The sequence below is a fragment of the Microbacterium sp. ZW3a genome (assembly GCF_057167165.1).
This window is the reverse complement of sequence record NZ_CM169903.1, coordinates 1,537,971-1,593,694: the sequence shown is the minus strand read 5'-3', so window position 1 is coordinate 1,593,694 and position 55,724 is coordinate 1,537,971. Positions and strand designations below refer to the sequence as shown.

General features: G+C 68.8%; 52 protein-coding genes, 3 tRNA genes, 1 other RNA gene and 4 pseudogenes (2 of these 60 cut by a window edge). 32 read left to right on the top strand and 28 right to left on the bottom strand.

The annotated features are described in order from the left end of the window. The 9 genes from ACU6WY_RS07495 to ACU6WY_RS07455 form a co-directional block, all read left to right on the top strand. On the top strand, positions 1 to 705 hold the 3' portion of the coding sequence (locus ACU6WY_RS07495; protein ID WP_483821808.1) for an isoprenyl transferase. The gene continues 102 nt to the left of window position 1, outside the view; 705 of the gene's 807 nt are visible here — the last part of the coding sequence; its start codon lies off the left edge, out of view; its stop codon occupies positions 703 to 705. Positions 706 to 751: 46 nt separating this feature from the next. Next, on the top strand, positions 752 to 1,444 hold the full coding sequence (locus ACU6WY_RS07490; protein WP_483821807.1) for a DsbA family oxidoreductase: 693 nt from the start codon (positions 752 to 754) through the stop codon (positions 1,442 to 1,444). Positions 1,445 to 1,525: 81 nt separating this feature from the next. Then, the gene (gene dusB / locus ACU6WY_RS07485) at positions 1,526 to 2,692 is read left to right on the top strand and encodes a tRNA dihydrouridine synthase DusB (RefSeq protein WP_483821806.1); all 1,167 of its coding nucleotides are present in this window, start codon (positions 1,526 to 1,528) and stop codon (positions 2,690 to 2,692) included. Positions 2,693 to 2,696: 4 nt separating this feature from the next. After that, positions 2,697 to 4,031, top strand: a complete 1,335-nt coding sequence (locus ACU6WY_RS07480) for a deoxyguanosinetriphosphate triphosphohydrolase (protein WP_483821805.1) — start codon at positions 2,697 to 2,699, stop codon at positions 4,029 to 4,031. Continuing rightward, complete coding sequence (gene dnaG, locus ACU6WY_RS07475; RefSeq protein ID WP_483821804.1) at positions 4,031 to 5,878, top strand: DNA primase; 1,848 nt, start codon at positions 4,031 to 4,033, stop codon at positions 5,876 to 5,878. Before ACU6WY_RS07480 ends, dnaG begins: the two co-directional genes overlap by 1 nt. A gap of 46 nt (positions 5,879 to 5,924) precedes the next feature. After that, positions 5,925 to 6,698 (top strand): ATP-binding cassette domain-containing protein, encoded by a 774-nt coding sequence (locus tag ACU6WY_RS07470; RefSeq protein WP_483821803.1) that lies wholly within the window; start codon positions 5,925 to 5,927, stop codon positions 6,696 to 6,698. A gap of 62 nt (positions 6,699 to 6,760) precedes the next feature. Then, positions 6,761 to 6,836 (top strand) — tRNA-Asn (locus tag ACU6WY_RS07465). A gap of 111 nt (positions 6,837 to 6,947) precedes the next feature. Next, positions 6,948 to 7,805, top strand: coding sequence for a hypothetical protein (locus ACU6WY_RS07460; RefSeq protein ID WP_483821802.1), 858 nt, complete (start codon positions 6,948 to 6,950; stop codon positions 7,803 to 7,805). A 43-nt stretch (positions 7,806 to 7,848) separates the two neighbouring features. Further along, positions 7,849 to 8,025, top strand: a complete 177-nt coding sequence (locus tag ACU6WY_RS07455) for a hypothetical protein (RefSeq protein ID WP_483821801.1) — start codon at positions 7,849 to 7,851, stop codon at positions 8,023 to 8,025. A 6-nt stretch (positions 8,026 to 8,031) separates the two neighbouring features. Here ACU6WY_RS07455 and ACU6WY_RS07450 read toward each other — a convergent pair whose 3' ends face one another. The 3 genes from ACU6WY_RS07450 to ACU6WY_RS07440 form a co-directional block, all read right to left on the bottom strand. Beyond that, positions 8,032 to 8,199 (bottom strand): hypothetical protein, encoded by a 168-nt coding sequence (locus ACU6WY_RS07450; protein ID WP_483821800.1) that lies wholly within the window; start codon positions 8,197 to 8,199, stop codon positions 8,032 to 8,034. Between the two features lie 480 nt (positions 8,200 to 8,679). Further along, complete coding sequence (locus ACU6WY_RS07445; protein WP_483821799.1) at positions 8,680 to 12,690, bottom strand: endo-1,4-beta-xylanase; 4,011 nt, start codon at positions 12,688 to 12,690, stop codon at positions 8,680 to 8,682. Between the two features lie 147 nt (positions 12,691 to 12,837). Further along, entirely contained in the window at positions 12,838 to 13,860 is a 1,023-nt protein-coding gene (locus tag ACU6WY_RS07440; protein WP_483821798.1) for a LacI family DNA-binding transcriptional regulator, read from the bottom strand. 117 nt (positions 13,861 to 13,977) lie between these two features. Between ACU6WY_RS07440 and glsA the strand changes: the two genes are divergently transcribed. Beyond that, complete coding sequence (glsA, locus tag ACU6WY_RS07435; RefSeq protein WP_483821797.1) at positions 13,978 to 14,910, top strand: glutaminase A; 933 nt, start codon at positions 13,978 to 13,980, stop codon at positions 14,908 to 14,910. Positions 14,911 to 15,007: 97 nt separating this feature from the next. Beyond that, the gene (locus ACU6WY_RS07430; RefSeq protein ID WP_483821796.1) at positions 15,008 to 17,416 is read left to right on the top strand and encodes an acyltransferase family protein; all 2,409 of its coding nucleotides are present in this window, start codon (positions 15,008 to 15,010) and stop codon (positions 17,414 to 17,416) included. 6 nt (positions 17,417 to 17,422) lie between these two features. On the opposite strand, the gene def is transcribed toward ACU6WY_RS07430, so the two are convergent. Then, positions 17,423 to 17,989 (bottom strand): peptide deformylase, encoded by a 567-nt coding sequence (def, locus tag ACU6WY_RS07425; protein WP_483821795.1) that lies wholly within the window; start codon positions 17,987 to 17,989, stop codon positions 17,423 to 17,425. 41 nt (positions 17,990 to 18,030) lie between these two features. Here def and ACU6WY_RS07420 point away from each other — a divergent pair, with 41 nt between their 5' ends. The 3 genes from ACU6WY_RS07420 to ACU6WY_RS07410 all read left to right on the top strand — a co-directional run bounded on the left by ACU6WY_RS07420 (position 18,031) and on the right by ACU6WY_RS07410 (position 19,596). Further along, positions 18,031 to 18,993: a DMT family transporter gene (locus tag ACU6WY_RS07420; RefSeq protein WP_483821794.1), complete on the top strand. Its 963-nt coding sequence runs from the start codon at positions 18,031 to 18,033 to the stop codon at positions 18,991 to 18,993. A 208-nt stretch (positions 18,994 to 19,201) separates the two neighbouring features. Beyond that, a tRNA-Ile gene (locus ACU6WY_RS07415) sits at positions 19,202 to 19,275 on the top strand. Between the two features lie 144 nt (positions 19,276 to 19,419). Continuing rightward, a complete protein-coding gene (locus ACU6WY_RS07410) occupies positions 19,420 to 19,596 on the top strand; it encodes a zf-TFIIB domain-containing protein (RefSeq protein ID WP_483821793.1) in 177 nt (58 codons plus the stop codon). A 63-nt stretch (positions 19,597 to 19,659) separates the two neighbouring features. Here the strand turns inward: ACU6WY_RS07410 and hxlA are convergent, their stop codons facing one another. Both hxlA and hxlB read right to left on the bottom strand, forming a co-directional pair. Further along, positions 19,660 to 20,298, bottom strand: a complete 639-nt coding sequence (gene hxlA, locus ACU6WY_RS07405; protein WP_483821792.1) for a 3-hexulose-6-phosphate synthase — start codon at positions 20,296 to 20,298, stop codon at positions 19,660 to 19,662. 46 nt (positions 20,299 to 20,344) lie between these two features. Then, positions 20,345 to 20,917, bottom strand: a complete 573-nt coding sequence (gene hxlB / locus ACU6WY_RS07400; RefSeq protein ID WP_483821791.1) for a 6-phospho-3-hexuloisomerase — start codon at positions 20,915 to 20,917, stop codon at positions 20,345 to 20,347. Between the two features lie 110 nt (positions 20,918 to 21,027). Here hxlB and ACU6WY_RS07395 point away from each other — a divergent pair, with 110 nt between their 5' ends. Together ACU6WY_RS07395 and ACU6WY_RS07390 are read left to right on the top strand one after the other, a co-directional pair. Next, entirely contained in the window at positions 21,028 to 21,855 is an 828-nt protein-coding gene (locus tag ACU6WY_RS07395; protein WP_483821790.1) for a helix-turn-helix transcriptional regulator, read from the top strand. A 58-nt stretch (positions 21,856 to 21,913) separates the two neighbouring features. After that, entirely contained in the window at positions 21,914 to 22,855 is a 942-nt protein-coding gene (locus ACU6WY_RS07390; RefSeq protein WP_483821789.1) for a methyltransferase family protein, read from the top strand. Here ACU6WY_RS07390 and ACU6WY_RS07385 read toward each other — a convergent pair whose 3' ends face one another. Continuing rightward, positions 22,856 to 23,878 (bottom strand): CNNM domain-containing protein, encoded by a 1,023-nt coding sequence (locus ACU6WY_RS07385; protein WP_483821788.1) that lies wholly within the window; start codon positions 23,876 to 23,878, stop codon positions 22,856 to 22,858. Continuing rightward, entirely contained in the window at positions 23,875 to 25,278 is a 1,404-nt protein-coding gene (locus tag ACU6WY_RS07380; RefSeq protein WP_483821787.1) for a hemolysin family protein, read from the bottom strand. Before ACU6WY_RS07380 ends, ACU6WY_RS07385 begins: the two co-directional genes overlap by 4 nt. A 259-nt stretch (positions 25,279 to 25,537) precedes the next feature. On the opposite strand from ACU6WY_RS07380, the gene ACU6WY_RS07375 reads away from it, so the two are divergent. The 3 genes from ACU6WY_RS07375 (at position 25,538) to ACU6WY_RS07365 (ending at position 27,456) form a co-directional block, all read left to right on the top strand. Next, positions 25,538 to 25,864 (top strand): DUF7882 family protein, encoded by a 327-nt coding sequence (locus ACU6WY_RS07375; RefSeq protein ID WP_483821786.1) that lies wholly within the window; start codon positions 25,538 to 25,540, stop codon positions 25,862 to 25,864. Between the two features lie 54 nt (positions 25,865 to 25,918). After that, complete coding sequence (locus ACU6WY_RS07370) at positions 25,919 to 26,836, top strand: hypothetical protein (protein WP_483821785.1); 918 nt, start codon at positions 25,919 to 25,921, stop codon at positions 26,834 to 26,836. A gap of 116 nt (positions 26,837 to 26,952) precedes the next feature. Beyond that, positions 26,953 to 27,456, top strand: coding sequence for a DUF3145 domain-containing protein (locus ACU6WY_RS07365; RefSeq protein ID WP_483821784.1), 504 nt, complete (start codon positions 26,953 to 26,955; stop codon positions 27,454 to 27,456). A 143-nt stretch (positions 27,457 to 27,599) separates the two neighbouring features. Here the strand turns inward: ACU6WY_RS07365 and ACU6WY_RS07360 are convergent, their stop codons facing one another. From ACU6WY_RS07360 to aceE, 6 genes are all read right to left on the bottom strand, one after another. Continuing rightward, entirely contained in the window at positions 27,600 to 28,838 is a 1,239-nt protein-coding gene (locus ACU6WY_RS07360) for a beta-ketoacyl-[acyl-carrier-protein] synthase family protein (protein ID WP_483821783.1), read from the bottom strand. Positions 28,839 to 28,902: 64 nt separating this feature from the next. Next, a complete protein-coding gene (locus ACU6WY_RS07355) occupies positions 28,903 to 29,151 on the bottom strand; it encodes an acyl carrier protein (RefSeq protein ID WP_128216336.1) in 249 nt (82 codons plus the stop codon). Between the two features lie 75 nt (positions 29,152 to 29,226). Beyond that, entirely contained in the window at positions 29,227 to 30,231 is a 1,005-nt protein-coding gene (locus ACU6WY_RS07350) for a beta-ketoacyl-ACP synthase III (RefSeq protein ID WP_483821782.1), read from the bottom strand. Continuing rightward, entirely contained in the window at positions 30,228 to 31,148 is a 921-nt protein-coding gene (locus ACU6WY_RS07345) for an ACP S-malonyltransferase (RefSeq protein ID WP_483821781.1), read from the bottom strand. The genes ACU6WY_RS07350 and ACU6WY_RS07345 overlap by 4 nt, the downstream gene beginning before the upstream one ends. Before the next feature lie 82 nt (positions 31,149 to 31,230). Further along, positions 31,231 to 32,406 (bottom strand): PucR family transcriptional regulator, encoded by a 1,176-nt coding sequence (locus tag ACU6WY_RS07340; protein WP_483821871.1) that lies wholly within the window; start codon positions 32,404 to 32,406, stop codon positions 31,231 to 31,233. Between the two features lie 94 nt (positions 32,407 to 32,500). Beyond that, the gene (gene aceE, locus ACU6WY_RS07335; protein ID WP_483821780.1) at positions 32,501 to 35,227 is read right to left on the bottom strand and encodes a pyruvate dehydrogenase (acetyl-transferring), homodimeric type; all 2,727 of its coding nucleotides are present in this window, start codon (positions 35,225 to 35,227) and stop codon (positions 32,501 to 32,503) included. A gap of 229 nt (positions 35,228 to 35,456) precedes the next feature. On the opposite strand from aceE, the gene ACU6WY_RS07330 reads away from it, so the two are divergent. Then, complete coding sequence (locus ACU6WY_RS07330; RefSeq protein WP_483821779.1) at positions 35,457 to 36,152, top strand: hypothetical protein; 696 nt, start codon at positions 35,457 to 35,459, stop codon at positions 36,150 to 36,152. A gap of 34 nt (positions 36,153 to 36,186) precedes the next feature. Continuing rightward, positions 36,187 to 36,318 (top strand): annotated as a pseudogene (locus tag ACU6WY_RS07325) (transposase); the annotation flags it as partial. A gap of 45 nt (positions 36,319 to 36,363) precedes the next feature. Here ACU6WY_RS07325 and ACU6WY_RS07320 read toward each other — a convergent pair. The 7 genes and pseudogenes from ACU6WY_RS07320 to ACU6WY_RS07290 form a co-directional block, all read right to left on the bottom strand. Continuing rightward, positions 36,364 to 36,612, bottom strand: a pseudogene (locus tag ACU6WY_RS07320) (IS481 family transposase); the annotation flags it as partial. Then, positions 36,555 to 36,713 (bottom strand): annotated as a pseudogene (locus ACU6WY_RS07315) (IS481 family transposase); the annotation flags it as partial. The pseudogenes ACU6WY_RS07315 and ACU6WY_RS07320, both read right to left, overlap by 58 nt. A 111-nt stretch (positions 36,714 to 36,824) precedes the next feature. Further along, positions 36,825 to 37,769 carry a zinc-binding dehydrogenase gene (locus ACU6WY_RS07310; RefSeq protein ID WP_483821778.1) on the bottom strand — a complete coding sequence of 315 codons (945 nt, stop codon included), beginning with the start codon at positions 37,767 to 37,769 and terminating at the stop codon, positions 36,825 to 36,827. A 438-nt stretch (positions 37,770 to 38,207) separates the two neighbouring features. After that, a complete protein-coding gene (locus tag ACU6WY_RS07305) occupies positions 38,208 to 39,044 on the bottom strand; it encodes an SDR family NAD(P)-dependent oxidoreductase (protein ID WP_483821777.1) in 837 nt (278 codons plus the stop codon). A 71-nt stretch (positions 39,045 to 39,115) separates the two neighbouring features. Next, entirely contained in the window at positions 39,116 to 39,688 is a 573-nt protein-coding gene (locus ACU6WY_RS07300; protein WP_483821776.1) for a TetR/AcrR family transcriptional regulator, read from the bottom strand. A gap of 212 nt (positions 39,689 to 39,900) precedes the next feature. Next, the gene (locus tag ACU6WY_RS07295) at positions 39,901 to 40,116 is read right to left on the bottom strand and encodes a hypothetical protein (protein ID WP_483821775.1); all 216 of its coding nucleotides are present in this window, start codon (positions 40,114 to 40,116) and stop codon (positions 39,901 to 39,903) included. 198 nt (positions 40,117 to 40,314) lie between these two features. Next, the gene (locus tag ACU6WY_RS07290; RefSeq protein ID WP_483821774.1) at positions 40,315 to 40,527 is read right to left on the bottom strand and encodes a transposase; all 213 of its coding nucleotides are present in this window, start codon (positions 40,525 to 40,527) and stop codon (positions 40,315 to 40,317) included. Between ACU6WY_RS07290 and ACU6WY_RS07285 the strand changes: the two genes are divergently transcribed. Next, on the top strand, positions 40,526 to 40,810 hold the full coding sequence (locus ACU6WY_RS07285; RefSeq protein ID WP_483821773.1) for a hypothetical protein: 285 nt from the start codon (positions 40,526 to 40,528) through the stop codon (positions 40,808 to 40,810). The two genes, ACU6WY_RS07290 and ACU6WY_RS07285, sit on opposite strands and share 2 nt — an antisense overlap. Positions 40,811 to 40,916: 106 nt before the next feature. On the opposite strand, the gene ACU6WY_RS07280 is transcribed toward ACU6WY_RS07285, so the two are convergent. Next, positions 40,917 to 41,198: a hypothetical protein gene (locus ACU6WY_RS07280; RefSeq protein ID WP_483821772.1), complete on the bottom strand. Its 282-nt coding sequence runs from the start codon at positions 41,196 to 41,198 to the stop codon at positions 40,917 to 40,919. A 352-nt stretch (positions 41,199 to 41,550) separates the two neighbouring features. After that, positions 41,551 to 42,714: pseudogene (locus ACU6WY_RS07275) on the bottom strand (IS3 family transposase). A gap of 345 nt (positions 42,715 to 43,059) precedes the next feature. On the opposite strand from ACU6WY_RS07275, the gene ACU6WY_RS07270 reads away from it, so the two are divergent. Beyond that, positions 43,060 to 43,947, top strand: a complete 888-nt coding sequence (locus ACU6WY_RS07270; protein WP_483821771.1) for a DNA adenine methylase — start codon at positions 43,060 to 43,062, stop codon at positions 43,945 to 43,947. Here ACU6WY_RS07270 and ACU6WY_RS07265 read toward each other — a convergent pair. Beyond that, on the bottom strand, positions 43,883 to 45,544 hold the full coding sequence (locus tag ACU6WY_RS07265) for a hypothetical protein (RefSeq protein WP_483821770.1): 1,662 nt from the start codon (positions 45,542 to 45,544) through the stop codon (positions 43,883 to 43,885). The genes ACU6WY_RS07270 and ACU6WY_RS07265 overlap by 65 nt on opposite strands. A gap of 54 nt (positions 45,545 to 45,598) precedes the next feature. Here ACU6WY_RS07265 and ACU6WY_RS07260 point away from each other — a divergent pair, with 54 nt between their 5' ends. The 3 genes from ACU6WY_RS07260 (at position 45,599) to ACU6WY_RS07250 (ending at position 46,881) form a co-directional block, all read left to right on the top strand. Continuing rightward, positions 45,599 to 45,754: a hypothetical protein gene (locus ACU6WY_RS07260; protein ID WP_483821769.1), complete on the top strand. Its 156-nt coding sequence runs from the start codon at positions 45,599 to 45,601 to the stop codon at positions 45,752 to 45,754. 205 nt (positions 45,755 to 45,959) lie between these two features. After that, on the top strand, positions 45,960 to 46,769 hold the full coding sequence (locus tag ACU6WY_RS07255) for a tyrosine-type recombinase/integrase (RefSeq protein ID WP_483821768.1): 810 nt from the start codon (positions 45,960 to 45,962) through the stop codon (positions 46,767 to 46,769). Beyond that, the gene (locus ACU6WY_RS07250) at positions 46,702 to 46,881 is read left to right on the top strand and encodes a hypothetical protein (RefSeq protein ID WP_483821767.1); all 180 of its coding nucleotides are present in this window, start codon (positions 46,702 to 46,704) and stop codon (positions 46,879 to 46,881) included. Before ACU6WY_RS07255 ends, ACU6WY_RS07250 begins: the two co-directional genes overlap by 68 nt. Positions 46,882 to 46,931: 50 nt before the next feature. On the opposite strand, the gene ACU6WY_RS07245 is transcribed toward ACU6WY_RS07250, so the two are convergent. Beyond that, positions 46,932 to 47,004 (bottom strand) — tRNA-Val (locus ACU6WY_RS07245). A gap of 134 nt (positions 47,005 to 47,138) precedes the next feature. After that, positions 47,139 to 47,465, bottom strand: coding sequence for a hypothetical protein (locus ACU6WY_RS07240; protein WP_483821766.1), 327 nt, complete (start codon positions 47,463 to 47,465; stop codon positions 47,139 to 47,141). Positions 47,466 to 47,549: 84 nt separating this feature from the next. Here ACU6WY_RS07240 and ACU6WY_RS07235 point away from each other — a divergent pair, with 84 nt between their 5' ends. The 3 genes from ACU6WY_RS07235 to rnpB all read left to right on the top strand — a co-directional run bounded on the left by ACU6WY_RS07235 (position 47,550) and on the right by rnpB (position 50,399). Then, on the top strand, positions 47,550 to 48,278 hold the full coding sequence (locus tag ACU6WY_RS07235; RefSeq protein ID WP_483821765.1) for a zinc ribbon domain-containing protein: 729 nt from the start codon (positions 47,550 to 47,552) through the stop codon (positions 48,276 to 48,278). 6 nt (positions 48,279 to 48,284) lie between these two features. After that, a complete protein-coding gene (locus ACU6WY_RS07230; protein WP_483821870.1) occupies positions 48,285 to 50,003 on the top strand; it encodes a bifunctional 3'-5' exonuclease/DNA polymerase in 1,719 nt (572 codons plus the stop codon). Between the two features lie 28 nt (positions 50,004 to 50,031). Then, an RNA gene (rnpB, locus tag ACU6WY_RS07225) (RNase P RNA component class A) lies at positions 50,032 to 50,399 on the top strand. A gap of 41 nt (positions 50,400 to 50,440) precedes the next feature. Here rnpB and ACU6WY_RS07220 read toward each other — a convergent pair. Next, on the bottom strand, positions 50,441 to 51,559 hold the full coding sequence (locus ACU6WY_RS07220) for a fatty acid desaturase family protein (RefSeq protein ID WP_483821764.1): 1,119 nt from the start codon (positions 51,557 to 51,559) through the stop codon (positions 50,441 to 50,443). An 86-nt stretch (positions 51,560 to 51,645) separates the two neighbouring features. Further along, positions 51,646 to 52,431: a polyphosphate--glucose phosphotransferase gene (ppgK, locus tag ACU6WY_RS07215; protein WP_483821763.1), complete on the bottom strand. Its 786-nt coding sequence runs from the start codon at positions 52,429 to 52,431 to the stop codon at positions 51,646 to 51,648. Between the two features lie 98 nt (positions 52,432 to 52,529). Here ppgK and ACU6WY_RS07210 point away from each other — a divergent pair, with 98 nt between their 5' ends. The 3 genes in view from ACU6WY_RS07210 to ACU6WY_RS07200 are tightly spaced (at most 27 nt apart) and all read left to right on the top strand, a layout consistent with a single transcriptional unit that may run on beyond the window. After that, on the top strand, positions 52,530 to 52,742 hold the full coding sequence (locus ACU6WY_RS07210; protein ID WP_483821762.1) for an SPOR domain-containing protein: 213 nt from the start codon (positions 52,530 to 52,532) through the stop codon (positions 52,740 to 52,742). Positions 52,743 to 52,769: 27 nt separating this feature from the next. Next, positions 52,770 to 54,110, top strand: a complete 1,341-nt coding sequence (locus tag ACU6WY_RS07205) for a glutamine synthetase family protein (protein WP_483821761.1) — start codon at positions 52,770 to 52,772, stop codon at positions 54,108 to 54,110. Positions 54,111 to 54,120: 10 nt separating this feature from the next. After that, a protein-coding gene (locus ACU6WY_RS07200) for a bifunctional [glutamine synthetase] adenylyltransferase/[glutamine synthetase]-adenylyl-L-tyrosine phosphorylase (RefSeq protein WP_483821760.1) crosses the window boundary here: on the top strand, positions 54,121 to 55,724 show its 5' portion. Its footprint extends 1,387 nt past the window's final position; the window shows 1,604 of its 2,991 coding nt (coding positions 1-1,604); it begins with the start codon at positions 54,121 to 54,123; its stop codon lies beyond the right edge, outside the window.

Sequence of the window (55,724 nt, the reverse complement as noted above, 5' to 3'; positions counted from 1 at the left end):
CACGTCGCGATCGTGATGGACGGCAACGGCCGCTGGGCCAACCGCCAGGGCCTGACGCGCATCGAGGGGCATCGTGCCGGCGAAGCGGCACTCCTCGACGTCGTCGCCGGCGCGATCCAGGCGGGCGTGAAGCACCTGTCGGTGTACGCGTTCTCGACCGAGAACTGGTCGCGCTCGCCCGACGAGGTCCGGTTTCTCATGGGGTTCAACCGCGAGGTGCTGCACCGCCGTCGCGACCAACTGAACGAATGGGGTGTGCGGATCCGGTGGTCGGGGCGCAAACCCCGACTGTGGGGATCTGTCATCAAGGAGCTCCAGCACGCCGAACGGCTGACCGAGGGCAATGACGTACTCACCCTCACGATGTGCGTCAACTACGGCGGACGCGTCGAGATCGTGGATGCCATGCGGCGCATCGGCGACGACATCGCGGCCGGGCGGCTCAAGCCGACCGCCATCACCGAGAAGCTGATCCGAAAGAACCTCTACCAGCCCGACATGCCCGACGTCGATCTGTTCGTCCGCTCCAGCGGCGAGCAGCGCACCTCGAACTTCCTGCTGTGGGAGTCCGCGTACGCCGAGATGGTGTTCCTCGACACCCTGTGGCCCGATTTCCGTCGGACGCACCTCTGGGACGCGATCGGCCTCTACCTCTCCCGCGACCGCCGCTTCGGCGGCGCGATCGATACCCCCAACACGAAATGAATGCCGCGACCGGAATAGATCGTCGAGGCGAAAGGTTGCACGCGACATGACGGATGCCATCAAGATCGACGTGTGGAGTGACATCGCCTGCCCCTGGTGCTACATCGGGAAGCGCAACCTCGAGAACGGCCTCGCGGCGACCGCCGCCGACGACGACGCGCCGGTCGTCGAAATCGAGTTCCACTCGTTCGAGCTCTCGCCGGACACCGCCGTCGACTTCGTCGGCGGAGAGACCGACTATCTCTCTCAGCACAAGGGAATCTCCGCCGAGCAGGCGCGCGAGATGCTCGACCGCGTGACCGGCGTGGCCGCCGAGGCGGGCCTGGAGTACCGCTTCGACCTGCTGCAGCACACCAACACCGTGAAGGCGCACGAGCTGCTGCACTTCGCCAAGGAGCAAGGTCGCCAGCTCGAGTTGTCCGAGCGGCTGATGTCGGCCTACTTCCTCGAGGGCAAGCACGTCGGCCGCGACGACGACCTGGTGGCCCTCGCCGCCGAGGTGGGCCTCGACGCCGACGCGGCACGGGAAGCCCTGGCATCCGGGCGCTTCCGTGACGCCGTCCGCGCCGATCAAGCGCAGGCGCAGGCCTTCGGCATCACCGGTGTTCCGTTCTTCGTCATCGACGGCAAGTACGGCGTCAGCGGCGCCCAGCCGGTCGAGGCGTTCACGCAGATCGCCCGCCAGGTGTGGAGCGAGCGTCGCGGGGCCACGGCCGAGGCCGCGACCGCCGACGCCTGACCCCTCCTCCACAGCGGTGCCCGCGCGCGACCCCGGTCGGCGCGGGCACCGCTGTGCGGTCAAACCTGGGAGAATGGAACGATGAACACGGCACTGGCCCCGACGCGCCCCCTGCGCATCGGCCCGATCGAACTCGACGCCCCCGTCGTGCTCGCGCCGATGGCCGGGATCACGAACACCGCGTTCCGCCGCCTGTGCCGCGAGTACGGCGCCGGACTGTACGTCAGCGAGATGATCACGACGCGCGCGCTCGTCGAGCGCAACGACACCACGATGCGTCTGATCCGGCATCACGAGTCCGAGACGCCCCGTTCGATCCAGCTCTACGGCGTCGACCCGAGCACGGTCGAGGCGGCGGTTCGCATGATCGTCGAGGAAGACCACGCCGACCACATCGACCTCAATTTCGGCTGCCCCGTCCCCAAGGTCACCCGCCGAGGCGGGGGCGCAGCGCTCCCGTGGAAGCTCTCGCTGTTCCGCGAGATCGTCGAGCGCGCGGTGGGTGCGGCGGGCGCCCTGCCGCTGACGATCAAGATGCGCAAGGGCATCGACCCCGATCACCTCACCTACCTCGAGGCCGGGCGCATCGCCGAGGGTGCGGGGGTCGCCTCGATCGCCCTGCACGCCCGGACGGCGTCGGAGTTCTACTCGGGTCAGGCCGATTGGACCGCCATCACGAAGTTGAAAGAGACGGTGACGAGCGTTCCGGTTCTGGGGAACGGCGACATCTGGTCGTCCGATGACGCCGTGCGCATGATGGCCGAGACCGGCTGCGACGGCGTCGTGGTCGGTCGCGGGTGCCTCGGGCGTCCGTGGCTGTTCGGCGACCTCGCGCGCGCCCTCGGCGGACCCGCCGCCGCGTCGGGCGAGCCGGTCGACGCCACACTCGGCTTCGTCGCTCGCGCGTTCCGCCGCCACGCCGAACTGCTCGTCGAGTTCTTCGACGACGAGGGTCGCGGGTGCCGCGACATCCGCAAGCACGTCGCCTGGTACTTCAAGGGCTACCCCGTCGGGGGCGAGCTGCGCGCGAGTCTCGCGACCGCGAACGCGCTCGCCGAGATCGACGACCTGCTCGCCACGATGGACCTCGACGCCCCGTACCCGGGTGCGGCCGCCGAGGGGCAGCGCGGGCGCGCCGGAACCCCCAAGCGTCCGGCTCTGCCCGAGGGGTGGCTGGACTCCCGCGAGATCGGAAGCGACGCCGGTCGCGCCCTCGCCGACGCGGAGCTCGACCACAGTGGCGGCTGAGGCGATGGCGGCTGAGGCGGGCCCCGGTGCCGCACGCCCCACCGGCTATGTCGACGCCGACGCCGCCCGGTTCCACGTCGAGCAGCACCGCTCGCAGCGCGACGACTTCGCGCGCGATCGCGCCCGCGTGCTGCACTCCGCGGCGCTGCGCCGTCTCGCCGCGAAGACCCAGGTGCTGAGCCCCGCGAGCCCCGCCGACTTCGCCCGCAACCGGCTGACGCACTCGCTCGAGGTCGCGCAGGTCGGTCGCGAGCTCGCGACCGCGCTGCAGCTGTCGCCCGACGTCGTCGACACCGCGTGCCTCAGCCACGACCTCGGCCACCCGCCCTTCGGTCACAACGGGGAGCGCGCGCTCAACGAGTGGGCCGAAGACATCGGGGGGTTCGAGGGCAACGCGCAAACGCTCCGCATCCTCACGCGCCTCGAGCCCAAGGTCTTCGGCGCCGGAGGAGAACCCTTCGGCCTCAACCTCACCCGGGCGAGCCTCGACGCGACGTGCAAGTACCCGTGGACCGTCGATGCTCCCGTTCCCGACCCGGGCGGGCGCCTGAAGTTCGGCGTCTACCCCGACGACGAGCCGGTCTTCCACTGGATGCGCAACGGCGCACCCGACCGGCAGCGCTGCATCGAGGCCGAGGTCATGGACCTCTCCGATGACATCGCCTACTCGGTGCACGACTTCGAAGACGCGGTGGTGAACCGTTACGTCGATCCTGCCCGGTTGGGGTCGCGCATCGGCCGCGACGGTCTGCTCGACGCGATCCAGACCTGGGTCGGGTACGACTTCCCCCGCGACGACCTCGGTGCGGGCCTCGACCGACTCATGGCCATGCCCGAGTGGATCCACTCGTTCGACGGCACCCGCCCCGCGCTCGCGCGCCTGAAGAACCTCACGTCCGACCTCATCGGGCGCTTCGCCCGTGCCGCGACTTCCGCGACGCGCGAGGCCTACTCCGCTGACGCCCTCACGCGGTATCGCGCCCACGTCGTCGTCCCCGCCGAGGTCGAGGTCGAGATGGCGGTGCTGAAGGGCATCATCGGCGCCACCGTCGTCTCGATCGACGGCCGTAAGGTGCTCTACCGCGAGCAGCGTCGCGTGCTCAAGCGACTGGCATCCGCCCTGTGGGAGCGGCCCGAGGCGCTGGACGCCCTGCACGCCCCCGACTTCGACGCCGCGAACGACGACGCCGCGCGCCGCCGCGTGGTGGTCGACCAGGTCGCGAGCCTCACCGACCAGCTCGCGATCGCGTGGCACGGGCGTCTCATCGGAGAAGTGGATGCCGCCGAGCTCGGCGTCTGGGCCCCGGGCGCCCGCGCCCCGCGGGGAGCGGATGCCTGATGGCGGGGCGTATCCGTCAGGCCGACGTCGAAGAGGTCAAAGCGCGGATCAACATCGCCGACGTCATCGGTGAGCGCGTCGCGCTGAAGCCCGCGGGCGTCGGGTCGATGAAGGGGCTGTGCCCGTTCCACGACGAGCGGAGCCCGAGCTTCAACGTGCGTCCGCAGGTCGGGTACTACCACTGCTTCGGCTGCGGTGAGTCGGGCGACGTGTACTCGTTCCTCCGCGCAATGGACCACGTCTCGTTCACCGAGGCGGTCGAGCGGATGGCCGCGCGCGTCGGGTACACGCTGCACTACGAAGACGGCGGGGCCGCCCCCGAGACGACCGGGCGTTCGCGCCTGTACGCGGCCAACGCCGCCGCGGCCGAGTACTACCGCGCGCAGCTCATGTCGCCCGAGGCCGACACCGCGCGCCGATTCCTCGGCGACCGCGGGTTCGACGCCGGCGCCGCCGCGCACTTCGGCGTCGGATATGCCCCGAAGGGGTGGTCGGCGCTCATGGACCACCTCCTCGCGCAGAAATTCTCGCGTGACGAGCTCCTGCAGGCGGGGCTCGTCTCGCAGGGCCAGCGGGGGGTCTACGACCGGTTCCGCGGGCGGGTCGTGTGGCCGATCCGCGACGTGACCGGGCAGGTGATCGGGTTCGGTGCGCGAAAGCTCTACGACGACGACCAGGGCCCCAAGTACCTCAACACCCCCGAGACGCCCATCTATAAGAAGGCGCAGGTGCTCTACGGTCTCGATCTGGCCAAGCGCGACATCTCGCGCGAGCACCGCGTGGTCGTCGTCGAGGGCTACACCGACGTCATGGCGTGCCACCTCGCCGGGGTGACGACCGCGATCGCGTCGTGCGGCACCGCATTCGGCAGCGACCACATCACCGTGCTCCGGCGCGTGATGGGCGACGACAGCGCGTCGGGCGAGGTCGTGTTCACGTTCGACCCGGATGCCGCGGGCCAGAAGGCGGCGCTGCGCGCCTTCGCCGACGAGAAGCGGTTCGCCGCACAGACGTATGTCGCTGTCGCTCCCGAAGGCCTGGACCCGTGCGACCTGCGACTGCAGCGCGGCGACGGCGCGGTGCGCTCCCTCATGGACAACAAGGCTCCGATGTTCGAGTTCGTCATCGACCAGCGGCTGAAGGACTACGACCTCTCCAGCGTCGAAGGCCGAGCCGGTGCGCTCCGGGCCGCCGCCCCCATCGTGGCCGACATTCGCGACCCCTCCCTGCGGCCGGGATACGTCCGCGTGCTCGCCCGCCGACTGGGCCTGGACATCCCCGAGGTGCAGAGCGCCGTCGAACGGGCCGCGCGCGGCGCCGATCGCGCCGAGAAGCGCGAGAACGCGCGGTCGGGCGAACCCGAGCGGGCACCGGTCGCTGTTTCGGTGACTCTCGCGTCGCTCCCGAACACCCGTGACGTCGCGCTCGAACGCGGTGCCATGATGGCGTTCCTGCAGTACGGGCACCGGATCGAGCCCGACCTGTTCCTCCGCGCCCTGCAGACGCCGTTCGGCCACCCCGCCCTCGAGGCGGTCCGCAGCACCCTGGCATCCACCGATCTGTCGCAACCGGGATGGGCGGTGGCCGCCGTCGAGGCGGTGCGCGAGCCGTTCCGCACCCTCGCCGCCGAGCTCCTCACGGTCGACTTCCCCGCGCGCACCGAAGAGGGCGCCGTGGCCTCGGCGAACGATCTGGCACGCGGGCTCCTCGTGCGGGAGTTGGAGCGAGAGAAGAACGATCTGCTCCGCGGCATCCAGCGCGTCCCCGCGGACTCCGAGGAGGGGCGCCGACTGCGGCTGCGGCTGCGCGAGCTCGACGCCGACCGGCAACGCCTGATCGTGTCGTAGCGCGTCGCGGTGGCATCCACGGCGGGCGTCGGGGAGGATGAGGGGCATGCCCCGGTCCCTCGACACCGCAGTCGCCATCCGCGCCGATGACCTCTCGCTCGCGCGGAGCGGCGTACGAGTCATCGACGGGATCACCTTCACCCTCGAAGCGGCGCGGACGCTCGTGGTGATGGGGCCGACCGGATCCGGCAAGACGTCGCTCGCTTCGCTGCTGGCGGGGCGACCCGACGACGGTCTCGTCGTCGTCGGGGGAGACGCGCGCGTGCACGGCATCTCGGCCCGACACCCGGGGCGCGCGGTGCGGGAGTGGACGTTCCACACCGGGTACCTGCCCCAGGGGGCGGGGGCGAGCCTTCCGTCACGATTGACGGTTCACGACGTCATCGCCGAGCCCATCACCGCCCGCGACCGCCGCGTGAACACGCGCGCGCTGGCGGTGCGTGTCGCGACCCTGCTCGACGAGATGGAGCTGCCGCTGGGGACTGCCCCGAAGTATCCGTACGAGTTGAGCGCCGGCATGCGTCAGCGCGTGGCGCTCGCCCGCGCGCTCGTGCTCGAGCCTCGGCTGTTCGTTGCCGACGACCTGTACGCCAACCTCGACGTCGAGGTGCGCGCCGCGGCGCGGGCGGCGATTGTCCGTCGCCGCGAGGAGCGCGGCATGGCCGCTCTCGTGGTGACGAACGACGCCGATGCCCCGCGCGATCTGGATGCCGCCGTGCTGGTGCTCCGCGCCGGCCACGCCGTCGCGTTCGGTGACGGCGCCGAGAATCTGCAGTGGACGCCGGGCGGCACGCCCGACCGGCAGATTTCGCCGGGCTGATTTTTCCGCGGTGGCGGAGTGCTGTTAGTATCGTCTGGTTGCCCACCGTCAGGCGGGCATGATCCTCGGTAGCTCAATTGGCAGAGCAATCGGCTGTTAACCGATAGGTTCTTGGTTCGAGTCCAAGCCGGGGAGCCACCGTTAGGCCCGGAATCTCGCAGAAGTCGCGAGGTCCGGGCCTTCGTCGTTTCCGGCCAATCAGCGCGAAATCAGCGCGGCTGTGTCGGTGGCCTGCGGCAGGATGGCCTAATGACATGGGCTCCCTTCGGCGCAGACCCCGAACAGCACGCAACTCTGGCCGACGGCACACCCCTGTGGATGGTTAGCTCTTTACGGACTGTGTTCGAGTCCGAGTTCACCCACAAGGTCTCCGCGTATGGGTATCCCAATGGGAAGACGGTCATGAGCGTCGAGAGAATGCGAGAGTTCGACCTTGCGTCACGAGATCGGCCGTACGCAGACAAGCTGGCGAAGGAAAGTCCAGGTTCTGTGTTCGCAGCAATGTCCGCCGATGAGCGGCTGAGGGTGCTCGACTGGCTTATCCGCGACAACGTCTCTCATAGCAATCCTCGTCGCAATGAAGCGATTGAAAAGGTGCTTCACGATGGCGGGTCACGATGGAAAGTGGGCACTCGGGATGGCCAACCCGGCCTCGAAGCCCGCGTGCCGCAGGGCGTCCAGGATGCCGCGGACGCAGCGATGGCACGTCCAGGTGACGCGGGGCGGCTATTGTCCGAGGCATGGCACGCCGTATACGGCAAGGATCCTCAGCCTGACCTCGGCTATAGGAAGTCCGTCGAAGCGGTCGAGGCGGTCGTCATTCCGCTGGTGATGAAGAACGACGCCACCGCCACTCTGGGTAAGGCCATCGGCCAGATGCGCGCTCAGGGAGATTGGAAGCTCCCGTTCATCAAGGAGCACGCGCAGAATCCCAGCGAAGCGGTCGTGCTCGGGATGCTGCAGGCACTGTGGTCCGGGCACAGCGACAGGCATCCTGGGACGCCGTCATACGTGCCTTCTACGCAGGAAGCCGCGGAGGCGGCCGTGTCACTTGCCGTCACGATCGTGAATCTGTTCGCGAATGGCGGCGTGCAGCGTCGGCGGTGATGAGCAAGGTCAGCCGGTTGGCTATTATCGACATCTCTGAAGCATGGGGGAAGTCAACATGGGGCGTACGCCGGGAGCCAAGAACAAGTCCGAGCGCGAGCACAAGAACGATGCGCGCTTGTCCGAGCAGAAGGCCAAGACTGCGCGCGAGCGCGAGCGACGCAAGGCGGCCGAAGCGGATGCGAAGGCAGCGCGCAAGGCGCTAAGGAAGAGCATCTAAGCCGTCTCAGTCGCCCTCGGCGCGGCGTGGCCGCAGCGGCGTAACGTTCGAGTTGTCGGCGTCCATGAAGGCGTCCAAGGCGCTCATGTCGTAGTCGGGGTCGAGCAGGTGTTCGTAGCGGTCCACGGTTGTCGCATAGCTGGCGTGGCCCATCCACGCGCCGATCTCCTCCATGGAGAACTACTTCGTGGCGATGAGCACGCTGGCGTAGAGGTGCCGGAGGTCGTGCCACGCGAACCCTGCGTAGCGCGCCCGTGCCGCCGGACTGCGCTCGGGCTCTACTCGGAGGCGCTCGAATCAGGAGCCGTCCGACACCCGTTTTTCCGGGGCAGAACCGAGCGAAAGTCGTGTAGCATGGAGCACGCAAGAGTCCCCGGAGTGCTAGGTCAACTCCCTATTAACCGATAGGTTCTTGGTTCGAGTCCAAGCCGGGGAGCGAGAAGTCCGCGTTATCTACCGCGGCTCTCAACCTAGGCCCGGGCTTCCACCCCGGGCCTTACCTTTTTCTCGCACGAAGGCCCGACGCACCCGCGTCGGGCCTTCGTCGTGTGCGGCGTCGAACCCGGCCACGGGGCGAGCGGTGCACACGATGAAGGGGGCGGCCGCCTGGGCGGTCGCCCCCTTCCCCTGTTGCGTGACCTTCCGGGGGGAGGGTCAGGTGCGCTGACCCCGTCGGCGAAGGGCGAGCACCGCCCCGCCGAGCACCATGAGGGCTCCGAGCGCGAGCGCTCCCCACGGTCCCGCGCTGCCCGTGGTGGCGAGCGCGTCCGCCGAGCCGCGCGACGGCGGCAGCGGGCCGCTCGCCGTTCCGGGGGCCGGGGTAGTGCCCGGATCCGTGCCCGTATCGGTACCCGGGTCCGTCCCCGTGTCGGTGCCGGGGTCCGTCGCCTCGGCGACGAGCGCGGCGACACCCCAGCGAGCGGTGCTCTGATAGCCGGTGCCGGTGGGATCGGCCCAGGTCTTCACCGAGAACCGACCCTCGGGTCGGCCGTCATTGACCTGGAAGTCGATGCCCTGCACGGTGTCGAGGCCACCGAGCGGCACGTTGCTCTGCCCGCCCGACTGCCCCACGAGGTCGATCGCGACCTCGACGCGGTACCCCGTGTCGGTGCGCGCCGTGGCACTCGCGGCCACCCGCGCCTGCTGGATCGCGGTGTTCCCCGACCCGAACGACAGCACGTTGTCGGCCGAGATGCGGATCTGCGTGTCGTTCGGACCGTACGTGCCCGCCTTGGTGTTCCCGAGGTCGAGGAAGAGCTCGACGCTGTCCTGCTGCCACGGGTCGCTTCCCGACAGATCGATCACCGGGTCGGTCACGTCGAACAGGGCGTACAGCGTGTTGCCCTGCCAGAGCGTGCGCACCTCGGCGCTCGCGCCCTCGGCCGACCCCTCGACCGTGCGACCGGTGGTCGCCACCGCGGCGTCGGCGTAGGCGGCATCCACCTGGCCGTCCACCGTCGGGGCCGCGAGCTGCGGCACCTGCAGGAACGACAGGGGCTCGAGGAAGGAGAGTCGCCCGGTGGCGCCGGGGGAGTTCCACGCCCCGACGACCTCGTCGCCGCGCAGCAGACGCACGTCGAAGTCGGCGCCCTGGCCGGCCTCCACGCCGGCGTGCGGCAGGTGAGCGAGCGTGTAGGTCACGCCATCGACGACCTCCTGCGCACCCGCGACCGATCCCTCGACACCTGGGGCGTAGAAGTACTCCTGCTCCCCGTAGGTGAAGGCCACCCGGTTCGGGGTCGCGGTCGAGCGCACGATCACCGCGAGGTGGTCAGCGTTCCATCGTGCCTGCCAGCCACCCGCGTTCGCCGTCAGCGGCTGGAAGGGCAGGTTGCGCCATTCCGGTGCGTCGGTGAAATCGGCATCCGCCTCGACGTCGCCCTCGAACACGTTCGCGGTCGTGATCAGCGAGGGCAGACCCGTGCTGTCATCGATCGCGCCGTAGTACGCGGGCTTGGGCTGCAGTCCGCCGGTGAACAGCAGCGGCTGCTGCTCGGCTCGCCACGACCGCGTGTCGGTGAGGCCCCACACGGTGGCGGAGAAGATCTTCTCCGCGGCCGGTGCCGCCGCGTGGTAGTCGCGCATCAGGTTGAACACATCGCGGTAGTAGTACCCCTGCCGCACCCGGTTGGGGTCATCGGCGGGGTTGATCGTGACGTCGAGCTCGGTGACCGCCTGCATCAGACCGAATCCCTCGAAGCGCTCGAGCGCGCCACGCAGGGCGGTGATCGGCGTGTTGATCGAGGTGTGGAACTGGTGCCCCACGCCATCGATCGGCACGTTCGCTTCCCGCAGACGCTCGACGAGCGCCGCGTACTGCGCGCCCTTCGCGTCGATCTCGGTGTTGTAGTCGTTGATGAACAGCTTCACCGGTCGATCAGCGCCGGCCGCGGCGTATTCCTCGTTGAACGCCTCGTCGGCGTAGCGGAAGGCCAGGTGGATGAACTCCTCACCCAGCACCTGGTGCCACCGGCTGGTGCGCAGCCCATCGGGCGTCGCCTGGTCGGAGATGACCTCGTTGACCACGTCCCACGCGATGAGGGGGTTCGTGTCCGACCCGTAGGGTCCGTAGTCGTCGGCGATGGATGCCGCGATGTCGAAGATGTGCGTCCGCAACCGGTCGCGCAGCATCTGCTTGTCGGCATCCGAGGTCGTCAGTTCGCGACCCGAGTCGTCCTGGAAGAACCAGGCGGGCGTTTGCGAGTGCCACACCAGCACGTGCCCGTAGAGCCCGATGTCTTCGGCCTGCGCGAAGTCGAGCAGAGCGGTCGCCTCGGCGTTCCGTGCGAACTGCCCGGGCCCGGTGTACCAGGCTTCGACCTTCATGTGGTTCTCGGGCGTGATCTGGTTGTAGTGGTGCAGCAGCAGGTCGGAGGCGGCACCCGTGGTCTCGCGCGAGTCGATCGCGACACCCAGCGGGAAGTCGACCGTGTCCTTCACCGCCGTGAGGCTGGTGTCGACCTGCGCGGCCTCGGGAACCGAGATGCGCACCTGATCCACGAGGAACGTCGAGGTGTTGCCGCTGTTGTAGCGCGCCTCGATGTAGATCTCGGCGGCCGAGTCGTAGGTCGGCACGGTGAATTCCCCGCGGACGGTGGTCCATCCGTTGGCGGTGGCGTTCTCGATCTGCAGGAGGTTCGCGAAGTTCTGCGTGCCGCCCGAGACGGTGCGGGCCGACAGGGTGAGGCCCTGACCGGGGGTGGCGCCCGGCGCGAAGCGCACGGCGGCGCTCAGCGCGTAGGTCTTGCCGGGTTCCAGCAGCCCCACGATGTCGCGCTGGATGCCGTCACCTTCGTGGGTGCGTTGCCCGACCTGTGCCGCCGACGGCGTGTCGTCGGCGCCGCCGTCGACGACCGTCACCTGCGGGTCGGAGGTCTCCGAGCCCGCGCGGGCCGACCAGCCGTCGAGGTCGCCGGAGTCGAAGGTCGAGTCGATGAGCACGTCGCCGGGCTGCGGCTCGCCTCCACCCGGCTCACCGGCGGGTGCGCCCTCCGGGAGGGTGAACGTCCAGCCGTCGGCCAGGCGCTCGGTCACGACCGTGCGCACCGCCGCGAGCGAACCGGTGCGGTCGCCACCGCCGTCGTGCACGAGCACGACCTGTCCGGGCCTGGTCGCCGCGCGAAGGTTCGCGGTGAGGGTCGGGACGTCCTGCGTCTCCCAGTCGTTGATGGTGTTGATCACCGCGAGCGGCTGCATGCCGAGCGAGACCGCGGCGGCGGGGGTGTTGCCCCACGAACCGTTGGGCGCGCGGAAGTACGGCACGGGGTAGTCGTCGTCACCCAGCGCGGTGCGGATGATCGTGAGGTTCTCCGCCATGCGGGTCGCGGCCTGATCCTGCGTCAGCGAGCCCATGTCGTCATAGGTCGTCGAGTGGTTGCAGAGCACGTGGCCCTCGGCAACGATGCGCCGGAGGAGATCGGCGCCACCGGGAGCGGTGATGTTCTGGCCGATGACACAGAACACCGCGCGAATGTCGTTCTCGGCGAGGAAGTCGAGCAGCGCCGGCGTGGTCCCGGGGTTCGGGCCGTCGTCGAAGGTGAGCGCGGCGACGTTCCCGGTGCCCTGCGCGGCCGAGACGGGCGTCGTCGTGGGGTTCACGGCACCGCCCGGTGCCACGTCGGGCACCTCGCCCCCTCCGGTGGCGGCACCCGTCGTCACGGAGATGTCGTCGACGTAGTAGGTGAACGCGGGCGTCCCGGCGATGTCGGAGGTGCCGATGTACGCCTGCAGCCCCGAGACGTCGCCGGCGTCGGTCGTGTAGGAGCCCGAGATCGTGGTCCAGCCCGAGGCGGTCACCGTGGTGTTCCCGATCCACGTGTACGCCGGCTTCATGACCAGGCGCGCGCTCGTGTCGGGTGTGCCCGGAGCCAATCGCAGCCGGAGGGAGAAGTCATACGTCGTGCCGGCCTCGTAGATACCCGTGGGGCTCTGGATGCCGACGTAGTCGGCGTCGCGATCGGCGACCTGCAACACCTTCCCGCCGTCGAGGTCGATGACGCTCAGGGTGCTGTCGGTCCCGCCGCTGCGGGTCCACGAGCCGGTGGTGCCGTCTTCGAAGTCGACGGAACTGACGGTGGTCGGGGCGGCGACCGCGGGGGCGGCACCGCCGAGAATGAGGGCTCCCACGGCAGCGAGGGAGACCAGGGGGGATATGCGTCTGTGCACGAGCGCTCCTTTGCGCAGTTTGGTTGTGGCAGACAACTTATGCGCCCAGAGAGCATTCGCGGACCGTCTGGTTACGCAAACGTTACGAAACCTGAGCGAAAGTTCCGTGGGTGCGCTCCCATCGTCTCCGCGGACCGCGCGACCTCGTCAGCGCGGCGGAGCGGTGCTGCCCCGCACGACCAGGTGGGTGGCGAGGTCGACACGGGGGACGATGTCGGGGGAACGTCGAGCCGCGGCATCCAAGACCATGCGCGTCGCCTCCGCCCCCATCCGCCGCAGGGGCTGATGGACCGTGGTGAGGGCGGGGCTGACCCAGCGGGCGGGCGCGATGTCGTCGTACCCGACGACCGACAGATCGTCGGGGAGTCGCATGCCCCGCTCCCGCGCGGCGTCGTAGACGCCCAGCGCCTGCAGGTCGTTCCCGGCGAAGATCGCGGTGGGCGCGTTGTCCATTCCGAGGAGTTCGCGCGCCGCATCGCGTCCGCCCTCGACGTAGAAGGTGCCGAAGCGCACCCACCGCGGATCGACCTCGAGGCCCGCGCTCGCCATCGCGGACCGATACCCGTCGACGCGTGCGAGCGAGCAGAGCATGTCGTTCGGCCCCGTGATCGCGGCGATTCTGCGGTGTCCGAGCTCGATGAGATGACGCGTGGCGGCCAGACCCCCCGACCAGTTCGCCGACCCCACCGAGGGGATGTCGGCGGGCGGGTCACCCGCGGAGTCGACGACGACGAGGGGGATGCCGCGGGTGGTCAGGCGCCGGCGCTGCCGGTCGACGAGGGCGGACGAGACCAGGACGATGCCCGCCGGACGACGACGGAGCGCACCCTCGAGCCAGTCCTCTCCGAGCGAATGCGCACCCCCGCTCTCGGTCACGACGACGGCGAGACCGCGCGCCTTGGCGACCTCCTCGACCCCCGCGATGAGTTCCATCGACCAGCTCGCCTCGAACTCGTGAAAGACGAGTTCGATGAGGTCGCCGCGGGGCTTCTCGTTTCCCGCGCGGCGTGTATAGCCTCGCGCGGTCAGCAGCGCATCGACGCGGGCGCGTGTGGCGGGGGAGATGTCGCCGTGGCCGTTGAGAACCTTCGAGATCGTCGCCACCGACACCCCGGCCTCGGCGGCGATGTCGGCGAGACGGACGCGAGACCCGTCGGCAGCTCCAGTCATGGGGCGATCTTACGGCGTCGTCAGCGAAAGTTTCGGTCACCCGGACCGGGGAATTCGACGGTGACCCAAAAGGCGACCGTCGTGTCCCGCGCGGCCCATCCCTGCCAGGGTGGGGGAGTGACCACGCCCTCTGACCCCGGCCGCTACGACCTCGAGGCGCTGCGCGCGCGGGTGCGCGACGAACGCGGCGGCGAGGTCGACGACAGCATCCCTCAGCTCGCGAACGCCGACCCCGACCTCTGCGCGATCGCGCTGGCTCTCCCCGACGGGGCGGTGCGCGCAAGCGCCCGCAGCGACGTGCCGTTCAGCGTCCAGTCGGCGGTCAAGCCGTTCCTGTTCGCGCTGGCCATCCTCGACACCGGGGGAGAGGCCCTCGATCGGGTGGGGATCGAGCCCACCGGGGAGGCCTTCGACGCGATCAAGCTCGAGAGCGGCACCGGGCGTCCGCCGAACCCGATGGTCAACGCCGGAGCCCTGCTCACCGCGTCCCTCGTCGACGGTGCCGACGCCGAGGCGCGCGCGGAACGCATCGCCCGGGGTCTCGCCGCCTTCGCGGGACGCCCGCTCGACGTCGATGAGGACGTCGCCCAGAACGAACACCTGCTCGGCGACCGTAATCACGCGCTCGCCCACCTGATGCGCGCGGAGGGAACGCTCACCCCGAGCGCCGACGACTCGGTCGCCGTCTATGCTCGCGCGTGCGCCACCCTCGTGGATGCCGAGACTCTCGCGGTCATGGGGGCGACCCTGGCACTGGGCGGCGTCAACCCGCGAACGGGTGAGCGTGCCGTGCCGACCCGGATTGCCCGCGACGTCGTGTCGGTGATGGCCACGTGTGGGGTGTACGACGGGTCGGGCCGGTGGATGCGCGCCGTGGGGATCCCCGCGAAGTCGAGCGTGTCGGGGGCGATCGTGCTGTCGGCTCCCGGGCGGCTCGGGGCGGCGGTCGTCAGCCCTCCGCTCGATGAGCAGGGCACGAGCGTGCGCGGGCGCCTGGTCAGCGAGGCGTTGTCCGATGATCTCGGCCTCCACAGCTTCTCGGTGGGGTGAGGGCGCTCGCCTGAGAGGGGCGCCACGGTCGCCCTGAGAGCGATTCCACTAGGATCGCTCCGGCCGTGAGCGACGGCCCGGAAGGAAGCCGCCGACCATGCCCACCGCCCCGACACGCGCGCGCCTCGACCTGCAGGGGCTGCGGGCACTGGCGGTCCTCGGGGTCGTCGCGAGCCACCTCACGGGCTGGCCTGCCGGCGGCTTCACCGGCGTCGATGTGTTCTTCGTGATCTCGGGGTTCCTCGTCACCGGCATCCTCCTGCGTGACCTGGCGGGCACGGGCACCGTCGATCTCCGCGCCTTCTTCGCGCGGCGCGCGCGGCGGCTGCTGCCGGCCGCCCTCCTGGTCCTGGCGACGGTCGTATCGCTGGCCTTCGTCGTGTTCCACCGGGCACGAGCCGAGCAGACGCTCGGCGACGCGCTCGCCGCGCTCGGCCTCGTCTCGAACTGGCGCTTCGGGCTGGAGGGCCGCGACTACTTCTCGTCCACCGAGGTCTCCCCGCTCCAGCACTTCTGGTCGCTGTCGATCGAGGAGCAGTTCTCGCTCGCCTGGCCGCTGCTGCTCCTGGCGGTGCTCGCGCTGCTGCCGACCGCGGCACGACGGGGCGCCCCGGGGCGCGTCGCGGTGGGCATGACCGCCGCCGCGCTCGTCGCGGTCTCGGCGGTCGCCGCGGTGTCGCTGACGGCGAGCGACCCCACGGGGGCGTACTTCTCGACTCTCGCCCGCGTCGGAGAGCTCGGTGTCGGCGCGGTCCTCGCGGCGATCGCCCCGCTGCTGACCCGGATGCCGGCGGCCCTGCGGATCCTCTTCGGGTGGGCGGGACTGGCGGTGGTCGTGGCGTCGTTCGCCGTCATCGATCCGACGTCACCGTTCCCGGCGCCGTGGGTGGTGCTGCCGGTGACGGGAGCCGCGCTCGTGATCGCGGGCGGCGTCGGCGGCGACCCGCGTCAACGTCACCTGTTCCCGTTGTCCAACCCGATCAGTGTGTCCGTCGGAAACGCCTCGTACTCGCTCTACCTCTGGCACCTGCCCGTCATCGTGTTCGCCGGCGTGCTGCTTCCGGCAGGTGCGGCCTGGACGCCCATCGTGGGGCTCGTCATTGTCGTGCTCACCGTCGCCACCTACCTCGGCCTCGAACAGCCCGTCCACCGGTCGCCGTGGCTCGAGCCGCGCGGCCGTGCGCGAGAGGAGAGCGCGAGCCCCGCGCCCGCCCCGCGCCGGGAGGCGCCCGCTCCCGCCTCGCTGGCGCGGGCAGAACCCGTCTCGCGGCCCGCCGCCTCGGCGTCCCGTCCGGCGTTGGCATCCCGTCCCGCCGGGTGGGTGCCGGGCCAGCGCTACTACCCGGGCGCACGGCCCCGGCCCGGGGCGGTCGCTCCGACGGATGCCGCGGCGGCGACGGCACCGGAGGTACCGGCGCTCCCGGCGCCCGCTGAGCCGGCCCGCGCCGAGCCCGCGCCCCTCACCGCCCCCGCCGCCATTCCGCGCGGCCCGTCCACTTGGGCCGCCTGGCGAGAGCAGTTCTCGCACCGCATCGCCCTGGCCGGCGCGGTGCTCGCGATCGGCGCGGGTGCCACGGTTCTCGCCGTCTTCGTCGCGTACGGCGCCCCCGTGCTGCGTCTTCCCGACACGATCGCGATCGGTGCCCCCGCCGCACCGGATGCGGCGAATGCCCTACCCACGCTCCAGGCGGAACTCGCGGCCGCGGTCACCGCCACGACCTGGCCCGACCTGCATCCCGGACTCGACGAGGTCATCCGCGCCTCGTCGTCGACCAATCGCGCCCACGACTGTTTCACCCCCGACGTGCAGCCCGACATCGCGCGCTGCACGTGGGGCGACCCGGCCGCACCTCGACACGTGTACCTCGTCGGCGACTCCAGCGCCATGGCGTACGCGCCGGCCATCGCCGCCCTCGCCGAACGCAGCGGAGGCGCCTGGCGCGCCACGACAGTGGGCATGTACGGATGCCGCTTCACCGACGTCCTGCTCGAGAGCCGCGATCCGGCCATCGCCGCCGCGTGCGGACCGCGCAAGGAACAGGTGCGCGCCATGGTCGCGGCCGATCCCGCCGACCTCGTGATCGTCTCCAACGCGTTCACCCTCGGCCGTTCGCTCGACGGCGAGACCCTCGACGCGGCCCGTCTCGCGTCCTCGACGTTCGCGGAGGTCGGCGCGTGGGCCCCACCGGGACACACCGTGTTCCTCTCGCCGCCCCCGCACGGTGCCGACCTCGACCGGTGTTATTCGCCGGTCACGGGCCCGTCGGCGTGCCTCGCGGCCGTGGATGACGTGTGGGCGCAGATGGAAGCGGCCGCCGAGGCCGAGGCCGCCGCGACGGGGAACACCGCGGTGAACGCGCTCCCGTTCACGTGCTGGCAGAACGTCTGCCCGGCGTTCGCGGGCGACATACCCGTCCGGTACGACGAGACACACCTGACCCCGGCGTTCGCGGAGCGGCTGACGCCCATCCTGCAGCAGGAACTCCAGGCGCGCGGCCTGTACTGAGGCGCCTCACGCCTCGAGGTCGTCGACTCCTGGCATCCACGAGGAGCCGGGCGTGCCCCACTTGCGTTTCTTGGCGATCTTGGCGGCGACCCGACTGTCGTCGTCGTCGAGACGATCGATGTAGAGCACGCCGTCGAGGTGATCGAACTCGTGCTGCAGGATGCGGGCGCGCCAGCCCGACACCTCGATCCGCACCGGCTCGCCCTCGAGGTCGACTCCGGTCAGGAGCGCGGCCTCGGAGCGGCGGAGCGGAAAGCGCTCGCCGGGGAACGACAGGCACCCCTCGGACTCGTCGTCGGGGTCGGGGTAGCCCGGCTCGATCGGACGGATCCACAGCTCGGGGTTGATCACGACACCGCGCCAGGGGAGGCCCTCGTCGTCTTCGTACGTGTACGTGAAGATGCGCAGGCCGACGCCCACCTGGGGCGCGGCGAGGCCCACGCCGGGGGCGGCATCCATCGTCTCGAACATGTCACCGACGAGGGTGCGGATCTCGTCGGTGATCTCGTCGACGCGGGCAGCGGGAGCGTGCAACACAGGGTCGCCCATGATGCGGATAGGGAGTACGGCCACGTCACCAGCCTAACGAGGGAGCCTGACGCTATCGTCGGAGGGTGATTCCGCTCGATGTCTCTCTCACCGACGGTATCGACCAACTCGTCGGTGTCTTCCGCGATCCGCGCATCCTGCTCGGCATCCCCCTGGCGCTCTTCGGCGCCGTGTTCATGTCGTTCGGCGCGCAGTACCAGCACCGGGGTGTGCAGAAGGTCGAGAGCCTGTCGGGCAAGACCACCGGCGGACTCTCGGGCGCGCAGATGAAGGCGCTGCTGACGCGCCCGTCGTGGGTCGCCGGAACGGTCATGCTCGGTCTCGCGATCGTCTGCCAGCTCGCCGCGCTGTCGGTGGCGCCGCTGATCCTCGTGCAACCGCTCGGGGCGATCGCCCTGGTGATCACGACGATCCTGAACGCGCGCGTCACGCATCACAAGCCGACCCGGGCCTCGCTCATCGCCATCGCGGCGTGCGTCGGCGGCATCTTCATCTTCGTCACGATCGCGGCTTTCTTCGCGACCGAGCACGCGATCACGTCGCGCGAGCTGCTGATCATCCTCGGCATCCTGGCCGTGGTGGTGATCGTCTTCGGCGGCTTCTGGCTGCTGGTGCGCCGCCGCGCGCAGGCGCTGTTCTACATCATGGCCGCGGGCGTGATCTACGGCTTCGTGGCGACACTCGCCAAGGTCGTCATCAGCCGTGCGCAGGCCGGCAACTTCGACTGGCTGACGCTGCTGTGCCTCGTGGCACTGCTCGCCGCCGTCGGCGTCGGCGCGTACTTCGTGCAGACGGCGTACTCCGCCGGACCTCCCGACCTGGTGATCGCGGGGCTCACGGTCATCGACCCCATCGTCGCGGTGTTGATCGGCCTGGCGGTGCTCGGCGAGGCCTCCACGGCCCCCGCCTGGGCGCTCATCGGCTTCGCGATCGCGGGCGCGATCGCGACGTGGGGCGTCATCCAGCTGACCCGCCACCACCCCCAGGTGACGGCCGACGGCAAGCCGAAGCCGCCCCGCGTGCACTGACCCGCGGCGCGGCGCGGCCTGGGTCGCCGCGCGCCCGGTCGGCGCGCGACCCGGTCGCGCCCGGGTTCGTCTGCCCAGCGCACACGTTCGGGTCGAGCGCACACGTTCGGGGCGTCCCCACCGTGTGCGTTTGACCCGAACGTGCGGCTTCGGCGCGCGGGGAGTCCCGCGGGACGGGAAGGGATGCCGGTAGGCTCGGAGTCACCGAGGGGCGGTGGCCAAGCTGGTCAAGGCAGCGGGCTCATAACCCGACGATCGTGGGTTCAAGTCCCACCCGCCCTACGGCACGAGGCCCCGACATCGCCGCGATGTCGGGGTCTTCCGCCGCCAGGAATCCGCAGCACGGGGAACAGCCGAGCTGCGGAGGACGTTCCCTCCGGCGACGCCCCGAGGCTCTCGGGTGTACACAGTGCGAGCGGAACGGCCATGACTTACAGAGACCCCGACGACGACGACGCGCAGCCCATCTGCCCCTCGTGCGGCGTGACGATGCATCCGCTGATCGACGAGGGTATCGACGCCGACGAATGCCGCGAGTGCGGGTTCCGCGCCGCGTGGTCGCACGCGCAGGCCGCGGAGAGCGACGACGACAGGTGGGCGTGAGGCCGCGCGCGAACGGGGGCCCGGCGCCCTACGGCACCGAGCCCCCGGCTCGAACGAATCGGATCAGGCCGCAGCGGTCTCCGTGATCGCGGCGCGCAGCTCGGCGGCCGCGGCTGCCACGTCGTCGGCGCTGTAGATCGCGCTTCCGGCGACCGCGAGGCGAGCGCCCGACTCCTGCACGGCGGCGATGGTCTGGGCGGTGATGCCACCGGCGACCGAGAACGCGACACCCGAGGCCTCGCCGTCACGGAGGAGCGTCTCGAAGGTGAAGCCTTCCTCGGCCTGCTCGTCGAGACCGGCGTGCATCTCGACGAACTCCACACCGAGCGCGGTGACTTCCTTCGCGCGGGCGGCCTTGTCGGGGACGCCGATGAGGTCGACGACGACGCCCTTGCCGTGGGCCTTGGCGGCCTTCACGGCACCGGCGATCGTGCTGTCACCGGCAACGCCGAGCACGGTGACGAGGTCGGCGCCGGCCTGGAAGGCCATGTCGGCCTCGAGCTCACCGGCATCCATCGTCTTCAGGTCGGCGAAGACGATCTTGTCGGGGTGGGCGTCCTTGATGGCGGTGATCGCCGACAGGCCGGCGCTCTTGATGAGCGGGGTGCCGAGCTCGAGCACGTCGACGTACGGCGCTGCCTTCCCGGCGAGCTCGAGCGCGTGCTCGGTGGTCAGGGTGTCCATGGCGAACTGAAGCTGCATGGGGGTGTCCTTTCGGTGGGGTGTATCGCCGGGGTTCCGGCGCGGGTCATTCGAGATTCGCGTGGCGGGGCCAGAGGTCGTCGGCGGAGTGACCGCTGCGCTGCCAGAGCGCGTGGAAGAGCGCGTCGCCGAGCACGCTGACGGCCTGCTCGAAGAGGCTTCCGGCGTATTGGGCGGATGCCGTGCCGGAGCGATCCGTCTTCGTCGCGGCCGGGATCACCAGGGTGGTATCCGCAACCTCCGACAGGGGGGAAGCGTCGGTGGTCGACACCGCGAGCACCCGGGCGCCGACGTCGGCGGCGGTCTTCGCGGCCTGCACGATGCCGCCGGTGGTTCCGGAACCGCTCGCGACGAGGAGGAGATCGCCGCGGCGGATCGCCGGGGTCGTCACCTCGCCGACGACGTGCACCGTCAAGCCGAGGTGCATGAGCCGCATCGCGGTCGAGCGCAGCGCGAGGCCCGACCGCCCCGCACCGTGGACGAACACGCGCTCGGCGTCGGTCAGGAGCGCGAGGGCGTTCTCGAAGGGCACCGGGTCGGCGTCCCGAAGCGCGGCGACGACGTCCTGGAGCTCGGTGCCGATCGTTCCGAGGGCGTCCGCGACGGTGGTGTGAGGCATAGGTCGATCGTCCCCGCCCCGGGCCGTTCCCGCTGCTGCCCGGCCAGGCGGCGAGCCCATCCGATCGGGTGGGACCATTCTTTCGGGTAGGACCGGTAGGTTCGGTCCCTATGGCGAGAGACGCAGAGATACACGCCAGCCGCTCGGCGGCCTCCGAGCACGCCCGCACCGTGGCGGAGCAAGCCGATCGGCACGCGTTGACGCTCGAGTCCATGCTCGCCGCGCTGCGCTCGACGCGACTGTCCGACGCGGCGGCGCGCGCCGAGGCCGTCGAGATCGCGTCGGCCGCCCTCATCGAGCTCCGCACCGCCACCGACCGGCAGCGCAGCACGCTCCTCGAACCCGTCACGGGCGCCTTCTCGCGCCTCCGCGCCGACCTGCGTCCCCTGATGCGGTTCGGCGACCTCGACGTGCAGTTCGTCGAACCGCCCACGACCGGTCGCGCCCTTCCCGGGGACGTCGCCCACAGCGCGCGGGCGATCGTCCGCACCGCCGTGCTTGCGCTGGTCGACGACGGCGCTGCGCGCCGGGTTCGGATTCAGTGGGACTGCGATGGTCGGAACCTGCTCATGCAGCTGCGCGACGACGGCGCCGGCACCCTCGACGCGCACGACGACGCCGTCCGCCCGATCGCGGAACGCGTCGTCGCACTCGAGGGAAATCTGAGCGTCGCCTCCACGCCCGGGTGGGGCTCCACGCTCGACATCTCGCTTCCCCTCGACCCGTCGCCGCGAGCGGCGGAAGCCGCGACGGACTCCGACCTCACCGAACGGGAACGGGAGGTCCTGCGTCTGGTGACGACCGGCGTCGGCAATCGCGAGATCGCCGACGGACTCGGCATCTCCCTGAACACGGTGAAGTACCACGTGGCGAACCTGCTCCGGAAGCACGGCGCCCGAACGCGGGCGGAGCTCGCCGCGTTCAGCGCCCGCGGCTGATCGGCGCGACCGACGCCGCTCCCCGATATCGCGGTCGGACCGGGGGAGGATGGATGCCATGACCTCGGCATCCACCCTCGCCCGGCTGTACTTCGCCGCGCAGGCGATCGCCGGCGCGGCGTGGTGGGTCGGCGTCTTCACGGCCCCGGCGGTGCGGAGCGCCACTCTCGGCGACATCGATGCGGTACTGCTGGCACCGTTCGACATCGTCCTGTTCGTCGTGGCATCCGCTCTCGCGGCTGTCCTGCCGGGGCGGGCCCGTCTCGGCGCGGCGGTGACCGCCACCGCCTGGACGCTCGTGGTCACCGCGTCGCTGGCGGTCTACGCCACCCTCACGGGGCTGGCCGGATGGGGCGTCGTCGCGATGACCGGCGCGTCACTCGGGTCACTCGGCGCGCTCGCGCTGCTGTGGTGGGGACGCATCCCGACGCAGTGGGCGCTGCTCGGGCCGTTCGCGTTCCGCACGGCACGCTCTCGCCGGTCGCCGCTGCTGCACATGGTGGGGACGCTGCTGCAGATCGCGGGGTTCTGGGCGGTGTTCTTCGCGGCGATCCCGGTCGTGCTGTCGAGTCTCGAACGCCGATGGGGACTCTCCGTCGACCTGGGCGACGGCGTTCGAATCGCCGGGATCCTGCTGTTCGTCGTGCTCGGCGCCGCCGCGTTCTGGTCGGCTGCCGCGCTGTCGGTGAAGGGCGACGGCACCCCGCTCCCCGCGGCGATGCCTAACCGTCTCGTCATCGCGGGCCCCTACCGCTGGGTACGCAACCCCATGGCGATCACCAGCATCGCGCAGGGCGTGGCCGTGGGCATGATGCTGTCGTCGTGGATGGTCGCCGCATATGCCGTGGCCGGCGCACTCGTGTGGAACTACGCCGTCCGCCCCCACGAGGAGGCCGACCTCGCCGCGAAGTTCGGCGCGGATTTCGAGCGCTACCGCGACGAGGTGCGCTGCTGGATTCCCCGGCTCCGCCCCGTGGCGCCCCAGCCGCGCGCCCTCTGATCAGCGCGCGCCCTCCGCGACCTCACCCGCCCCCGGCAGAATCTGCGTCAGCAGGTCATCGAGCGTGACGACGCCGAGCAGTCGCTCACCCTCGACCACCGTCGCCAGCTGCACCCGCCCGCGCCGCATTCGCGCGAGGGCGTCGTAGGCCGAGGCATCCGGTGTCAGCACGAGGGGATCGCGTGCGATGTCACGCACCGGGGTCGAGGGGTCGACCTCGAGCGTGTCTCGCACGTGCGCGACGCGCGAGGTCGGGCCCGTGCCGACGAGGATCCGCAGGTGCGTCGACGACGCGGCCACAGCCTGCACGTCGGCCACCGTAGCGTCGTCGGGAACGGCAGTCGGGGTGCTGTCCGTACGAACGATCTCGCCGACGGTGAGCGTTCCCAGGGCGATCGCCTGCGCGATCGGCCCCGAGTACTGTTCCTCGAGGGTGCCGGCGCGACGGGAGTGCGCAACGAGTTCGCGGATCGTGTCGGCGTCCTGACCGCCCGCCGCCGCCTTCTCCACCGGCTCCACGCCCGACGCCCGCACGAGGCGATTCGCGATGCGGTTGATCCACAGCAGGAACGGGCGCAGCGGCCACGTCATCGCGCGGGCCAGGATGCCGGTCGCCTTCGCCGCGGTCTCGGGGTGCGCGATCGCCCACGACTTCGGGGCCATCTCGCCGATCACGAGGTGCAGGAACGTCACCACGATCAGCGCGAGCATGAAGGCGATGATGTCGGCGAGAACGTAGGGGAGGCCCCACTGCTCGAAGACGGGCGCCAGCGCATAGTCGATCGCCGGCTTGGTGATCGCGCCGAGCAAGAATGTGCACGCCGTGATGCCGAGCTGCGCGAACGCGAGCATCACCGTCAGCTCGTTGACACCGCGCAGCGCGGCACGGGCCGAGGCACTGTGCGCGGCCTCTTCCTCCAGCCGGTGGCGGCGAGCGGCGAGGAGCGCGAACTCCACGATGACGAAGAAGGCACTCGCGACGATCAGCGCCGCGGTGATGAGGGTGACGACCCACCAGCTCACGGGGCCACCTCCTCGCCAGAGGCGTCCGAGGGCACGGCGGGCACGGCATCCCGGTCGATCTCTCGCATGTGCACGACGAGTTGAGACGGCACATGGCGATCGACGTCGGTGACCTCGATCTCGAGCCAGCGTTCCATGTGAAGGCCCTGGACCACCTCGCCGGCGCGCCCGGGCAGGTCGATGCGTACGACGGCCCCGACCGCGGGGAGGTCACCGTGCGCCTCGATCACGAGGCCCGCGGCGGTCTCGATGTCGCTCTCGGCGAGATCATGCCCGATGAGGCGTTCCAACTCGTCGAGATGCAGATCGCCGGGCACCGTCCACGTCGACTCTCCGACGGAGGAGACTTCGTCGACCTCGGTGTCGTGCTCGTCGGAGAGCTCGCCGATCACTTCCTCGGTGAGGTCTTCGATCGTCAGGATGCCGTCGAAGTTGCCGTACTCGTCGACGACGCACGCGAGTTCGTTGCGACTACGACGCATGCGGTCGAGCGCGACCGGGAGCAGCATGGAGGTCGGCAGAACGACGGCGGGCCGCATGACCGACGAGACGGGCGCGTCGGAGGACGGCTGCTCCCGCAGCAGATCGATCAGCTCCACGACGCCCACGGGGGAGTCCTCGTCACCGATCACGGGATAGCGCGTGTGACCGGTGGCCATGAGCGTGCGCACTTCTCCGACGGTCGTGTCGGGGCTCACGGAGTCGACCTGCGACCGGGGGATCATGGCGTGCTCGACATCTCGCTGCGGGAAATCAAGAATGCGGTCGATGATCATCGACAGATCGTCGGGGAGGTCGCCGCTGGCGCGGGACTCCTCGACGATCGCCTCGAGGTCGCGCGCGGTCGCGCTCTCGTCGACGTCTTCGAGGGGCTCGATGCGGACGAGCTTCAGCAGGGCGTTGGCCGCCACGTCGAACACCGTGATGAGCCAGCCGAACGCCGACAGGTAGATACGCGTCGGAAAGGCGAGGGCGCGGGCGAGGGGCTCGGGGTTCGCGATCGCCAGGTTCTTCGGGTACAGCTCACCGAAGATCATCGTCACGATCGTGGCGAGCAGGAGGGCGCCCACGGTGCCGATCGTCACCGAGATGGCGGGGTCGATGCCGACGCCCCCGAGCAGCGTGCCGATCGACGCGCCGATGAGCGGCTCCGCGACGTAACCGATGAGAAGCCCCGTGACGGTGATGCCCAGCTGTGCTCCCGAGAGCATGAACGAGGTGCGCTGCGTAATCGCGAGCACCCGTTTCGCCTGGGCGTCACCCTTTTCGGCGCGCGCGGCCAATTTCGACCGGTCGACCGACATGTACGCGAATTCCTGCGCGACGAAGAATCCGCACGCCGCGATGATCGCGAGCGTCACGACGATTCCGAGCAACAGCGTCAGAACAGCAGCCAGCATCAAACCTCACCCCCTCTCACAACGAGGGGGCTCGAAGATCGGCCCTCCTGGTCAGTGGAGGCGCGGTGCAGGCTCACGGGTATCTCTCTCGTGGGTCGTCGGATATTCACTCCCACGTTATCGGTGTCTTCTTTGAACCTGCTGTGGCCTCCGGATGCCACGGGGTGACACAATGAAACCCCCGCATTGCCTCGCTTCCCGGCGTGGTCCCGCCCCTTGCTCAACCGGTACGCTTCAGCGCGCCAGAAAAGGACCCGCCGTGGGACGCCTCATTTACCGCGACCGTGCGTCGTTCGACATCGATGATCGTCTGCTTGCGCACTTGCGCATCGTGATCATGAACAAGCTCCGCCGCAACGAGGGCTTCATGCTTCAGCTGCCGGTGAACGAGGGAGTGCGGCAGGCGAGCCTCTGGATCCATGCCTCGAACGCCCTCGTTCTGCAGTTCTACGGGGGCCGTGAGCCGGCGATCGACCGCGATCTCGTCGACCAGATGATGCACGACGCCAGCGGCTCCGACGGACTCACGCTCTCCGGCTCCGGAATCGCGGCGGCACCGTCCGCACCGGTGCGACCGATTCGCTGACGCGGGGCGCACCGCCCCCAGCACGCGGTCAGCGCGATGCGGCACCATCGAGTCATGGCGAAACAGGGAGGTCGATCGCGGCGCACCCCCACCGCCTCCCGCCGGCCGGCTCGTCGCCGATCCGGCCGCACGCTCGCTCGAGCACGGGTCGTGCGACGGCGGCGGCTGACGTTCGGCCTCCTGGTCGTCGTGGTCGTCGGGTTGGTGGTCGCCGCCGCGATCCCGCTCGTTCACCTCGTGTCCGCGTGGAACGCCGAGACTCGACGCGCCTCGATCGACCTCGCCGGATTCGATCCCGGCCTCCTCATCGACGACGCGGCGTTCTATGACCCCGCAGCGATGGATGCCGACGAGATCCAGCGCTTCCTCGACGACCAGATCGACGAGTGTCGCACCGACTCGTGTCTGAACGTTCTGCGCACCGATCTCCCGCCCCGGGATGCCATTCGCTCGGAGGACACCGGAGAGACCGTGTGCGAGGCCTACGAGGGCGGCGAGCTCACCGCGGCGCAGATCATCGACCGCATCCAACGGGCCTGCGGGATCTCGGCGAAGGTGCTGCTGGTAATCCTGCAGAAGGAGCAGAGCCTCGTGTCGGGCCGACTCGCGCGCGCCCCGTCCGCCGAGGCCCTCGGGGCCGCCATGGGTGCACGCTGCCCCGACGACGCCCCGTGCGACCCGGGTCGCGCCGGTTTCGCGGCACAGGTCGCTCAGGGCGCGACCGACCTGAAGGCCTATCGCGCGTCGGGATTCATGCGGCAGCCCGGCACGCACTACATCGCGTATTCGCCCGATCCCGCGTGCGGGGGAACCGATATCGAGATCCGCAACCACGCCACGGCGGCGCTTTACAACTACACGCCGTACCAGCCGAACACCGCGGCATTGGAGGCACGATGGAGCACCGGTGACGCGTGCTCGTCGTACGGCAATCGCAACTTCGCGCTGTACTGGAAGCTCTGGTTCGCCTAGGGAAACACAGTGTTGTGATTTCGTTATGTTCGGGCGATAATGACCGAGACAACCGAATAGCCGCCACCACTCTCACTCAGGTCGTAGGGGAAGACGTACCTGACGAAGGAGAGACCATGGCGACCACGTCTTCGCGCGGAGTGATCCTCATCCACTCGGCGCCGCGCGCGTTGTGCCCCCACCTGGAGTGGGCGGTAGGACGCGCCCTCGGCCGTCCGGTCAACTTCGACTGGACGGAACAGCCCGTGCTGACCGGCAGTCGGCGCGCCGAGTTCTACTGGGAAGGACCCGTCGGGTCCGGCGCCGCGCTCGCGAGCGCCATCCGCGGGTGGGAGCACCTCCGCTTCGAGGTGAGCGAAGATCCCACGCCGCGCAGTGACGGCGGCCGATGGATGCACACCCCGGGGCTCGGCATCCACTTCGCTCAGACGGATTCGGCGGGTAACGTCGTCATCGGCGAGGACCGCGTGCGGTACGCGATGGAAGTCGCGGCCGGCGATGCGTTCGAGCTGCAGCGTGAACTCGATGTCGCGCTGGGGTCCGCGTGGGATGAAGAACTTGAACCGTTCCGCTACGCAGGATGCGCTCAACACGTCGTCTGGCTGCACAAGGTCGGCTGAGATGTCGGGTGGGGGAGGCGCCATTACCGGAGGTCGGTGACGATCTCCCGGCACCGGGAACGCGTATCCCTTGCCCGATGAAATACCGAACGCCCCCGTCATCCCCGTAGCAGTCGGGGGATGCCGGGGGCGTTCGGCCGAGGTCAGACGGAGGCGATCGCGACGACGGCGTTGTGGCCGCCGAATCCGAACGAGTTGCTGATCGCGAGCTGGTCGCCCGACGGCAGTTCGACCGGGGAGCCGGAGATCGCGAATGGCACCTCCGGGTCTTGCTCGGTGAGGTTGATCGTGGGCGGGGCCACGCGGTTCTTCAGGGCGAGAACCGTGAAGATGGCCTCCAGCGCGCCGGTGCCGCCGAGAAGGTGACCCGTCGAGGCCTTCGTCGCCGAGACCGGAATCTCGTTGACACGGGCGCCGAAGACCGAGCGGAGCGCCTGGTACTCGTTCGGGTCGCCGACGGGGGTCGACGTGGCGTGGGCGTTGATGTGGGTGACGTCGTCGGGCGAGGCGCCCGCCATCTCCAGCGCCATGCGCACGGCCCGCGCGGCACCGTGGCCCTCGGGGTCGTTCGCGGTGATGTGGTACGAATCGGCCGTGACACCGCCGCCGGCGATAACGGCGTAGATCTTCGCGCCGCGGGCCTGGGCGTGCTCCTCGGTCTCGAGGATGAGCACGCCCGCGCCCTCGCCCATGACGAATCCGTCGCGGTCGATGCTGCCGGGTCGCGAGGCGGTCTCGGGGGTGTCGTTGCGCTTGGACAACGCCTGCATCGAGGCGAAGGACGCGATGGTGATCGGGTGGATCGCCGACTCGGTGCCGCCGGCGATCACGATGTCGGCCAAGCCGTCACGCAGGTGCTGAACGGCGTTGACGATCGACTCGGTGCTCGACGCGCACGCCGACGCCACCGTGCGGGCGAACGCACGCGCGTTGAAGTGCAGGGAGAGGTTGCCGGCCGCGGCGTTGGGCATGAGCATCGGCACCGTCATCGGCATGACCCGACGCGGACCCTTCTCACGCAGGGTGTCCCACGCGTCGAGAAGCGTCCAGACGCCGCCGATACCGGTGGCGAAGTCGACGCCGAGCCGGTCGGGGTCGACGTCGGGCGCACCCGCGTCTTCCCAGGCCTCCTTCGCCGCGACCATCGCGAGCTGCGACGACGGGTCGAGGCGCTTGGCGACAGGACGTTCCAGCACGGTCTCGGGTCGCACGAGCGCCTCGGCCGCGAACGTGACCGGCAGCTGGTACTCCTCGACCCACTCGTGCTCGAGGGTGCGGGCGCCGGATGCGCCGGACAGCAGGGCGGACCAGCTCTCGGGGGCCGTCCCGCCGATGGGCGAGGTGGCACCGATGCCGGTGACGACGATGCGGGATGTGCTCATGGTGTGATCCTTCGTGCGACCGAGGGGTCTTGACCGGTGGGGGCCGCAGCCCCCACCGGGAGGGTCAGGACTGGTTCGACGAGATGTAGGTGACAGCGTCGCCGACGGTCTTGAGGTTCTTGACCTCGTCGTCGGGGATGGTGACGCCGAACTTCTCCTCGGCGTTGACGACGATCGTCATCATCGAGATCGAGTCGATGTCGAGGTCGTCGGTGAACGACTTCTCGAGCGCGACCTCGTCGGCCGAGATGCCCGTCTCGTCGGTGATGAGCTCGGCAAGGCCGGCGAGAACCTCGTCGTTGGTGAATGCCATGATTTCTCCTGTTGTTGGGGGCGGCCCGGGTAATCGTCCCGAGCCCCGATAAGTCTAGGGTTCGACGCTCGCTCGTCAGGGGAGCACGACGACCTGCGCGCCGAACACCAGACCGGCACCGAAGCCGATCTGCAGCGCGAGGCCGCCACTGAGCTCGGGGTGCTCCTCGAGCAGACGGTGGGTGGCCAGCGGAATCGACGCCGCCGAGGTGTTGCCGGTCGTTTCGATGTCGCGTCCGATCACCACCGTCTCGGGGAGTCCGAGCTGCTTGGCGAACTCGTCGATGATGCGCATGTTGGCCTGGTGCGGAACGAACGCGGCGAGATCGGACGGCTGGATGCCCGCAGCTTCGATCGCCTGACGGGCGACCTTCACCATCTCCCACACGGCCCAGCGGAAGACCGTCGGACCCTCCTGGCGGAGCGTGGGCCACGGGGCAACGCCGTCCCGGAACTCGGTGAGGGTGTGGTTCATGCCGACCGCGTCGGCCTTGGAGCCGTCCGAGCCCCAGATGGTCGGTCCGATGCCGGGGGTGTCGCTGGGGCCGATGACCACGGCGCCCGCGCCGTCGCCGAGGAGGAAGGAGATGCTGCGGTCGGTCGGGTCGACGACGTCGCTGAGCTTCTCGGCGCCGACGACGACTACGTGCGTCGCGAGCCCTCCGCGAATGAGGGCGTCGGCCTGCGCCACGCCGTACGCGAATCCCGCGCACGCGGCGTTGACATCGTAGGCGGCCGCCGGGTTCGCGCCGATGCGATCGGCCACGATGGCCGAGGCCGAAGGCGTCTGCTTCGGGTTGCTGATGGTCGCCACGATCACGGCGTCGATGTCGGCCGGGTCGACACCGGAACGCTCGACGGCCTCGCGAGCGGCATCCGACGCCAGATCGATGGCATCCGTCTCGGCGTTCGCGCGCACGCGCGTGACGATGCCGGTGCGCTGGCGGATCCACTCGTCGCTCGAGTCGATGGGGCCGACCAGGTCGTCGTTGGGAACGTGGTTCTCGCCGCGCGCCGCGCCGTAGGCGTAGATGCGCGTGTGGGCCGGACCGGTCAGCTGGCGCAGGGTGGGGGTGCTCATGCCTGCTCTCCCTTCAGGAGTGCGACGGCCGCATCGAGGTCGTCCGGGGTCTTGACTGCCACGGTCGGGGTGCCGCGCAGCGCGCGCTTGGCCAGACCCGTGAGGGCACCGGCCGGCGCAAGTTCGATGATGCCGGTCACGCCGTGCTCGGCGAAGGAGCTCATGCACCGGTCCCACCGGACGGGCGAGGCGACCTGCGCGACGACGAGGTCGACCGCGCGGCGCCCCTCCTCGACGACCGTGCCGTCGGAGTTGGTCCAGAGCGTCGTGTCGGGCTGCGCGACCGTCACATCGGCCGCAGCGGCGCGCAGGGTCTCGACGGCCGGCTCCATGAACCGCGTGTGGAAGGCGCCCGCGACCTGCAGCGGAATGACCCGCGACCCGCGCGGGGCCTCCTCTGCCAGCGCGGCCAGCGCGGGCAGCTCTCCGGCCGCGACGATCTGCCCGGCCCCGTTGTAGTTGGCGGGGGTCAGGCCGAGCGCGTCCAGACGCTCGAGCACGAGCTGCTCATCGCCACCGACGACCGCGCTCATGCCGGTCTCGACGGCCGCAGCGGCTTCCGCCATCGCGCGTCCGCGCAGGCCCACCAGGCGCAGCGCGTCAGCCTCGGAAAGAACTCCGGATGCCGCCAGCGCGGCGAACTCGCCCACGGAGTGCCCCGCGACCCCGGCGGCGGACTGGCCGGCTCGGTCGACGAGGGCAGCCCACGACAGCAGGCTCGCGGCCACGATCAGGGGCTGAGCGACGCTCGTGTCGCGAATCTGGTCGGCGTCCCATTCGGTGCCGGCCGCGACGAGGTCGACACCGGCCTGCTCTGAATAGCCGGCCAGGCGCTCGCGCGCCCCGTCGATCTCGAGCCACGGCGAGAGGAACCCGGGGGTCTGAGAACCCTGCCCGGGGAAGACGGCGATGATCACCGTCCCATCCTGTCAAGGATCAGGCCGGGTGTTCTGGAGATATCGGCACAAGAAATCGGCGTGTCTTTGTGCGCGCCGTGCATCACCGCGGCGAGAGAGGGCGGCGTCCGACGGATCCGCGGCGGCGCGTGGCATCCGTCCCGATCGATCCGAGGATCAGAGCCGTCTGCAGGATCAGCGCTTCGCGGGGGCCCGTGGCATCCCACCCGATCACCTCGGAGACGCGCTTGAGCCGGTACCGGACCGTGTTGGGGTGCACGTACAGTTCCCGGGCTGTTGCCTCGAGCGAGCGACCGTTGTCGAGGTAGCTCCAGAGCGTCGCCACGAGGTCGGCGCTGTGGGCGTGGAGCGGCCGGTAGACCCGGTCGACCAGCGTCTGCTTGGCGACCGTGTCGCCAGCGAGCGCACGCTCGGGCAGCAGATCGTCGGCTTCGACGGGACGCGGCGCGTGACGCCACGCGCGGGCGACGGCGAACCCCGCCAGCGCGGCGCGCGCGCTCTGGCCGGCATCGACGAGCGCCGCGACCGCGGGGCCGAGCACGAGGTGCCCCGAGCCGAAGCTCGGTTCGAGACGCTTGGCGATCTCGGTGAAGGGAAGCTCAGCGGCGTCGTCACGACCGCGAACGGGGTCGGCGCGGCCGATGACGAGCACGAGCCGGGAGCCCTGCACGCCGATGAGCACGTCGACACCGAGCTTGCGGGCTGTGCGTCGCACGTGATCGACGTCGAGCTGCGGGGGAGTGGTGCCGACCAGCACCGCGACCTCTCCGTGCCCGTGCCAGCCGAGTGCGGCGATGCGGCTGGGGAGCTCATCGTCGGCCTCGCCCGTGAGGATCGAGTCCACCACGAGGGCCTCGAGCCGCGCGTCCCACAGACCGCGGGCTTCGGCGGCGCGGGCGTAGACGTCAGCCGCGGCGAACGCGACCTCGCGCGAGTACGACAGCATCGCCTCGCGCACGCGTTCGCTGCGCCCGGCGACACGCTCCTCCATCACCTCGACGGTGACGCGCACCAGCTGCAACGTCTGCGTGAGGCTCACGCTGCGCAGGAGCTCGCGCGGGGCGGCGGCGAAGATGTCGGCCGCGATCGCGGGGGTCGACGCGGGCTCCTCAAACCACTGAAGGAACGAGGTGATGCCCGCCTGAGCCACCAGCCCGACCGCCGATCGGCGCGCTGGCGGCATCTCGGCGTACCAGGGGAGGGTCTCCTCCAGCCGCTGAATCGTCGCGGTGGCGAGATCGCCCGAGATCCGGCGCAACCACGCGAGGGTCTCGGCCTTCTCGTCGGCGACCCGGTCGGAGGCGGTGGAGCCGCCCCCGACCGAGCCGTCGGCCGCGCGATCGGTCACGCGATCAGGCCTCGCCGCCGGCGTTCCCGCTCGTTCCGGCGTTGACGTCGTGCAGGCGGTACTTCTCGATCGCCTGGGCGATCACCGAGCGGTCGACCTTGCCCTCGTCGGCCAGCGCCTGCAGGGCGCGAACCGTGAGCGACGGACCGTCGATCTTGAAGAAGCGACGCGCGGCGGCACGGGTGTCCGAGAAACCGAATCCGTCGGCACCGAGCGTGAGGTACCGCTGCGGCACCCACTGGCGGATCTGGTCCTGAACGGCGTGCATCCAGTCGCTGACCGCGACCACGGGGCCTTCGGCATCCCGAAGCTTCTCGGTGAGGTACGCCGTGCGGGGCTCCTCGTCGGGGTGGAGGAAGTTGTGCTCGTCGGCGGCGAGGCCGTCACGACGCAGTTCGGTCCACGAGGTGACCGACCACACGTCGGCGACGACGCCCCAGTCGTCCTTCAGCAGACGCTGAGCCTCGAGCGCCCACGGCACGCCCACGCCCGACGCGAGCAGCTGGGTGCGCGCACCCTCGCCCTCGCCGACCGAAATGCGGTGGATGCCGCGGACGATGCCGTCGACGTCGACCCCTTCGGGCTCGGCGGGCTGCACGAGCGGCTCGTTGTAGACCGTCATGTAGTACATGACGTTCGGGTCGGAGTGCTCGCCGCCGTACATGCGCTCGATGCCCGAGCGAACGATGTGCGCGATCTCGTACCCGTACGCGGGGTCGTACGACACCGTGGCGGGGTTGGTGGATGCCAGCAGCTGCGAGTGTCCATCGGCGTGCTGCAGGCCCTCACCCGTCAGGGTGGTGCGACCGGCGGTGGCGCCGATGATGAAGCCGCGCGCCATCTGGTCGCCCGCCGCCCACTGGGCGTCGCCCGTGCGCTGGAAGCCGAACATCGAGTAGAGGACGTAGACCGGGATCAGCGGCTCACCGTGCGTGGCGTACGACGTGCCCGCGGCGGTGAAGGCCGCCAGGGCGCCGGCCTCGTTGATGCCGACGTGGATGATCTGCCCCTCGGGGCTCTCTTTGTACGCCAGCAGCAGCTCGCGGTCGACCGAGGTGTAGTGCTGACCCTTGGGGTTGTAGATCTTCGCCGTCGGGAAGTACGCGTCCATACCGAACGTGCGCGCCTCGTCGGGAATGATCGGCACGATGCGGTGCCCGAAGCCCTTGACCCGCAGCAGGTCTTTGAGCAGACGGACGAACGCCATCGTCGTGGCGACCTCCTGCGTACCGGAGCCCTTCTTCGGCAGCGCGTACGCCTGGTCGCCGGGGAGTTCCAGACCGACGTGCGTGGTGCGACGCTCGGGCAGGAACCCGCCGAGCGCACGGCGACGCTCCAGCATGTACGAGATGGTCTCGTCGTTCTCGGCCGGCTTGTAATACGGCGGCTGGTAGGGGTTCTCTTCCAGCTGGGCGTCGGTGACCGGGATGTCCATCGCGTCGCGGAACGCCTTGAGGTCGTCGAGCGTCAGCTTCTTCATCTGGTGGGTCGCGTTGCGGCCCTCGAAGTGCGGACCGAGGCCGTAGCCCTTGATGGTCTTGGCGAGGATGACCGTCGGCTGGCCCTTGTGCTCCTTGGCGGCCTTGAACGCCGCGAAGACCTTGCGGTAGTCGTGGCCACCGCGCTTGAGGTTCCAGATCTGCTCGTCGGTGTAGTCCTTCACCAGCTCGAGCGCGCGGGGGTCGCGGCCGAAGAAGTGCTCACGGACGTAGGCGCCGTTCTCGGCCTTGTAGGTCTGGTAGTCACCGTCAGGGGTGCTGTTCATGAGGTTCAGCAGCGCGCCCTCGGTGTCGCGGGCGAGCAGGTCGTCCCACTCGCGACCCCAGACGACCTTGATGACGTTCCAGCCAGCACCGCGGAAGAAGCTCTCGAGCTCCTGGATGATCTTGCCGTTACCGCGGACAGGGCCGTCGAGGCGCTGGAGGTTGCAGTTGACGATGAACGTCAGGTTGTCGAGACCCTCGTTGGCCGCGACCTGCAGCTGGCCGCGGCTCTCGACCTCGTCCATCTCGCCGTCGCCGAGGTAGGCCCACACGTGAGAGTCGGCGACGTCTTTGATGCCGCGATTGCTGAGGTACTTGTTCGACATCGCCTGGTAGATGGCGTTGATCGGACCGAGACCCATCGACACCGTCGGGAACTGCCAGAACTCCGGCATGAGACGGGGGTGGGGGTAGGAGGGGAGGCCGTTCGGGGCGGCCGACTTCTCCTGGCGGAAGCCGTCGAGCTGCGCCTCGGTGAGGCGACCCTCGAGGTACGCGCGGGCGTAGGTGCCGGGGGAGGCGTGGCCCTGGATGAAGATCTGGTCGCCGCCGGACGGGTCGTCGAGGCCGCGGAAGAAGTGGTTGAAGCCGACTTCGTACAGCGCGGCCGACGAGGCGTAGGTGGAGATGTGCCCACCGACGCCGATACCGGGACGCTGCGCGCGGTGCACGGTGACCGCGGCGTTCCAGCGGATCCACTTGCGGTACCGGCGCTCGAGCTCTTCGTCACCGGGGAACTCGGGCTCGTTCGACTGCGCGATCGTGTTGATGTAGTCGGTGGTCGGCACCATCGGCACGCCGAGGTGCAGATCTTTGGAGCCTTTGAGCAGGCTCAGCATGATCTCGCGCCCGCGTCCGGGGCCCTTCGCCTGGACGAGCTGGCGCAGGGACTCCTGCCACTCAGCGGTCTCTTCCGGGTCGCTGTCCTGCGGCCCCTGCGAATACGGATCCTGATCGTGAACAGTCACGGAAGACCTTTCGTCGTCTGGCAGGTCATGCCAGAGAATCGCCATACGAGTGCGGCAACCCTTGTCTGCTCCGCACAATTCACCGTCGTCCAGCCTACCCAGTCGCGACCCCGACGGATGCGCACGTGACCGCGCGGCGGTCGGGAGCAGAGAGGGATGCCTCGGCGTCGAGGTATCCGCGACACCGCGGGCCCGCGGTGAGCGCTTCACGCGGGTCTAGCCTGAGCCCGTGACGTCGAACGCACCCGCGGATTTCCGCATCCGTCCCGAGCATCGCTGGCCGGTACTCATCTCGCTCGGCCTGGGCACGGTGCTGTACGCCGTCCTGCCGAGCGATGTGTCGGGAGCGCTGCGCTACGTCGTCGTCGGAGCCAGCATCCTCTGCGCGGTCCCGATGGTGATCACCAACCCCCGGCACTTGAACCGGGAAACGTGGGTCGGACGCGCGTTCGCGCTCGGATTCGTCGCCGTGCTGCTCGCGGCGAACCAGGTGACGTTCTTCCTGCTCGTGCAACAGCTCCTCGACGGGGAGAGCGGGGGAGCGGTGGTGCTACTCGGAGCCGCGCAGGTCTGGGCGATCAACGTCATCGGCTACGCCGTCGTCTACTGGGAGATGGACCGCGGCGGACCCGTCGTCCGGCGCCGCGACCCCCGCGACCAGCTCCCGCCGGCCGACTTCCAGTTCCCGCAGGACTCCGACCGCGACGCCGTCAGCGAGGTGGCGCGTCGCTCGTCCGACCGAGAGGACTGGGCGCCCAGCTATGTCGACTACCTCTACTTCTCGGCATCCAACGCCATGGCGTTCAGCCCGACGGATGTCATGCCCCTGAGCACCCGCGCGAAGCTGTTCATGATGGTGCAGGCGATCTCGGGGTTCGTGCTGCTGGCGCTGGTGATCGCGCGGAGCGTGAACATCCTGAGTTGAGGTTCAGGTGAGGCGCGGCGGGTTCGTGCGGCCGCGACACCGCAACGTCGTCGAACGCTGCTTCAACAAGCTCAAGCAGTGGCGCGGCATCGCGATGCGCTCAGACAAGACCGCCCGCAACTACCACTCCGCCATCTGCCTCGCCGCCACCCTCCAATGGGTTTAGCAACACGCCCTAGAAGGATGTTGCTGTACCCAAGCCCTACCCGTCCGAGTTCCGTGACGATGTCGTACGCGTCGCGCGTAACCGCGAGCCCAGAGCGTGCGGTGGAAGCGTGCGATCTTGCCAGGCGTGGGATTTGTATGCCGAGGCGTTGTCGGAGAGCACCCGCTCGACGCGGACACCACGCTCGGCGAATCAGGTGACGGCGCGGTGCAGGACACCGATTGCCGTTGCGGCCTTCTCGTCCGCGCAGATCTCGGCGTAAGCGACGCGGGAGCGGTCACCGGCGAGACCATGAGCATCTTCGCCGCGACCTGCGGCGACCAGTGATCCTCAACGATCAGGCGCGCCAGGCGGAGTCGGGCGCGTGGAGTCAGGGCGGCGTTAGCGTGGGACACGAGGGCCTCCTGGTTCGTGAAGCGGTTGAACTCAACAGCTCCACCTCACAACCAGAGGCCCTCGCCTCTTAGCTCTTCACTGCCATGTCACCGAAACAAGGTCCCTAGACATCACACCGAGGACATCATGGCCACGAGGCGGCCGACGACTTCGCCGTTTTTGAGTTTCGCGATGCCGTCCGCGATCTCGTCGAACGTGACGTGGGTCAAATTTGAGGACACTTTGCCGTCCGCGATCAGGTCCAGGACGGCGGCGCAGTCGTCGTTACTGCCAGCCAAGGACCCGACCAGGTGGACCTGTTTCGAGACGAGATCGACGATGGGGATCGTTGCCTCAGTGACGCCCAAGCCGACTTGGACAACGGTGCCGCCGGCGCGGACGGCGGTGATGGCGTCGGCCGTGGTTGTGCCGAAGCCTGCATAGTCGACGACGACGTCGAGATCCTGGTCGGCGAAGTCGACAATGGCCTCGCTCACGTGCGTGATCCCGAGGGACGCTGCGAAGTCCCTCGCCTTGGGGTTCTTCTCTGCGACGAACACGTCTGCGCCGAGGCCCAGGGCGATCTGAGCCCCGAGGGAGCCGAGGCCACCGAAACCGATGATCCCTACCTTGGTTCCCCGCGTCACACCTCCCTGGCCCACGGCGGCATGGTACGCAGTCATACCAGCGTCGCTCGCGGCGGCGGCTTGATCCCAGCCGATGCCGTCGGGAAGGGGCACGACGAACGCGGCGGGGGCGGCGACCCTGGCAGCAAAACCACCGTTGAGAGACGTTCCGGGCCCCTCCATTTTCGCCGGAATGACTACCCTGTCGCCGACTTTGAATGCGGTGACGTCGGCTCCGACCTCAGCGACGACGCCTGCTATCTCGTGGCCGAGCGTGATGGGGTGGAATGGCAGAGCGGAGGTGAGGGTGCCGTCGGGGTAGCCGGTGTCGGTGTGACAAATACCGGCCGCTTTGACGCTGACAATGACGCCGTCAGCCTCGAGCGTGGGCTCGTCGACGTCGTTCAGTTGGATCGGTCGTCCCTGTTCGACGAACTGCCATGCCTTCATATGAGACCTCCTCTGTCATGCGGTCACCAGGCGCACAGATGCGAAATGTGATCGCTCGTCACCAGCTAACCATTAGTCCCGGCGCCAGGGCCCCCGCGACGATGAGTCACGAGACGTCGCGCGCATCTCCTGACTGCCCCCCTCGTGTCAGCGCCGCCACGCCCCGGGAGGTGCGTAATACAGCAGCACGCGGTGCCCCTCCCGGTCGTTGAGGTGGGGTACGTCCAACTGCTGTTGTTTCCGGTCAGACGTCACCGCGTCCGGCCTGCGGCGCGGTCGAGCTCGCGGATCGGTACCCGACCCGTTCCGGTCGGCATCCCGAGTTCGAGGGGCCGGATGCGGAAAGCGGCCGCGCTCAGGGACGCTGAGGTGAACGCCACAAAGCCCCCCGACAGCGGGGCCGTCGTGACCCCGCAGGTCCCGACGGCCCCGTAGGAGTCAGCGCTGTCTGTATTCCTCGGCCGCGGCGGCCACATCGGTTGCGAACGTTCCCAGGGTGATGGCGGTGGCTCCACCATCGACGGGAATCGTCGCCCCGGTGACATAGTCCGCAAGGTCGCTGGCGAGGAAGGTGGCGACCTTCGCGATGTCGTCGGCGGTACCGGTGCGCTGCAGTGGCTGCGAGGGCCCGAGCCGTTCGGCGAGGAACTCGGCGAACGGGACGGCCTCCTCGTCGGGCAGACCGAAGCCTCGCGCCATGATCGGCGTCATAATGATCCCGGGTGCGATCGCGTTCGATCGGATACCGAGCGGTGCGAGCTCCGCGACCGCCTGGCGGATGATTCCGACCACTGCGTGCTTGGCGATCGTGTATCCGGCGCTCGCCCATCCCCCCTGCAGCGCGGCCGCGGATGCGGTGGAGATGATGGATCCACCGGTGCCTTGCTTCACGAACTCTCGTGCCGCGTACTTGTGGCCAAGGAGTACCGAACCGGTCAGCAGCGCGATCGTCCTGTCGAATCCGGCCGAGCCGATCTCGAGCATCGGCGACCGGTCACCCCCCGCGCCAGCGTTGTTGAACATGACGTCGAGCTTGCCGAAGCGCTCGACCGTCGCGGCCACGAGCGCCTCGATGGCGCTCTCGTCCGTCACGTCGGTGTGCACGTAGAGCACGCTGTCCCCGAGCCGGTCGACAATGGATCCGCCGAACTCGTCCTGGATGTCGGCGATGGCGACCTTCGCGCCCTCGGCGACGAAGCGCTCGACCGTCGCGAGTCCGATGCCGCTGGCCCCGCCGGTGACAATGGCGACCTTGCCTTCGAGCAATCCTGTCATGATGTTGTCCCTGTCTTCTGGCCCCTGGTTCTCGCGCCTGCGGGTGGGCCGAGCCGCGCGGGCGCTGTCCGTCACTGTTGGCGGATGGCTCCTGACGCGAACGCGTCGATCGTGTTCGCATAGACGACTTCCGGGTCCGCACCCGCGGTGACCATGACCTCGAGTGCGATCCGGGTGGCACTGGCTACAGCCGCTGCCGCGGTGCGAGCAGCGACGCTGTCGGCGCCCGAGGCGAGGCGCGGGGCGATGATGCTCACGAAGGAACGCTCACCGTCGTGGACTTTCCTCAGGAACACCGACCACATCTCGGCATCCGCGAAGACGAGGGGGAAGAGGGCGCGGGTGCGCGCCTCCTGCGCACCGCCGAGGCCGGCGCGGAAAGCCGCGAGAAGGACCTCGGGAAGCGGAGCATCCGGAGCGGCTTTCGTGATCGTCTCCTCGAAGCGAGCCGTTGTCCAGTCGAATACGGGGCTCACGCTCTCCGCCTTGGTGGGGAAGTACCGATAGAACGTCCGTTGCGAGACCCCGATGACGTCGGCGATCTCCGCGATCGTCAGATCGGTCGTCCCGCGGGAGATGAAGAGGTCGCAGCAACGCTCCGACGCGCGCAGGCGAGCAGCCGCGACGCCCTCGACTTCGGCCATGCCACTGACACTACCCCTATGGTGGCAGTAACTGCCACCGCGTTCATCGCGCTCACACATCGTCCGGCAGGCGGCAACGCCTCCGCTACATGGACACCATGAAGGGCACCCGCAGCGCCACGCGCCGGGGTGGACCCTGGAACGACTCGCCGACATTCTGCCGCTCCGCCCAGCGCGGCCCCTGCCCATCACCGTCCCCTCAGACCGGGTGGTCAAGACCAGGGTGTCCGGGAAAGCGGGTCAGGCTTACGTGGCTCCACGACCTCGGCCTCGGATACCTCGCCATCCCCGACGACACCGACCGGCTCCTCGCCCTGCTCGACCGCCTCGTCAACCACGGAGCAACCGTCATCGGCATCGCGCACAATCTGCGCGTCGGCGCCCACGCCGACCACATCATCGACATCGACCCCGAAGACGGACACCAAGGCGGGACCATCGTCTACCACGGCCCACCCACTGGACTGCTCACGGCCCCGACATCGTCGACCGGACGGTGCCTCCGCCGCGCCACCACCACGGGCTCCTAGGGCGTGTTGCTAAACCCATTGGAGGGTGGCGGCGAGGCAGATGGCGGAGTGGTAGTTGCGGGCGGTCTTGTCTGAGCGCATTGCGATGCCGCGCCACTACTTGAGCTTGTTGAAGCAGCGTTCGACGACGTTGCGGTGCTTGTAACGCTCTTTCTGCTCGCGTCCGAAGTCGATGAGCCGGCCGGGGTGCTTCCGGCGGTGAGCGATCTGGTCGTCGCGTTCGGGGATCGTCGTGGCGATGCCTCGTTCGCGCAACCCGGCCCGGTTCGCCTTCGACGGGTATCCCTTGTCCGCTCTGGCTAGTGACATGCACGCGATCTACATGAGCATTGACGATTCACTCCGGCGCATCTGCAACCAGGCGTTCTTCGAGCGCATCCACGTCTACGAGGTCGAGAACGCCGACCGGGTAGAGGCAGAGCCCGGCGAGCCGTTCGACACGCTGCTTGACCCGGCAGTCCACGCGGCAGCACTGGCCTATGAGGCCAGCGTGCGCGCGGGGGAGGATGTCAAACCTGCCGACGTCGCATGTTTGAACATCGACACTTTGGTGGGCCCTGCCGGGATCGAACCGACGACATCCACGGTGTAAATCTGCCTGAGCAGTGGCGAGTGTTGATTTCTCGCGTTTCACAAGTTGCGGATGTTGCTCCAACCAGCCCTGATTTCATCCTGCGGGGACGCGCCGGGGACGCGAGTCAGAGGTGCACCGACAATCCAGAATTGACATCCGGCATGGTCACGGCATCGGGTGTCAAGGTGTTCGCGCGGAGGCTGTCCAGAAGGTCGGCAGCATCAGGAGTCTGACCGATCTGCGCGTCCGACTCAGGGCGGTGGTAGCCGGACTCCCGAGCACGGTACACCGTCACGTGCGATTGACCATGGGCGAGCGCGCGAGCCGCAACCCCTCGAATGTAATAACGGTTGAACTCACCGCCAGCGAGCAATGAGGGCGCGTTGGAAGCCATCTTGCGGACCACTCCGGCGCTCGTAGTCTCGGTGGGGTTGAAGAGTCCAGGCGTGGACAAGCTAGAAGCGAGCGACTCCGGGGTTCCAGACATGAATGCGTCCTCCAGGAGCGACGTGTACGCCGCTTGACCACTCGCGCTTAGACGAGGACTCGGATACACCCGACGAGCGGAAACATCGGCTGATAGCTCCGCGAGCATGTAGTCGCGAGTCTCCGCGTCAAGGTTCAGGAATTGGTAACTCATGATGCCCCCCAAAGAGTTGTTGCCTCGACCGTAGCGGCGTCACCCGTGATGGCGCACGTACTCACGAAGACGAATCGGCGATCACGGGTCTGCCGCACGGATAGGTGACGGCTTCTAGTCACGCCGCGAGGGCGACGTCGGTGTTCATGATTGCTTCGTACTCGATGGGGGTCAATCCGTGGAGCTGTCTCTGGCGGCGTCGTCGGTGGTAGGTGCGTTCGATCCAGGTGACGATGGCGATGCGGAGCTGTTCGCGGGTATCCCAGGACCGGCGGTTGAGCACGTTCTTTTGGAGCAGGCTGAAGAACGATTCCATCGCGGCGTTATCGCCTGCCGCGCCAACGCGGCCCATTGATCCGACCATCCCGTAGCGGTGCAGAGTTCGCACGAGTTTCCGGGCGCGAAACTGAGATCCTCTGTCGGTGTGAAGCACGCAGCCAGCGACGTTCCCGCGCCGCGACGGCGTTAGCGACCGCGGCGACCGCGAGACGAGCTTTCATCCGGTCGCTGATCGAATACCCCACGATCCGGTTCGAGAACACGTCATTGATCGCGCAGAGGTAGAGCGTGCCTTCACCGGTTTTGTGGTCCGTGATGTCACTGAGCCAGAGCCGGTTCGGCGCATCCGAGGTGAACTCTCGGCGCACGAGATCATCGTGAACGGGCGGCCCGGGGCGCCGCCCCGTCCCACGGCGGCGCTTCCCGAATGCGGACCACCAGCCGTTGTCGCGACAGATCCGCCATGCCGTCCGCTCCGCCATGACCTGACCCGCGTCGCGGGCCTCGTCGAGCAGGAACCAGTAACCGAATTCAGGGTCGTCGCGATGCGCGTCGAACAGCGCGTTCGCGCGATACGCCGCGACGAGTTCGGCATCGGTGATGAGGTTCGCCAGCCACCGGTAGTAGGGCTGGCGAGCGAGCTTGAGCACCCGGCACGTCACCGCAACGGGAACACCGTCAGCGGCGAGCTCGGTTACGAGCGGGTAGAGCCTTTTCCCGGCAGGTTCGCCTGCGACAGATACGCCGCCGCACGCCGCATCACCTCGACCTCTTGCTCCAGCAACCGGATCCGCTTCCGCGCCTCCCGCAGCTCGGCCCCCTCAGACCGCGTCACACCCGGCTTCGCGCCTTCCTCGACCGCGGCACGTCGCATCCATTTCGTGAGAGTCATCGGATGGACACCAAAGTCAGCCGCGATCTGCTCAATCGTCACGCCAGGTTCCCGATTCCTCGCAACGCGCACAACGTCATCACGGAACTCGCTCGGACAGGGCTCGGGCACAGTGACATCCTTCCAGGGCACCCTCCCGGGCAACCCAACTCAAATGTCACCTACCGATGCAGCAGACCCGATACAGCTGGGGGTGAGGACGCTTCGTCTAGGTCCGGACTCATCCCCGCCAGCCGCTCGACGTTCAGGCCGTCGAGGGCCACCGCGCCCCATTGGTGGCTGGCACAGACCCCCACCCCGCGTAGTGGAAGCGCTGGCGGTGGGGGTATCTACGCACCCGGCCCGACGACACATCTCTGTCAGGACGCAGTGTGAACCCTTCGCGCCCTAAAGTGAATCAGCGGACCGCGAATGCGTCGCACCTAGACCGTTCAGTCACCGAGGGGACTCACAAGCGTGCCAGCAACTCTTTCAATCCCGGCCACGCGCAGATTCGGAACCCACTCCCCGCTGCGATACCCCGGAGGTAAAGCCGCCCTCGCGGGCCTGTTCGCCGACCTGATCGCCGACTTCGGGTGGCGAGATGCGACGTACGTCGAGCCGTACGCTGGTGGCGCCGGGGCCGGTGTCGCGCTTCTCCGCGAGGGACTCGTGCGCGAGTTGGTCGTGAACGACCTCGATCCCGCCGTGCACTCTTTCTGGCACAGCATCGTTCACGAGAACGTCGAGTTTCTCAGGATGCTCGACGCAACACCTCTGACGGTCGAAGAGTGGCGAAGGCAACGCGAGATTTATCGATCAGCCAACGCCAACGACCCTCTCGAACTGGGCTTCGCCTTCTTCTACCTCAACAGGACCAATCGGTCCGGCGTCCTCACCGGCGGGGTCATTGGCGGGATGAACCAGACCGGAAACTACAAAATGGATGCTCGATTCAACCGGGAAACGCTCCGGGATCGAATCGCCTCCCTTGGCAATCTTGCAGACCAGATAACTGTGCGCGACGACGACGGACGCACAGTCATTCTCGACTACGCCGCGGAACCCGAAGCGTTCCTGTACATCGATCCTCCGTACGTGCGCGCCGGTTCGCAGTTGTACCTAAACGCGTTCGACGCACGCGATCACTCGAACCTCGCCTCGGTGGTGGCAAGCGCGGGTGGTAACTGGTTCATGACCTACGACGAATCGCCGCTCATCGAGGAGCTATATGCGCAGTTCTTCCTGTGCCGCTACGAGCTGAACTACTCCGCGCGCCACCCTGGACGAGCGCACGAACTCATGATTGCGTCGCCGTCGGTTGAGGCTGCGCTGGCGCGGGTGACGGCTTCTCAGTCAGCATGAACCTCACCAGCGGGAACACGACTCGCCATGCTTGATGCACCTGCTGCCCGGTGACGTCGGTGTTCACGCTGTGAGCTACAAGGTTGAACCAGCGCCCAGACCCAGGCGTTGTGCTCGCATCATTCTTGACTCGGTTCAGCGTGGATATGGCATGCGACAGCTGCCCGTTGAGCTTGTAGGCGGTGGTGACGCGCACCATCACGTCGCTCAGCATTCCGGTCACCTCGATGCCGTTCCCGAAACCAAAGTGCTCCTTGATTGAAGCTTCGACGATGGACCGCATGACCATCGTCGCTGCTGCGGGGAAGTCTTGGACATTGATTGTGCGAAGCTCACGCCACCGATGCCGCAAGGTGACAGGCAGCCCTCGTTCGTCGATCCCCGTCGTGTTGAGATACATGAGTGTCTCAGGGCGAGCAGGCCCACGACCACGACGCCCTCCCGGCGGCCTCTCGTCTTCCCTTCCGGGTTTGTCCTCGTACTCCGGTGGCGCGTCCGTGCCCTCCGGTGACTCCGAATCGTCATCCTCAACGTCGCCGTCACGGGCCGATTCGTCGGTGGTGTCGTCAGTGGCGGGAGAGTCGTCAGCCCGAACGTCGTCCGGGGTCTGACTCGAACTGGTCCCATCCTCACGAGCGCCGTCGTCTTGGAGGCGAGTTGGGTCATCGCCCGGAGTTTCCTGAGGTGTCGCTGATTCTTGATCCTCAGTGGACGGTGCTTCTACCTCATCTTCATCTTCAGGGAGTCCCTGCATCCCGCGGAGGAGCTTCTTGTATTCAACGGTCCCCGCCTTCAAGCCGCGACGAGTGTTCACCTCGTTGGTCATGAAGCCGGTAAGGAGCCGTTCGAGAGCTCGAATTTCGTCCGGAGTCGAAGCCCAGCTCACAACACGAGCCTGATCGTCGAACTTTAGCCCGATGAGGTTCTGGATGGTGGTGTTGCGGTAGGCGTACTCGAAAGCCGACATCGTTAGTTTGGGACCGGCGACGTACTCCGCGACTCGGGGATTCGCGTAGTGGGTGGCGCGCAGTCGTTGGCGCACTCTCCCCATACGCACAACTCGCGGCACGTCCTTGATCGCCGGAAGCATCCCGCGCAGCTGGTCGAGTGTCGTTGAGCCAGTTAGCTGCGCCAGGACGAATTTCGCCTGTTCGTCGAGGCTCCATGCCTTCTTCGATTGACCGATGTGCAGCCTGGCGAGAATGGGCGCAGCGGTCGGTCGGTCAGGCAGTACCATGGCTCGAATTTTGACTGGAAGATTCTCCGCCTCGATGGCATAGCGCTTGCGCAAACGCTCGATCTCGCCTTGGTGCGCCGGGGCCAGAGAGGGGTTGAGAAGAGCGAGAAGCGCTGACACTCGCCGGTTGCCCTCTAGCAGGATCAATTTCCCGTCTTCGCGCACTACGAGCGGCAGCTCGTTGTCAACGTACTGATCGCGCAGGATCAGCGTCGCCACATCCTTGACGTCCTCCTCCGCCCAGAGGTAGTTCATCGCGGCGGTCTCTGTCGGTTGGTCGTTAGCGAACCGATAGTTGCTAACGTCGAGATGCAGGTCGCTCACATCGACCGGCTCGATCGGATACTCCACGTACGGCATGCGCGCCCTTTCCCCCTTGGCTCTCAGCATTGTGACAGTCGGACCCCGCCTCTGATGGTTAGGCCGGACGAGAGTCGCGCCGACGTTGCAAAAACGACGCTCTCTCGCTGGCGCGAGTCGGGCCACGGCCCTACCTTCATCCGCATGGGTGGCATCTACCGCTACACCGCCGACGACGTGGCGGCATTCGTCAAGGAGCACCGAGCATGAGCTTGCAGGAACTGACGTACGTGGACGAGAACGGCAAGACTCGCAAGAAGTGGCGAGTTCGTGTCAAGAGTGGCGGCGCTGTCGTCGTTGACCAGATGTTCCACAAGAAAGGCGATGCGGAACGCTGGGAGCCGAGCAGAAACGCAAGCTGCACCTCGGCGAGTTCGTCAGCCCGAAAGCCGGGAAGGAACTCCTCGGCATCGCCGTGGACCGCTGGCGCGTGCAGCGGGAGGGCACCGTCGCCTCGAAGACCTACAACACCGAGGGCTACGCGCTGAAGCACCTGGAGAGCCTGAGGAAACGCCCCCTCGCCACGGTGAGCGCCGCCGACCTGAATGCGCTCTGCGCCTCGATGCTGAAGAAGCTCAGCCGCGACACGGTGGTGAGGTTCCGTCAGATCGTTTCCGCGTTCTACTCGTGGGCGGTGTCAGAGAAGCTGGTCGCCAAGAACCCCGTGCTCGAATCGAAGGTTCCTGCCGGGACGGCGCAGCGGGCGCGAAAGGAGATCTTTCCCTTCACGTATGCCGAACTCGTCGCCGTACACGCGGTGCTCGTCGCGAACACGTCGAAGCGTCTCGCCGACATCATGCTCGTGCTCGGGCTGACCGGCATCCGCTGGGGGGAGCTTGCAGCCCTCCGCGTCCGTGACGTGCAGGAACTCCCGTATCCGGCTCTCCGCGTCGTCAGATCGAAGCCTGACGGCCAGCCGGTGCGGAATGTGACGAAGGGGGCAAGCCGCGAACCGTACCGCTCACCGACGACGCCGCAGCGATCATTCTTCCGCTGGTCACCGGTCGGATGCCTGACCAACTCGTGTTCCCGTCAGCCGCTGGAGGGTTCCGTGCGAACAAAAATCTCAAGCGCGATGCCCACTGGAAGGAGCACGGTCGGGTCGCCGGATTCACGACCTCCGCCACAGCGCGGCGACGATCTGGCTCAGCGACGGCGTGGACCTGAAGACGGTGCAGACCTGGCTGGGTCACTCGACGGCGAAGCTCACCGCCGACACCTATAGCCACCACATGGGGACAGACGCTGATGTCGCCGCCGTCGCCCGCCTCAACCGCCTCCGTGCAGCCGCAGCCGGTGACACAGCGGGGACACGAGTTCGAAAGCTGAAAAACTAGAAACTGACTGATGCCAGCAACACCCTCGGATTTTCGGGGGTGTTTTGCTGTGGGCCCTGCCGGGATCGAACCGACGACATCCACGGTGTAAACGTGGCGCTCTACCAGCTGAGCTAAAGGCCCTGATGCCTCGAGTCTAGCCCGAGACGCACAGTGCGCTCAGGCCAGTGCGCAAGCGCATAGGGGAACATTGGACCGGGCAACACGACGACGCGGCGTGGTCACGGCCCGCAGCGACGGTGCGGAATCACACCCGCTCATCGCTGCTCACCCTCCGCGGCATCCGCGTCTCCGCGGCGCACGCGATACCAGCGAGGGAGGAGGAATGGAGGCAACCAGAACAGGGCGATGGCCGCAATCCCCAGCAGGATTGCTGCGACGACGAACAGGATCGTCGACGCGACGGCCGAGGTGCCGTCCACTGCCGAAGCGAGCACTCCCGCCAAGAACGCCAGCCCCACCCAGAGGCAGGCGAAACCGATGGTGCTGCCGAAGCCGCGAACCACGCGGATCCAGCCTTTCCACACGCCCGTATAGGCGAGGATTCCCAAGGCCCCGAAAAAGAGGCCGGACAATAACGCCATCACTTGCCCCCTCGCCTCGACCATCCCGACCCGTCCACGGTATCCGCACCACCGGTGTCCCACCCCCGGGGTAGCGTGGACTCCGTGAACGCCGACCCCGCCGACCAGCGCAAACTGCTCGATCTCGCCGACCTCGACGCCCGAATCCTGCGCGACGAGCGGGTGAAGGGCAACCCTCCGCAGGCCGAGCGGGTGCGTGAGCTCATCGCCCAGCGGTCAACGCTCGCGCAAGAGCTCGGCTCTCGTGCCAACGCCCGCGACGATCTCAAGGCAGAGCTGGCTCGCGTCGAGTCCGACGTGTCCGTCGTCGACGCCCGGATCGCGCGCGACAGCCAGCGTCTCGCCGCCTCGACCAACCCGAAGCAGGCGCAGGGCTTCGAGAGCGAACTCGTCTCCCTTGCGCGCCGCAAGAGCGACCTCGAAGACGCCGAGATCGCCCTCATGGAGCAGCTCGAGGCCGCCGAGGCCGCTGTCGCCGAACAAGAGGCGATCATCGCCGAGACCAACGCGCAGGGCGCCGAGCTCAGCGCCGAGGCCAAGCGCGTCGTCGCCGAAGCCACCGATCGCCTCGAGGCGTCGCGCCGTGATCGCGCGGCCATCGCCGGGGCGATCCCCGCCGACCTTCTCGCGCTGTACGAGCGGCTTGCGTCGCGCGGCAACGGGGCCGGCCTGTTGCTCGCCGGCGCGTGCGAGGCCTGCCGCATGGTGCTCCCGCCTAGCGACATCGCCGAGGTCCGCCGCGCGCAGACCGACGAGGTCGTGTTCTGTCCCGAGTGCGGCGCGATCCTCGTCCGCACCGAAGAATCGCGGTGACCCGCCCTGGCGTCCGCGGCCTCTGACGCGGTCGTCGTCGTCGGGCGCACGGCATCCGGTGACATCGCCCTGGTCGAGCTGGATGCCACCGACTCCCCGCGCCACACCGTCACCGTCGCTCCCGACGCGCTGCCCGAGACCATCGCGGCACGGGAGGCCACCGGCGGCGTGCGGTGGCTGTGGAGCGACACACCCACCTGGTACGCGCCACTCCTGGCCGCGGGGCACCGTGTTTCGCGCGCGTGGGACCTGCGCCTGATCCACGCGCTGCTCCGCGACGCCGAGGCCGTGCGCGACGACCACGGCCTCGGCGCCGCCACCGAATGGGAGGCGGCGCCCGCCGCGGCCGATGTCGGCGACACGCTCTTCGTTCTGGGCGACGCGGCCGGTGGCGCCCCCGAGGGCATCGACGCCGCCGTGGCGGAGTACCGGCGTCAGCGGAGGGCGATCGAAGATGCCACGACCCCCGGCGCCCTGCGCCTGCTCTCCGCAGCGGAGTCGGCCGGCGCCCTGATCGCGGCGGAACTGCACGCGGCCGGGCTGCCCTGGAGCGTCGAGGCGCACTCCGCCCTGCTCGAGGAGCAGCTCGGCCGCCGCCGTCCCGGAGGACCCCCGAGCCTCATCGAGGAAATCGCCGCAGATGTCCGCGCCGCTCTCGACGACCCAACGGTGTCGCTCGACTCGCAGCCGCGGCTGCTGCGGTCCCTGCACCGGGCCGGCGTCCTCGTCGAGTCGACGAGCAAATGGGAGCTCGCCGAGCACGACCATCCCGTCGTCGCTCCGCTCCTGACCTACAAAAAACTCATGCGGCTCTACACCGCGAACGGCTGGGCGTGGATGGCCGAGTGGGTGCACGACGGACGATTCCGCCCCGTCTACGTCCCCGCGGGCGTCGTGACCGGACGCTGGGCGTCGTCGGGCGGGGGAGCGCTGCAGATCCCGCGGCAGCTGCGCACCGCCGTCCGCGCCGACCCGGGCTGGACGCTCGTCACCGCCGACGTCGCGCAGCTCGAACCGCGCGTGCTCGCGGCGATGGCACGAGACACGGCGCTGGCCGAGGCGGCATCCGGTCGCGATCTGTACGCCGGAATCGTGGATGCCGGAGCGGTGGCGACACGCGCCGAGGCCAAGGTCGCGATGCTCGGCGCGATGTACGGCGCGACGACGGGCGAGAGCGGACGCCTCGTTCCGCGGCTGCGCCGCACGTTCCCGCGCGCGATGGCACTCGTCGACGACGCCGCGCGCGTGGGAGAGGAGGGCGGCACCGTGCACACGTGGCTCGGTCGCACCTCGCCGCCGGCGGGGGACGCGTGGCGGGTGCTGCAGTCCCGGGCGAGCGACGACGCGGCGTCGGGCATCGACGAAACGCGGGCCCGCCGCTCCGCGCGCGACCGCGGACGCTTCACGCGCAACTTCGTGGTGCAGGGCACCGCCGCTGAGTGGGCGCTCGCCTGGCTCGCCGACCTGCGCACCCGCCTGGCCGCACTCCCACCCGTGGATGCCGAGGACGCCGCGCCGGCATCGGGCCCGGCGTTCGCGCGCTCCCCGCACCTGGCCTTCTTCCTTCACGACGAGATCCTCGTCCACACCCCGCGCGTGCACGCCGACGCCGTCGCCCACGCGGTGCGGGAGTCCGCGGCATCCGCCGGTCGTCTGCTGTTCGGCGCGTTCCCGATCGACTTCCCCCTCGACCTGCGGATCGGGGAGACGGCAGAGAAGGGCTGAGTCGCCCGCGTAGACTCGACGATGCGAATGGGTCGGCTGGACGGTCGCGTCACGGGTTCGCCCGTGCCGAGGAACGTCCGGGCTCCACAGGGCAGGACGGTGGGTAACGCCCACCCGGAGCAATCCGCGAGACAGTGCCACAGAGAGCAGACCGCCTCGGCCCCTCGGGGTACGGGGTAAGGGTGAAAGGGTGGTGTAAGAGACCACCGGGGTCGTGGTGACACGACCCGCCAGGTAAACCTCGTCCGGAGCAAGGCCAGACAGGGGATGCAGACGCGGCTCGCCGAGTCCCCGGGTAGGCCGCTGGAGCGGCACGGCAACGTGTCGCCGAGAGAGATGACCGTCCACGGGGCTTCCGCCCCCGGACAGAACCCGGCGTACAGGCCGGCCCATTCGCGCCCGCCCCGGAGATGACCGGGTATAGCCCGCCGCCCTCGTCAGGCCGGAGCCACCTGCCCCCGCGCCGCGCCGAGCGGAGGCCGGTTCCGCTGCTCGACCAGGGGGCAGCTGAACACGTCGCGTTCGCCGAGTCCGACGCGGTTGATGTACCGCACGATGATCGCGTACGAGGTGAAAAGCCCCGTCGCGGTGTACGGCACCCCGCGGTCGCGGCAGTACGCCGCGACGATCGGCGCCGCCTTCCGCAGGTGGGGACGGGGCATGTTGGGGAACAGGTGGTGCTCGATCTGGTAGTTCAACCCGCCCATGGCGACATCGAGCATCCGCGTGCCGACGACGTTTCGGCTCATCATCACCTGGCGACGCAGGAAGTCGATGCGCAGATCGTCGGGAACGATCGGCATTCCCTTATGGTTCGGTGCGAAAGACGCACCCATGCAGAACCCGAACACCCCGAGCTGCACGGCGAGGAACGCGAACGCGAGCCCGGGCGAGAGCACGAGGAAGACGAGCACCGGGAAACCCACGAGCCGGATCGTGAGGAAGGCGATCTCGACCCACCGGTGGGCGAGCCGCCCGGGAGTCATGACTTCTCTGACCCCCGACGCGTGCAGGGCGACACCCTCCAAGAGGAGGATCGGGAAGAAGAACAGCCCCTGGTGTGCGCGCACCCACGCCAGAACCGGGTTCCGCGGGGGAGCGCTGTTCGGGGCGACCGCGATGACCGGAAGCTCGATGTCGGGATCGGCGCCGATCTTGTTGGGGTTGGCGTGGTGTCGGGTGTGCTTGTGCTGCCACCAGCCGTAGCTCATACCGACGAAGAGGTCGCCGAGGACCAGACTGACGCCGTCATTCCATTTCCCGGAGAGGAAGATCTGCCGGTGTGCGGCGTCGTGCCCGAGAAAGGCGATCTGCGTGAAGATCACCGCGAGGACGGCCGCCGTCACCAACTGCCACCAGGTCTCACCGATCAGCACGAAAGCCCCGAGACCCGCCAAGAGGAGCGCGGGCAGCCCGATGATCTTGGCCCAGTAATAGCCGTAGCGTCGGCGCAAAAGGCCGCGTTCCCGGATGATCCGGGCGAGTTCGGTGAAGTCGCTTCCGGAGTTTGCCGCGCGGGCGCCGGAACGAGGCGTCGTGGTTCGGATTCCGCTCATGGGCACACCACACGCCTCGGGAACGACAAGCGCAGGATGGTTGACACGAAGCGCACCCCGGGCGACTATGCCGCCCGGGCGAGCGCCTACTTCACGGCGGGAAGCGCCTCGGGTACCTCCACGGCCAACGACGCCGCGCCGATGATGCCCGCATTGTTCCGGTGCGTTGCCGGCACGATCGGGGTACGCAGCTTCAGCATCGGAAGGAATTCAGCGGAGTGCTTCGACACGCCGCCGCCCACGACGATGAGGTCGGGGCTGAAGAGGAACTCGACGTACTCGTAATACCACTGCAGCCGCGCGGCCCAGTCTTCCCACGACAGGTCTTCGCGCTCCATCGCGGAGTACGCGGCGAAGTACTCGGCATCCTTCTTGTGGCCGGCGCGCTGCAGGTGACCGAGCTCGCTGTTCGGCACCAGCACACCGTCGTAGATCATCGCCGACCCGATCCCGGTCCCGAGCGTCGTCAGGATCACGAGGCCGTCCACGCCCTTCGCCGCGCCGTAGCGGACCTCGGCGATTCCGGCGACATCGGCATCGTTGGCGAAATGGATGCCACGCGACAGGCCGTCTTCGAAGAACTTCTCGGCTTCGAACCCGATCCACGACGACGACACGTTCGCCGCCGACAGCGTGCGACCGCCCTTGACGATCGCGGGGAAGGCGACGCCGAGCGGCAGCTCTTCCGGCGCCTCGAGCGTCTCGAGCACCTGCCGTACCGCGGCCAGCACGTCGGCCGGCTCCGCTCCCTTGGGGGTGGACACCTTGACCCGATCGCTGATCAACTCCCCGGCATCCAGGTCGACGATCCCCGCCTTGATCCCCGTTCCGCCGATGTCTACTCCGACCGCGCGCGACGCATTCGTTGCCATACCCCCAGCCTATCCAGGCGCGGGGCCGGGATCAGTAGGATCGGGAGTGCACCCGGCCGCCCGTCCGCCGAAGAGCCAGACCCACGCAAGGAGCCATCGTGAGCGACGAGAGTCACAAGTACTGGTACAACCTCGAGACCGGGCAGGTCGAGCAGGGGTACGCGTCGCCGGCGATCGACCGCGCGGGCCCGTTCGACACCGCGGAAGAAGCAGCGCGAGCCCCGCAGCTCCTCAAGGAGCGCGCGCAGAAGTGGGCCGAAGACGAGGCACGCGAGTCCGACTGGGGCTCCGGCTCCGAGTCGAGCCGCTGAGTCACCCGGACCGAGACGAGGAGAACGATGGACAAGCAGCGCGATTTCGTCTTGCGGACGATCGAAGAACGGGGCGTGAAGTTCGTCCGCCTGTGGTTCACCGATGTGGTGGGAACCCTGAAGTCGGTGGCGATCGCCCCCGCTGAGGTCGAGGGAGCCTTCACCGAGGGTCTCGGGTTCGACGGATCGGCCATCGAAGGCCTGACTCGCTCGTACGAGTCCGACCTGCTCGCCCACCCCGACCCCACGACGTTCCAGACGCTGCCGTGGCGCGGAGAGATCGACCCGACGGCGCGCATGTTCTGCGACATCACCACGCCCGATGGCCAGCCCGCGGTCGCCGACCCCCGCCACGTGCTCAAGCGCACGCTCGCCAAGGCCGCCGACGCCGGGTTCACGTTCTACACGCACCCCGAAATCGAGTTCTACCTGCTGAAGTCGTCGCAGCTCGGGCCCGACGGACGCCCCGAGCCCGTGGACTCGGCCGGCTACTTCGACAACGTTCCCGGCGGCACGGCGCACGACTTCCGCCGCCGCTCGGTGCGCATGCTCGAAGACCTCGGCATCTCGGTCGAGTTCAGCCACCACGAGGGCGGACCGGGCCAGAACGAGATCGATCTGCGGTACGCCGACGCACTCACCACCGCCGACAACATCATGACCTTCCGCACGGTCGTGAAAGAGGTCGCGATCGAGCAGGGCGTGTACGCCACCTTCATGCCCAAGCCCATGAGCGGCCAGCCCGGAAGCGGCATGCACACGCACATGTCCCTGTTCGAGGGCGACATGAACGCGTTCTACGAAGAGGGCGGCCAGTACCAGCTCTCGAAGGTCGGCCGTAACTTCATCGCCGGGCTCCTGCGTCACGCGAACGAGATCTCGGCCGTGACGAACCAGTTCGTCAACTCGTACAAGCGCCTGTGGGGCGGCGACGAAGCCCCCAGCTTCATCTGCTGGGGCCACAACAACCGCTCCGCCCTCGTGCGCGTGCCGCTCTACAAGCCCAACAAGGGCCAGTCGACCCGCGTCGAGTACCGCGCGCTCGACTCGGCGGCTAACCCGTACCTCTCGTACGCGCTCATGCTCGCTGCCGGACTCAAGGGCATCGAAGAGGGCTACGAGCTCCCGCCCGAGGCCGAAGACAACGTGTGGTCGCTCAGCGACGCCGAGCGCCGCGCCCTCGGGTACGCGCCGCTGCCGGCGAGCCTCGACCAGGCGCTGGAGTACATGGAAGAGTCCGAGCTCGTCGCCGAAACGCTGGGGGAGCAGGTGTTCAAGTACGTGCTCCTGAACAAGCGCCGCGAGTGGCAGCAGTACCGCGCGCAGGTCACACCGTTCGAGCTGCAGAGCAACCTCGAGGCGCTCTGACCCTGCCGTGGTGACCTCGGGCGATCGATCGACGGCGCTCACCGCCCTCGCCCGCATCGGCTTCTCGCATCTCGCAGAAGCCGATGCGGCGCTGGGCGAGCTCGAGCAGCTGACGGGAACGGACCGGGCGGATGCCATGGCGCTGGCGCAGCGCGTGGCAGACCCCGATCGTGCTCTCGCGGCGATCGTGCAGATCGCCCGACGCGACGCCGCCTGCGTGCGCCGCGCGGCGGCCGATGCCGGTGCATGGCGGGCGCTGTGGGACATCGTGGGCGCCTCGGACGGCTTCGCGGAGTTCTACCTCCGCCATCCCGACGAGCTCGTCTACCTGGCTGGCGCGGGTCTGACCGTGCCCGACGAGCAGAGCATGCGCGGTGAGCTCCTGGCATCCGTCGGTGACGATGATGGCTTCGCCACAGACGGCACGGATGCCGCGTGGGTGGCGCTGCGCGTGCGATACCGCCGCCTGCTCGCACGGATCGCCGCCTACGACCTGGGGCAAGACGACCCGGCGTCGGCGATCGACGTCGTCTCGACCGCTCTCGCCGACCTCGCCGGCGCGGCGCTCGAAGCCTCGCTCAGCGTGGCCCGCACGCGGCTGTCCGGCACGGGACCCGCGGCGTTCCCGCGCGCGCAGGTCGCGGCCACCCGGCTCGCGATCATCGCGATGGGAAAGGCCGGCGCGCGCGAGCTGAACTACGTCAGTGACGTCGACGTGATCTTCGTCGGCGGCACGGCCGACGAAGAGACCGTGTCGGAGGCGCGCGCCATCGACATCGGTACGCGCCTGGCGGTGCAGACCATGCGCGGAATTTCGGGGCCCGAGATCGAGCCACCGCTCTGGGAGGTCGATCCGAACCTCCGCCCCGAGGGGAAGCAGGGGGCGCTCGTCCGCAGTCTCAGTGCGCACCAGCAGTACTACGACCGCTGGGCGAAGAGCTGGGAGTTCCAGGCTCTGCTGAAGGCCCGCGCGATCGCGGGTGACAGCGGTCTCGGTGCCGAGTACATCGCCGCGGTGCAACCGCTCGTGTGGCTCAGCGCGACGCGCGAGAACTTCGTCGAGGGCGTGCAGCGGATGCGGGAGCGCGTCACCGAGCACATCCCCGCCGCCGAAGTGAACCGACAGCTCAAGCTCGGTCCCGGCGGGATCCGCGACGTGGAGTTCACCGTGCAGCTCCTCCAGCTCGTGCACGGTCTCACCGACGACCGCATCCGGCAACGCGGCACGCTCGAGGCGCTCGACGCGCTCGTCGCCGAGGGGTACATCGGCCGGACGGAGGCCGAAACGTTCGGCCGCGACTACCGCCTCCTTCGCCTGCTCGAACACCGCCTGCAACTCCGGGGCCTGCGGCGCACCGCCCTCCTGCCCGAGAAGAGCGACGATCTGCGCGTGCTCGCGCGAGCCACGCGTCTGTCGGACTCCGCCGCCGGGGTGCAGGCGGCGTGGGAGAGCATCAAGCGCGAGGTGCGTGACATCCACGTGCGCCTGTTCTACCGCCCCTTGCTCTCGGCCGTCGCCGCTCTGCCCGAAGGAGAACGCACACTCTCCACCGAGCAGGCCCGCGACCGCCTCGCGGCCATCGGCTTCCGCGACGCCGCGGGCGCGCTCCGCCA

Excerpts from the sequence above, each read along its gene's own strand:
- ACU6WY_RS07490 (WP_483821807.1), top strand. The coding sequence starts at position 752 with ATGACGGATGCCATCAAGATCGACGTGTGGAGTGACATCGCCTGCCCC.
- dusB (WP_483821806.1), top strand. The coding sequence starts at position 1,526 with ATGAACACGGCACTGGCCCCGACGCGCCCCCTGCGCATCGGCCCGATC.
- ACU6WY_RS07480 (WP_483821805.1), top strand. The coding sequence starts at position 2,697 with ATGGCGGCTGAGGCGGGCCCCGGTGCCGCACGCCCCACCGGCTATGTC.
- dnaG (WP_483821804.1), top strand. The coding sequence starts at position 4,031 with ATGGCGGGGCGTATCCGTCAGGCCGACGTCGAAGAGGTCAAAGCGCGG.
- ACU6WY_RS07470 (WP_483821803.1), top strand. The coding sequence starts at position 5,925 with ATGCCCCGGTCCCTCGACACCGCAGTCGCCATCCGCGCCGATGACCTC.
- ACU6WY_RS07460 (WP_483821802.1), top strand. The coding sequence starts at position 6,948 with ATGACATGGGCTCCCTTCGGCGCAGACCCCGAACAGCACGCAACTCTG.
- ACU6WY_RS07455 (WP_483821801.1), top strand. The coding sequence starts at position 7,849 with ATGGGGGAAGTCAACATGGGGCGTACGCCGGGAGCCAAGAACAAGTCC.
- ACU6WY_RS07450 (WP_483821800.1), bottom strand. The coding sequence starts at position 8,199 with ATGGAGGAGATCGGCGCGTGGATGGGCCACGCCAGCTATGCGACAACC.
- ACU6WY_RS07440 (WP_483821798.1), bottom strand. The coding sequence starts at position 13,860 with ATGACTGGAGCTGCCGACGGGTCTCGCGTCCGTCTCGCCGACATCGCC.
- ACU6WY_RS07430 (WP_483821796.1), top strand. The coding sequence starts at position 15,008 with ATGCCCACCGCCCCGACACGCGCGCGCCTCGACCTGCAGGGGCTGCGG.
- ACU6WY_RS07410 (WP_483821793.1), top strand. The coding sequence starts at position 19,420 with ATGACTTACAGAGACCCCGACGACGACGACGCGCAGCCCATCTGCCCC.
- hxlA (WP_483821792.1), bottom strand. The coding sequence starts at position 20,298 with ATGCAGCTTCAGTTCGCCATGGACACCCTGACCACCGAGCACGCGCTC.
- hxlB (WP_483821791.1), bottom strand. The coding sequence starts at position 20,917 with ATGCCTCACACCACCGTCGCGGACGCCCTCGGAACGATCGGCACCGAG.
- ACU6WY_RS07395 (WP_483821790.1), top strand. The coding sequence starts at position 21,028 with ATGGCGAGAGACGCAGAGATACACGCCAGCCGCTCGGCGGCCTCCGAG.
- ACU6WY_RS07390 (WP_483821789.1), top strand. The coding sequence starts at position 21,914 with ATGACCTCGGCATCCACCCTCGCCCGGCTGTACTTCGCCGCGCAGGCG.
- ACU6WY_RS07380 (WP_483821787.1), bottom strand. The coding sequence starts at position 25,278 with ATGCTGGCTGCTGTTCTGACGCTGTTGCTCGGAATCGTCGTGACGCTC.
- ACU6WY_RS07370 (WP_483821785.1), top strand. The coding sequence starts at position 25,919 with ATGGCGAAACAGGGAGGTCGATCGCGGCGCACCCCCACCGCCTCCCGC.
- ACU6WY_RS07365 (WP_483821784.1), top strand. The coding sequence starts at position 26,953 with ATGGCGACCACGTCTTCGCGCGGAGTGATCCTCATCCACTCGGCGCCG.
- ACU6WY_RS07360 (WP_483821783.1), bottom strand. The coding sequence starts at position 28,838 with ATGAGCACATCCCGCATCGTCGTCACCGGCATCGGTGCCACCTCGCCC.
- ACU6WY_RS07355 (WP_128216336.1), bottom strand. The coding sequence starts at position 29,151 with ATGGCATTCACCAACGACGAGGTTCTCGCCGGCCTTGCCGAGCTCATC.
- ACU6WY_RS07350 (WP_483821782.1), bottom strand. The coding sequence starts at position 30,231 with ATGAGCACCCCCACCCTGCGCCAGCTGACCGGTCCGGCCCACACGCGC.
- ACU6WY_RS07310 (WP_483821778.1), bottom strand. The coding sequence starts at position 37,769 with ATGAAGGCATGGCAGTTCGTCGAACAGGGACGACCGATCCAACTGAAC.
- ACU6WY_RS07305 (WP_483821777.1), bottom strand. The coding sequence starts at position 39,044 with ATGACAGGATTGCTCGAAGGCAAGGTCGCCATTGTCACCGGCGGGGCC.
- ACU6WY_RS07300 (WP_483821776.1), bottom strand. The coding sequence starts at position 39,688 with ATGGCCGAAGTCGAGGGCGTCGCGGCTGCTCGCCTGCGCGCGTCGGAG.
- ACU6WY_RS07285 (WP_483821773.1), top strand. The coding sequence starts at position 40,526 with ATGCACGCGATCTACATGAGCATTGACGATTCACTCCGGCGCATCTGC.
- ACU6WY_RS07290 (WP_483821774.1), bottom strand. The coding sequence starts at position 40,527 with ATGTCACTAGCCAGAGCGGACAAGGGATACCCGTCGAAGGCGAACCGG.
- ACU6WY_RS07265 (WP_483821770.1), bottom strand. The coding sequence starts at position 45,544 with ATGCCGTACGTGGAGTATCCGATCGAGCCGGTCGATGTGAGCGACCTG.
- ACU6WY_RS07260 (WP_483821769.1), top strand. The coding sequence starts at position 45,599 with ATGGTTAGGCCGGACGAGAGTCGCGCCGACGTTGCAAAAACGACGCTC.
- ACU6WY_RS07240 (WP_483821766.1), bottom strand. The coding sequence starts at position 47,465 with ATGGCGTTATTGTCCGGCCTCTTTTTCGGGGCCTTGGGAATCCTCGCC.
- ACU6WY_RS07220 (WP_483821764.1), bottom strand. The coding sequence starts at position 51,559 with ATGAGCGGAATCCGAACCACGACGCCTCGTTCCGGCGCCCGCGCGGCA.
- ppgK (WP_483821763.1), bottom strand. The coding sequence starts at position 52,431 with ATGGCAACGAATGCGTCGCGCGCGGTCGGAGTAGACATCGGCGGAACG.
- ACU6WY_RS07205 (WP_483821761.1), top strand. The coding sequence starts at position 52,770 with ATGGACAAGCAGCGCGATTTCGTCTTGCGGACGATCGAAGAACGGGGC.